Origin of the sequence: Cognataquiflexum aquatile (assembly GCF_003316845.1) — a bacterium.
GTDB lineage: Bacteria > Bacteroidota > Bacteroidia > Cytophagales > Cyclobacteriaceae > Cognataquiflexum > Cognataquiflexum aquatile.
Genome location: NZ_QMIK01000001.1, coordinates 922,741 through 980,411 on the forward strand (window position 1 = coordinate 922,741; position 57,671 = coordinate 980,411).

At 41.6% G+C, this 57,671-nt stretch carries 37 protein-coding genes and 1 tRNA gene (1 of these 38 running past the window's edge); 24 read left to right on the forward strand and 14 right to left on the reverse strand.

Annotated features, from left to right (window positions below; genetic code table 11):
* The 3 genes from DQW11_RS03810 to dnaG all read right to left on the reverse strand — a co-directional run.
* Window positions 1-178, reverse strand: partial view of a hypothetical protein gene (locus DQW11_RS03810; protein ID WP_113922659.1) — the beginning only. The gene continues 458 nt to the left of window position 1, outside the view; 178 of the gene's 636 nt are visible here — the first part of the coding sequence; the start codon lies at window positions 176-178; its stop codon lies beyond the left edge, outside the window.
* A gap of 110 nt (window positions 179-288) precedes the next feature.
* Window positions 289-1,512: a bifunctional 3,4-dihydroxy-2-butanone-4-phosphate synthase/GTP cyclohydrolase II gene (locus DQW11_RS03815; protein ID WP_113923200.1), complete on the reverse strand. Its 1,224-nt coding sequence runs from the start codon at window positions 1,510-1,512 to the stop codon at window positions 289-291.
* 85 nt (window positions 1,513-1,597) lie between these two features.
* Window positions 1,598-3,535, reverse strand: a complete 1,938-nt coding sequence (gene dnaG / locus DQW11_RS03820; RefSeq protein ID WP_113922660.1) for a DNA primase — start codon at window positions 3,533-3,535, stop codon at window positions 1,598-1,600.
* Between the two features lie 188 nt (window positions 3,536-3,723).
* On the opposite strand from dnaG, the gene DQW11_RS03825 reads away from it, so the two are divergent.
* The 11 genes from DQW11_RS03825 (at window position 3,724) to DQW11_RS03875 (ending at window position 31,818) form a co-directional block, all read left to right on the forward strand.
* Window positions 3,724-4,815: an Mrp/NBP35 family ATP-binding protein gene (locus DQW11_RS03825; RefSeq protein WP_113922661.1), complete on the forward strand. Its 1,092-nt coding sequence runs from the start codon at window positions 3,724-3,726 to the stop codon at window positions 4,813-4,815.
* A gap of 8 nt (window positions 4,816-4,823) precedes the next feature.
* Window positions 4,824-5,072: a NifU family protein gene (locus DQW11_RS03830; protein ID WP_113922662.1), complete on the forward strand. Its 249-nt coding sequence runs from the start codon at window positions 4,824-4,826 to the stop codon at window positions 5,070-5,072.
* A 10-nt stretch (window positions 5,073-5,082) separates the two neighbouring features.
* The gene (locus tag DQW11_RS03835) at window positions 5,083-8,139 is read left to right on the forward strand and encodes a M43 family zinc metalloprotease (protein WP_113922663.1); all 3,057 of its coding nucleotides are present in this window, start codon (window positions 5,083-5,085) and stop codon (window positions 8,137-8,139) included.
* Window positions 8,140-8,397: 258 nt separating this feature from the next.
* Complete coding sequence (locus DQW11_RS03840) at window positions 8,398-9,174, forward strand: PASTA domain-containing protein (RefSeq protein WP_113922664.1); 777 nt, start codon at window positions 8,398-8,400, stop codon at window positions 9,172-9,174.
* Window positions 9,175-11,013 carry a T9SS type A sorting domain-containing protein gene (locus DQW11_RS03845; RefSeq protein WP_113922665.1) on the forward strand — a complete coding sequence of 613 codons (1,839 nt, stop codon included), beginning with the start codon at window positions 9,175-9,177 and terminating at the stop codon, window positions 11,011-11,013.
* A gap of 7 nt (window positions 11,014-11,020) precedes the next feature.
* Entirely contained in the window at window positions 11,021-11,329 is a 309-nt protein-coding gene (locus DQW11_RS03850) for a rhodanese-like domain-containing protein (RefSeq protein WP_113922666.1), read from the forward strand.
* A 176-nt stretch (window positions 11,330-11,505) separates the two neighbouring features.
* Window positions 11,506-12,984 (forward strand): M28 family peptidase, encoded by a 1,479-nt coding sequence (locus DQW11_RS03855; RefSeq protein ID WP_113922667.1) that lies wholly within the window; start codon window positions 11,506-11,508, stop codon window positions 12,982-12,984.
* A 484-nt stretch (window positions 12,985-13,468) separates the two neighbouring features.
* Entirely contained in the window at window positions 13,469-14,446 is a 978-nt protein-coding gene (locus DQW11_RS03860) for a PorP/SprF family type IX secretion system membrane protein (protein WP_113922668.1), read from the forward strand.
* 641 nt (window positions 14,447-15,087) lie between these two features.
* On the forward strand, window positions 15,088-15,657 hold the full coding sequence (locus tag DQW11_RS03865; protein ID WP_113922669.1) for a hypothetical protein: 570 nt from the start codon (window positions 15,088-15,090) through the stop codon (window positions 15,655-15,657).
* 267 nt (window positions 15,658-15,924) lie between these two features.
* A complete protein-coding gene (locus tag DQW11_RS03870) occupies window positions 15,925-29,418 on the forward strand; it encodes a DUF7507 domain-containing protein (protein ID WP_198669837.1) in 13,494 nt (4,497 codons plus the stop codon).
* A gap of 54 nt (window positions 29,419-29,472) precedes the next feature.
* Window positions 29,473-31,818 (forward strand): OmpA family protein, encoded by a 2,346-nt coding sequence (locus DQW11_RS03875; RefSeq protein WP_232826666.1) that lies wholly within the window; start codon window positions 29,473-29,475, stop codon window positions 31,816-31,818.
* A gap of 225 nt (window positions 31,819-32,043) precedes the next feature.
* Here the strand turns inward: DQW11_RS03875 and DQW11_RS03880 are convergent, their stop codons facing one another.
* From DQW11_RS03880 to DQW11_RS22200, 6 genes are all read right to left on the reverse strand, one after another.
* A complete protein-coding gene (locus DQW11_RS03880) occupies window positions 32,044-32,562 on the reverse strand; it encodes a pyridoxamine 5'-phosphate oxidase family protein (RefSeq protein WP_113922672.1) in 519 nt (172 codons plus the stop codon).
* 25 nt (window positions 32,563-32,587) lie between these two features.
* A complete protein-coding gene (locus tag DQW11_RS03885) occupies window positions 32,588-33,199 on the reverse strand; it encodes a DUF4142 domain-containing protein (protein WP_113922673.1) in 612 nt (203 codons plus the stop codon).
* 72 nt (window positions 33,200-33,271) lie between these two features.
* Window positions 33,272-33,835: a hypothetical protein gene (locus tag DQW11_RS03890; RefSeq protein ID WP_113922674.1), complete on the reverse strand. Its 564-nt coding sequence runs from the start codon at window positions 33,833-33,835 to the stop codon at window positions 33,272-33,274.
* Between the two features lie 187 nt (window positions 33,836-34,022).
* Window positions 34,023-34,598 (reverse strand): YciE/YciF ferroxidase family protein, encoded by a 576-nt coding sequence (locus DQW11_RS03895; RefSeq protein ID WP_113922675.1) that lies wholly within the window; start codon window positions 34,596-34,598, stop codon window positions 34,023-34,025.
* A 63-nt stretch (window positions 34,599-34,661) separates the two neighbouring features.
* Window positions 34,662-35,645 (reverse strand): manganese catalase family protein, encoded by a 984-nt coding sequence (locus DQW11_RS03900; RefSeq protein ID WP_113922676.1) that lies wholly within the window; start codon window positions 35,643-35,645, stop codon window positions 34,662-34,664.
* 69 nt (window positions 35,646-35,714) lie between these two features.
* Complete coding sequence (locus DQW11_RS22200; protein WP_157966025.1) at window positions 35,715-35,870, reverse strand: hypothetical protein; 156 nt, start codon at window positions 35,868-35,870, stop codon at window positions 35,715-35,717.
* A 282-nt stretch (window positions 35,871-36,152) separates the two neighbouring features.
* Between DQW11_RS22200 and DQW11_RS03910 the strand changes: the two genes are divergently transcribed.
* The gene (locus tag DQW11_RS03910; RefSeq protein WP_113922678.1) at window positions 36,153-38,639 is read left to right on the forward strand and encodes a S9 family peptidase; all 2,487 of its coding nucleotides are present in this window, start codon (window positions 36,153-36,155) and stop codon (window positions 38,637-38,639) included.
* A gap of 178 nt (window positions 38,640-38,817) precedes the next feature.
* Window positions 38,818-39,228 carry an OsmC family protein gene (locus DQW11_RS03915; RefSeq protein WP_113922679.1) on the forward strand — a complete coding sequence of 137 codons (411 nt, stop codon included), beginning with the start codon at window positions 38,818-38,820 and terminating at the stop codon, window positions 39,226-39,228.
* An 83-nt stretch (window positions 39,229-39,311) separates the two neighbouring features.
* On the opposite strand, the gene DQW11_RS03920 is transcribed toward DQW11_RS03915, so the two are convergent.
* On the reverse strand, window positions 39,312-40,046 hold the full coding sequence (locus DQW11_RS03920) for a potassium channel family protein (RefSeq protein WP_232826667.1): 735 nt from the start codon (window positions 40,044-40,046) through the stop codon (window positions 39,312-39,314).
* Window positions 40,047-40,113: 67 nt separating this feature from the next.
* The gene (locus DQW11_RS03925) at window positions 40,114-42,669 is read right to left on the reverse strand and encodes a phosphoenolpyruvate carboxylase (RefSeq protein ID WP_113922680.1); all 2,556 of its coding nucleotides are present in this window, start codon (window positions 42,667-42,669) and stop codon (window positions 40,114-40,116) included.
* A 246-nt stretch (window positions 42,670-42,915) separates the two neighbouring features.
* Here DQW11_RS03925 and DQW11_RS03930 point away from each other — a divergent pair, with 246 nt between their 5' ends.
* The 9 genes from DQW11_RS03930 to DQW11_RS03970 all read left to right on the forward strand — a co-directional run bounded on the left by DQW11_RS03930 (window position 42,916) and on the right by DQW11_RS03970 (window position 50,133).
* Window positions 42,916-45,225 carry a putative monovalent cation/H+ antiporter subunit A gene (locus DQW11_RS03930; protein WP_113922681.1) on the forward strand — a complete coding sequence of 770 codons (2,310 nt, stop codon included), beginning with the start codon at window positions 42,916-42,918 and terminating at the stop codon, window positions 45,223-45,225.
* The gene (locus DQW11_RS03935; protein WP_113922682.1) at window positions 45,222-45,632 is read left to right on the forward strand and encodes a Na+/H+ antiporter subunit B; all 411 of its coding nucleotides are present in this window, start codon (window positions 45,222-45,224) and stop codon (window positions 45,630-45,632) included. The genes DQW11_RS03930 and DQW11_RS03935 overlap by 4 nt, the downstream gene beginning before the upstream one ends.
* A gap of 1 nt (window position 45,633) precedes the next feature.
* Window positions 45,634-45,987 (forward strand): Na+/H+ antiporter subunit C, encoded by a 354-nt coding sequence (locus tag DQW11_RS03940; protein WP_113922683.1) that lies wholly within the window; start codon window positions 45,634-45,636, stop codon window positions 45,985-45,987.
* The gene (locus DQW11_RS03945; RefSeq protein ID WP_113922684.1) at window positions 45,984-47,507 is read left to right on the forward strand and encodes a proton-conducting transporter transmembrane domain-containing protein; all 1,524 of its coding nucleotides are present in this window, start codon (window positions 45,984-45,986) and stop codon (window positions 47,505-47,507) included. Before DQW11_RS03940 ends, DQW11_RS03945 begins: the two co-directional genes overlap by 4 nt.
* Window positions 47,504-47,983, forward strand: coding sequence for a Na+/H+ antiporter subunit E (locus tag DQW11_RS03950; protein ID WP_113922685.1), 480 nt, complete (start codon window positions 47,504-47,506; stop codon window positions 47,981-47,983). The genes DQW11_RS03945 and DQW11_RS03950 overlap by 4 nt, the downstream gene beginning before the upstream one ends.
* Window positions 47,980-48,252 (forward strand): cation:proton antiporter, encoded by a 273-nt coding sequence (locus DQW11_RS03955; protein WP_113922686.1) that lies wholly within the window; start codon window positions 47,980-47,982, stop codon window positions 48,250-48,252. Before DQW11_RS03950 ends, DQW11_RS03955 begins: the two co-directional genes overlap by 4 nt.
* Window positions 48,249-48,644, forward strand: a complete 396-nt coding sequence (locus DQW11_RS03960; RefSeq protein ID WP_113922687.1) for a cation:proton antiporter — start codon at window positions 48,249-48,251, stop codon at window positions 48,642-48,644. Before DQW11_RS03955 ends, DQW11_RS03960 begins: the two co-directional genes overlap by 4 nt.
* A 2-nt stretch (window positions 48,645-48,646) precedes the next feature.
* Window positions 48,647-49,786 (forward strand): lactonase family protein, encoded by a 1,140-nt coding sequence (locus DQW11_RS03965; RefSeq protein ID WP_113922688.1) that lies wholly within the window; start codon window positions 48,647-48,649, stop codon window positions 49,784-49,786.
* A 155-nt stretch (window positions 49,787-49,941) separates the two neighbouring features.
* On the forward strand, window positions 49,942-50,133 hold the full coding sequence (locus DQW11_RS03970; protein ID WP_009032438.1) for a cold-shock protein: 192 nt from the start codon (window positions 49,942-49,944) through the stop codon (window positions 50,131-50,133).
* A 423-nt stretch (window positions 50,134-50,556) separates the two neighbouring features.
* Here the strand turns inward: DQW11_RS03970 and DQW11_RS03975 are convergent, their stop codons facing one another.
* Window positions 50,557-51,648 (reverse strand): o-succinylbenzoate synthase, encoded by a 1,092-nt coding sequence (locus DQW11_RS03975; protein ID WP_113922689.1) that lies wholly within the window; start codon window positions 51,646-51,648, stop codon window positions 50,557-50,559.
* A 37-nt stretch (window positions 51,649-51,685) separates the two neighbouring features.
* Here DQW11_RS03975 and DQW11_RS03980 point away from each other — a divergent pair, with 37 nt between their 5' ends.
* Complete coding sequence (locus DQW11_RS03980; RefSeq protein WP_113922690.1) at window positions 51,686-52,909, forward strand: S-adenosylmethionine:tRNA ribosyltransferase-isomerase; 1,224 nt, start codon at window positions 51,686-51,688, stop codon at window positions 52,907-52,909.
* A 2-nt stretch (window positions 52,910-52,911) separates the two neighbouring features.
* Here DQW11_RS03980 and DQW11_RS03985 read toward each other — a convergent pair whose 3' ends face one another.
* Both DQW11_RS03985 and DQW11_RS03990 read right to left on the reverse strand, forming a co-directional pair.
* A complete protein-coding gene (locus DQW11_RS03985; RefSeq protein WP_113922691.1) occupies window positions 52,912-53,331 on the reverse strand; it encodes a LytR/AlgR family response regulator transcription factor in 420 nt (139 codons plus the stop codon).
* Window positions 53,332-53,400: 69 nt separating this feature from the next.
* Complete coding sequence (locus DQW11_RS03990) at window positions 53,401-54,708, reverse strand: PAS domain-containing protein (protein ID WP_113922692.1); 1,308 nt, start codon at window positions 54,706-54,708, stop codon at window positions 53,401-53,403.
* Between the two features lie 690 nt (window positions 54,709-55,398).
* On the opposite strand from DQW11_RS03990, the gene DQW11_RS03995 reads away from it, so the two are divergent.
* Window positions 55,399-55,487 (forward strand) — tRNA-Ser (locus DQW11_RS03995).
* Window positions 55,488-57,671 lie beyond the last annotated feature (2,184 nt).

Consider the following 57,671-nt stretch of genomic DNA (forward strand, 5'->3'; position numbering starts at 1 on the left):
TTTGGAGCTGAACAAGGTTGTTTTCCAGATCATATTTCAAAGTCCCCTGAAAAACCTGTCCGTTTGTAGTAGTGATTTGTCCTTTATGCCACATCTGTGAAGGGAATTGACCATTTTGGGCAAGTCCTGCCAGGATATTAAGAAAAAGGAAAATCAATGTCAGTTGTAAGTACCTCATCTCATTCAGTTGTTGGGTTCAAGTGAATAACGAATCCTAAATTGAATTGGTTGATACAATTTAAATTTTGTTCGGCAGAATATCGAATTTCAGACCAACAAATAGATTCATTATTTGACATTCTTAAGAATGGTATGCCCCATCTTATCTCGCTTGGTGGTCAGGTATTTTTCGTTGTGTGGATTGGGCGCTATTTCAATGGGTATTTGCTCCACTATCTGAAGCCCATATCCCAAGAGACCTACTCTTTTTGTAGGGTTATTGGAGATCAGCCTGATTTTGCTCACTCCCAAATCCCGTAGAATCTGTGCACCTACTCCATAATCTCTTTTATCCATCGGCAAACCGAGTGCAAGATTGGCCTGGACAGTGTCCATACCTTGTTCCTGAAGTTTATAAGCTTTGAGTTTATTCAACAATCCAATGCCTCGCCCTTCCTGATTCATATATAACACGACTCCTTTCCCTTCTTTTTCGACCATCTCCATGGCTTTTTGAAGCTGAGGACCGCAGTCACACCTGCAGCTTCCAAAAATATCCCCTGTAATGCAGGAGGAATGTACCCTGACCATGATGGGTTCATCGATTGTCCATGAACCTTTGATCAAAGCAAGGTGCATGTCATCTGTATTGGTTTGTCTAAATGCTATCAGGTCAAAATCTCCCCATTTGGTCGGCAGGTCTACACCTATTTCCCTTTTGATGAGGCTTTCATTTTTCAATCTGTATGCAATCAGATCTTTGATTGAAACCAGTTTGAGGCTGAATCTCTTGGCTACTTCAACGAGGTCGGGCAATCTTGCCATGGTTCCATCCTCATTCATGATTTCGACGAGAACTCCCGCAGGGGACAAACCTGCAAGTCTTGCAAAATCAATTGCAGCCTCAGTATGACCTGACCTTCTGAGGACACCTCCCCTTTTGGCTTTCAAAGGAAAAATATGTCCGGGCTTGCCCAATTCATCTGGATGAATGCTGTCATCAATCAAGGCACGGATGGTTTTGGCACGGTCGCTTGCCGAAATCCCGGTGGTGCAGCCATGACCAATCAGGTCAACAGATACGGTAAAGGGAGTTTCAAATGCAGCTGTATTATTGCCTACCATAAGTTGCAACCCCAATTGGTCACACCTGTCTTCTATCAATGGCGCACAAATCAGACCCCTTCCGTGTGTAGCCATAAAATTGATGATTTCGGGAGTTACTTTTTCTGCTGCGCAAATAAAATCCCCTTCATTTTCCCTGTCTTCATCATCTACAACAATGATAACCTCCCCATTTTTTATTGCTTTTACCGCCTCCTCTATTGGATCGAGTTGAATTGAATTTGACATGGTTGATTTTTGAATTCTATAAAATTTGATGGCAAAATTAGTACCCTTTGCTTTACGAAACAGGATTTCACCAATTAAAGTTTGGCTAATAACTGACAACGATACCTAATTGCCTGTCTATTTCTACCTGAAATTTTTTAAGTTCCATGTAGACTTCGATCCTTTGACTGATCACTCCAACGTCCAATTTCTCCTCATCAGCCTCTTTGATTTTATGTTTTGCCTCTTCCAGCAATTTTTTGATCACTTTTTTCTTTAAATGCAAAACATTGTCATATACGGTCTTGGCCAAATCATCCGCTTCATGATGGGTAAAAATCTGAAATCTTGTTTCCCAAAGGGTAGAAAGTTCATACTTTCTTGTGATCAAATGGATGACTTCATTTTTGACCTCATGGTCCCCAAAATTCAAAAAATATTCGGGTTGGGGAAGAACACCTTCAGCCAATGCATTTTTATAAATAGATAAAATTTTATTGAAAACAGCAGTCTCAAAGGTAAGTTCTGAAGTTTCCTGTAATAAATATTCACAAACCCTTGTCTCCTCGGAAACCATCTCAAATCCATAACTGACCAGAAGCCGCATCATCTCTCTTTCCTGGATATAGATAAGTGAAGAGGAAGAAGCAGGAGTTTCCTTGGTAGGGAGAAGGTCTTCAAAATTGGTTTCAGTCTCCGCTTCCCTTTGTTCGCGAAAGTATTTTTCTTTCTCAGTCTTTAAATAAATCTTGTTCAGCTCTGTCTGTATGATATCTTCATCGATGTCGAGAAGATTTGCAGACTGTTTGATATAGACTGACCTGATGATGGGGTCGGGAATTTTCCCCAAGCTGCTTACCACCTGACGGATGAGGTCGGCCTGCTTGATCGGATCTTTGGCAGCTTCTTCAGCATAAAGGCCGATTTTAAAAGCGATAAAATCCTGCGCTTTTTCTTCTAAGTATTCCTTGAAGGCAAGTGAACCGACTTTCCTGGAATAACTGTCGGGGTCTTCACCTGGTGGAAATACAACCGCTTTTACATTAAGCCCTCCTTCCAGGATCATATCAATTCCCCTAAGAGATGCTTTGATTCCGGCAGCATCACCATCGTACAAAACGGTGATGTTGTCCGTGAAGCGTTTGATGAGTTGGATCTGATTTTCGGTGAGGGAAGTTCCTGAAGAGGCAACAACGTTTTCTATACCGGCGAGATGCATGGAAACCACATCAGTATATCCTTCGACGAGGTAGCAGTTTGCTTTTTCCCTGATTGACTTTTTTGCCTGAAAAATACCATAGAGGATATCACTTTTGTGGTAAACCTCTGTTTCAGGGGAATTAATGTATTTGGGTTGTTTTTTTTCCTGGGTCAGAATTCTGGCGCCAAATCCAATGGGTTTTCCACCCAGATTATGGATAGTGAAAGTGACTCTTCCTCTAAACCTGTCATAAAGCCTTTCTGCTTCACCTTCTTTTTGAAGAATCAAACCTGCCTTCAATAAAATTTCTTCAGAATGTCCGGCTTGCTTTGCGGCTTTGAGAAGATGGTCCCAACCATCCAGCGCATAGCCCAAATCAAACTTTTCGATGATCGAGGGGTTAAATCCCCTTTCTTTGAAATAACTCAATCCGATCGCTTTGCCTTCTTCCGTTTGGAGGTTTTGTACAAAAAAATCCTTGGCAAAATTCAGAACTATATAAAGACTTTCTTTTTCATTATATGCCTGAACAGCCTCAGGTGTGGCTTGCTTGTCTTCTTCTATTTCGATCCCATACTTCTGTGCCAATTGTCTGATGGCCTCATTGAAACCGATGCCTTCGATATCCATCACAAACTGGATGGGATCACCGGCTTTGCCGCAGCCAAAACATTTATATATCTGCTTGGCGGGGGAAACAGAAAATGATGGAGTACTTTCATTGTGAAAAGGACAGCAAGCCCAAAGGTTCTGCCCTTTCTTTTTCAAAGGCACATAATCATTGACCACCTCCTCGATGTCCACCCTTTCTCTGACCTTGTCTGTGGTATTTCTGCTGATCACTTTTTTCTAAATTTTTGGGATCCAAAGATAAAAAGTATTCCATCAATAAATAGGAAGGATCCAATACGAAACTTATTGAGGTGGAAGAAAGTTAAGCAAATTGAAACATTTAATGTTTTCAACACCACATAGGTTTTTCAATTCCTATAATTATAGCCTATTTTGCAGACGGGTTTACCTAATCAACAATGAACATAGAAAAAAGCGAAATTTTAAAAGCACTTTCCAAAGTCCAAGATCCAGATTTGAAAAAGGATTTGGTCACATTGGGAATGATTCAAAACCTGGTTGTAGAGGGAAAGAAAATCAGTTTTAAGGTTGTCCTCACCACACCGGCCTGCCCACTCAAAGAAGTCATCAAAAATAATTGCATAGAAGTCTTAGAGGAGACATTTGGAAGAGAGATTGATCTGGATATTCACATGACATCCAATGTGACAAGCAGTCGAACCAATGCTCCTTTGCTTCCCCAAGTCAAAAACATTATCGCCATTGCCTCAGGAAAAGGCGGTGTCGGTAAATCCACCACGGCCTCAAATCTCGCCGTGGCACTTGCCAAAATGGGAGCCAAGGTCGGATTGATAGATGCTGACATATCCGGTCCTTCCATCCCGATCATGTTCAATGTGGAAGCCGAACAACCTTCTGTAAAACAAGTGGATGGAAAGAATATCATCATGCCGATAGAACAATATGGTGTGAAATTGATGTCCATAGGATTCTTGACACCGGCTGATTCAGCAGTGGTATGGAGAGGCCCGATGGCAAGTTCTGCCTTGAAGCAATTTATCGGAGATGTGGAATGGGGAGAGTTGGATTATCTACTCATCGACCTTCCTCCCGGTACTTCTGACATCCACTTGACCATGGTACAGACTGTACCTGTGACAGGTGTTGTGATCGTGACTACTCCACAAAAAGTGGCTTTGGGCGACGCAACCAAAGGATTGACCATGTTCAGACAGCCCCAAATAAATGTACCCATCTTAGGTGTTGTGGAAAATATGGCTTATTTTTCGCCAGAGGAGTTGCCGGAAAACAAGTACTATCTGTTTGGAAAAGAAGGTGGAAAGAGACTTGCAGAGAGATTTGACGTTCCACTTCTTGGGGAAATTCCCATAGTCCAAAGTATAAGAGAAAGCGGCGATTCGGGATTTCCTGCCGTATTGAAATCAGGAATTACCGAAAAAGCGTTCTCAGCATTGGCAGAGGCAGTAGCCAGACAGATTGCCATCCGTAACGCGGAAAAAAATAAAACTGAAGTTGTACAAGTAAATTGAAAAAATAAATGAGTTTCCCCTTAAGTGAAAGAATTGAAGCAGCATTGGACAGCATCAGGCCCTATTTGGAGGCTGATGGAGGAAATGTCAGAGTAGTGGAAGTTACCGATGATTTTATATTAAGATTAGAATTAACAGGAACCTGCAGTTCCTGCCCGATGTCAACAATGACCCTCAAAGCCGGTGTGGAAGAAGCAATCAAAAGAGCAGTTCCAGAAATCATCAAAGTAGAAGCTGTCAATGTTTTAGTTGCTTAATTTAACTCGGATGAAAATAAAGTCCTTTGGCAAAAGAATAGGGTCTGCTTTATTCTTTTTATTATCCTTTACAAGCTTCGAAATTGGAGCACAGAATTTTTTTGGACAACCCTATCAGCATGTTCATAACGAAAAATGCGCCCACGTCCTGATGGAAAAAATGCAGGAGGATAAGATGGGTGTTTATGGCAGCAAAGAGTTTTTTGAATCTTGGATTACAAAAGAAATAAGCCAAAAGAAAAAGAATTTTAATCCCCAACAAAGGACGCAGGCAGAACGAAGGGTAATTCCCGTTGTAGTGCACGTTCTCCACAACGGAACCCCGGAAGGCATCGGTGCCAATATCCCGTTTTCCCAGATTCAATCTCAAATCCGGATATTGAACGAGGATTTTAGAAGACTAAATGCGGATACTACATTGACTCCTGCAGAATTCCTTGGAGTCGTAGCAGATGCAAACGTGGAATTTGTATTGGCAAAGCAAGATCCAAATGGACTGCCAACAAACGGCGTAGTGAGGGTACAAGGTCCTAAGACTATTTACAATCCCAATAGCCCAAGTGATGTAGAATTGATCGGCCAAACCTCCCTTTGGGCACCGGAGGATTACCTCAATATATGGGTCGTAACTCTGGTATCGCCCTTTATCGGCTATGCATCCTTTCCTGTTTCCGATTTACCGGGACTCAACTTTCCTCCAAATTCAAGAGAAACAGACGGGGTTACCATAGACTACAGGTATTTCGGTCAAGGTGACAATGCTGTGTCCGGTTCAAAAGGACGGACCACAACCCATGAGGTGGGACACTTCCTTGGATTGCGACATATTTGGGGAGATGGAGATTGTTCTGTGGATGACTTTGTGTTAGATACACCCCTCCAAAGTGGCTCAAATAATGCCTGTAGAACGGATAGTCCAAGAATTTCATGCAATACAAGAGATCTTGTTGAAAATTATATGGACTATACCCCTGATGCTTGTATGAACAATTTCACGTTTGGACAAGTAGAAAGGATGGATGTGGTATTGGCACAAAGTCCAAGAAGGGCTTCTTTGGTCAATGGAAAAGGAACCATAGCACCAGAGCTTTTTTCTGTTGACCTTGCCATGCTAAGAATTAATGAACCACAAAACCTGGTTTGTGAATTGAATATCACACCTTCACTCGCTATTCTGAACCGGGGAATAAATGTGGTCACCGCAGCAAGAATCGAAATCAGAAACAACGGTTCTCTGATACAAACCAAAACTTTCAGCCTAAACTTAAAGACAGGTGAAGAGACTACTGTAAGTTTTGACCCATTCAATTTAAACCCGACCACAAATAATTTTGTAGCAACCATCACCCAGGTAAACGGAGCTACTGACCAAAACCCATCTAACAATTCCCTAAGCTCAAACCCAAGCTTACAACCTGTCATTCCTTTGCCTTATGCTTTCCAGTTCAATGAAATCGGGACAAATTGGGTAATCAACAATCCTGATAACCTGACTACATGGGAAAAAACACAAGTCGTTCTTGACGGACAAAGCCAAGATGCCCTGTTTATCAGAAACTATGAATATGAAGCATTTGGGGAATTGGATTATTTTATCTCTCCACGGTTAGACCTAAGCACTTACCAAAATGCCCAGTTGACATTCAATATGGCATATGGGCCATTTAATAATAATTCATTTGGGGATTATTTATTGGTGGCTATTTCTACAGATTGCGGCAATACATTTGATATTATTGAAGCTCCTTACGAGAAAGATTATGTTTTTCTCCGTACTTCCACACCGACACTTGATGAATTTATCCCAACCAGTGCTTCTCAGTTCAGAAGAGAGATAGTCAACCTGAGCCAATATTCAGGAATGGAAAATGTCCGCATAGCATTTATTGCCCGCAACGGATTTGGAAACAACCTTTATATCAAAGACATCGAAATCCTAACAGCGGAAACCTATAAATACGACCTGAAGCTCACTGAATTGATCACACCGTCAGCCATTGGTGCAAACAACCATGAAAATGAAGTAATCTCCGTATCCAATACAGGAAATCTGCCTATTTCAGGTTTTATTTTTAGGAGGACTTCAGGTAGTTCCAATCAGGCTTTCATAGCCAGAGCAGACCCACTCGCTGCGGGTGAATCTGCCAATATCAATCTTCCAAAATCAACTTCATTGGGCATTAACACATTGGGATACACCATCTCATTTCCAAACTTTGACCAAAACGAAAGGGAAATCATTGATTTGAGAAGGTTTGTCTACATGGACACTGAAAAAACAAGGGCTCCGTTTAGACAAAATTTTAACGGAACTTCCACATTAGGACCATGGATTACCATCAATCCTGAAAATCAGCTTCCTGCATGGAATATCATTCCTTTACAATCAGGGACTATTGGAAGTAATGTAAGCAAAGTTCAAATCACGCCTACGGAAAACAGTTTTTGGTTAGGTTCTCCTATTTTGGATCTCTCCATCAGTCCCCAAGCAAGTGTTTTCTTTGACCGTGCCGCCGGGATACTTAACCCCAATACCGTATTTAAAGTATTGGCAAGCGACAATGGCGGCGATACCTATACGGAAGTTTACAGGAAAACCGGGGCAGAAATCACCACCGTGCAGGCTGCAAATGCCAATCCTAACAATGCCTCTGAGTTTGTAAGGGATTTTGTGGATCTGACTGCATTTGCGGGTACAAATAAGAAAAATTCAAGGATTGCATTTGTACTTGAAAACAGTGATGAGGAAAACAGTTCTGTTTACCTTGACAATATTGAACTCTTCATTTCGGCAAACCCAGAACCGGTGATTCCGAATGTTGGGGAGATTTCTTTATATCCAAATCCTGCAGTAGAATATTTCAATGTTGCTTTCAATTTCCAGTCCTATGAAGCAGTCAATATCCAGATTTATTCTTCAACAGGAGCCTTGATACACAATGTTGATTATCCAAATACCCTTAACCAGACTTATACTTTCGCATCTGAACAATTTTCAAAAGGTTTGTTTATCCTCAAAATCACCAGCAAATCTGTAAGCGAAACGAGAAAATTATTCATCCAATAATATGACTATCAAAGGAATAAGATAATTTGGGAAGGGTAATCCAAAAACTTAAAACGAAAACCCAATTTTTATAACATTGGAAAAAATTGTTTCATAAAAAGAGATCGGAAGGTAAGAAGTCGAAAATCCTGTTTTTAGGAGTTCGACTTTTTTCTTGGGATTTGATTTTCGATAAAATGTCAATTTGATGATATTTGTTCTTTGGAAAACAAATATAATTTTACCTTTATACGTTAGCTTTCAGAATACAGCGCACCCATGGGGAATACAAAAGAATCGATAAAAAAAATAGCCATCCACCTCGGTTTGGTGTTTCTAACCGTTACCGTGCTTTCTTTCATTTTTCTTAAGATTTATCTTCCATCTTATACCAACCATGGTCAGACAGTGACTGTTCCAAATCTTGAAGGTTATGGCGTAGAAGAGCTTGAAGATTTTCTTTCAGAAAGAGATCTTTCATATGAAGTAAATATTGACAGCGGATTCAATGCTGAAGCCAAACCATTTGCAGTACTCAAGCAAAATCCAAAACCTGACAGTAAAGTAAAAAGGGGAAGAAAAATCTATGTCACTCTGAATGCCCGAACTGCACCTTTGATTAAAATGCCTAACCTTGTAAACAGTCCTTTAAAAAATGCTCAGGAAATATTGGGAAATATAGGATTGGTCCGAGGTGAGATTATCTACGTTCCGGATATCGGAGACAACGTGGTTTTGGAACAAAAATACAGAGGAAGAAATATCTCTGAAGGATTTGAAATCCCAAAAGGGTCTCAGGTCGACCTTGTGGTGGGCGATGGCTTAGGAAACCAAACACTTGAAGTTCCTTCTTTGACAGGATTGGATGAAATAGATGCGGAATTTCTGATCATTGGTTCAGGATTGAGAATGGGAAATATTGACTATGTCCAAACTGACAGTGTTGCGTCAGGGATCATCATCAAGCAAATGCCTCCGGCAGGGGCTTCGGTTAAGACCGGTGAACAAATCCATGTTTGGATTTCTGAGAACAAGAAAAGTGGAAACAACTTTTAAATGAGTTTATTGAAAACGATATCATTTTCAGTAATTGCCTTAGTACTTTTTTTAAGTCCGGTTTATGCCGTGGCCCAATTTATCCAGCTTCCAACACCTCACCAACCACAAAAACCAGATACAAAATCAGCTGATTTAAGAATCCAGGCAGAACCATTGACTTTGCCTTTCTGGGATGACTTTTCTGAATCCCGACTTGACACAAGTAAATGGTCAAGTGAAGGCGTCACCATTTCAACAACTGTGGCAAACGCAGCACCTTCCATAGGTACTCTGATTCTTGACGGAATAGATGAAGCGGGACGCCCCTACTCTACTGTCCAATTTGAACAGGGATTTACAGACAGAATCACCTCAAAGCCGATCAACTTATCCGGATTGAATCCCGTAGAAGCAAATTCCGTTTTTTTGAGTTTCTTTTGGCAATCTGGGGGAAAAGCGGAAATCCCGGACCAGAATGATTTCATATTACTTCAATTTTTGGACCGTGACAGCCTTTGGGTAAATGTGTGGGAACAAACCGGAGGACTAACCGCTGAGGAGTTTTTCTTTACCCAAGAAATAGTCAAGGTATTTCCGCAATTTCTTCACGAGGGATTTCAGTTCAGGTTTCAGGTCAAAGGAAGACGTTCAGGTCCATTTGACAGCTGGATTTTGGATTATGTCTTTCTGCATAAAAACAGGAACCAGGCGGATTTATCTTTTCCCGACAGGGCATTGACCCTTTCCAATTCAAGACCTTTTGAAAAATACGCTGCAATTCCTCTTTTCCTTTTAAAAAAAGACGCTGATTTAACATGGGAATCCACTTCCAATGAATTTAAGAACCTGGACAGAGGTTTTAGGGCAATGGAATATTCTTTTGAAATCAGAGAAAAGGAAAATCAAAACCTAGTCAAATCGATCAATAGCAATACACCTTTTAACCCGGTGCCAATTGCCCAGGAAAGGAGGACTTTTACTTCTAACCCAATTCTTGAAGTTCCCCTGCCCGAAGAAGAAATGGATTATGAAATTGTCAGCTACCTTGTTACAGGAGATGGGTTATTGGCTGGGGTGGAAAATGGAGTTGCTGTAACCTACCCCGAGGTGGATTTTAGGATAAACGATACAGTGAGGACAACTTTACCAATAAGGGATTTTTTGGCATATGATGATGGAAGCGTGGATTATTCTGCCGGGATCAACCAAAGATCTGGAATGCTGGCTGTCAGGTATGAAGTTAACAGTACAGTGTATTTGAAGGGGTTAAGCATCAATTTTACAAATTTCACCCAACTGGGAGGTGTCATCGACCTCATGGTATGGAAAGAGTTAGATGAGGAACCTATCTATAAAAAAGAGGTCTTTATCCCGACCAAAGAATCTCTGAATGAATTTGGCTATTTCGAAATTGACCAAAACATAGAGCTCAACGGAACCTTTTACATAGGTTTTACCCAGTTTACCAATGATTTCCTTTATGTTGGACTGGACAAAACCTATGATAACGGAGGGGAGATTTTCTTCAACGCAACCGGTTCGTGGGTTCAAAATGAAACTGTGGAAGGATCCTTGATGATGCGCGCACATCTTTTGGAAAGTCCTCCTTTCGAAAGTGAATCAGAAGCATCACTAACATTAAAAGTTTTTCCCAATCCGGTATTGGATATACTATTTATTGAAGGGCAGGTGGGCATAGTCAACATCTATGATCCAATGGGAAGAAATATTAACCTGCCCATTTCAGAAAATGAGAATGGGAAAAGTGTTAATTTTGAGGGAATGCAAAGAGGAATATATGTCCTTAAAACCACCATTGGTGAGGAGCAAAAGTCATTTAGAATATTGGTCAAATAATATAATCATGGAAGACATTACAGTAACAGAACTTAAAAAAAAATTGGAAGACAAAGAAGACTTTGTTTTTATAGATGTTAGGGAGGAATGGGAGTACGAAGAAGATAACCTTGGTGCACTCAATATCCCTATGGGGCAATTAGCACATCAGCTTGATGAGATAAAAGATTTCAAAAATAAAGAAATTGTGATGCAGTGTAGGTCAGGGGCCAGAAGCGGAAATGCCAAAAGGTTCCTTGAAACCCAGGGATTTACCAAAGTAAGGAACCTACTCGGCGGGATCATTGCCTATCGGGAAATGGAAGAAAATGATTAAAATTTCTAAATTTCAGATCATCCTTTTCAGAAATAAACCAGAGCATTCAATCAAAAAAACAGTCTAATGACTGTTTTTTTTTGAGCATTGAGCAATCAAAAGATTTCTTGGATAGATTGATTTCTTTGAACTCAGAATATATCCTCATAAATTAAACCCTAAACAGCTTTACATCAATGTCAAAAAGAAAAACCTTAATAATAGCACTGTCAGTTTGGGCATTTCAGGTGCAGGCCCAAAAAAGCAGTATCGAGTCAGCCTTTAATGAAAAGGAGGCTATTTCCCATTTTAGGTACCTAGCCTCAGATGAGTTGATGGGACGAGACCCGATAAGACCTGAAATGGATGCCGCGTCGCGGTATATATCGGAGCAGTTTTGGAGATATGGTGCCGTGCAAATCAATGGCACTAACAGTTATTATCAAAATATACCCTTCAGGCTGTCTTCTCCCCCATCTAAAGGTACGGTTTCCCTTGGCAACACCGCCTTTGAACAAGGTGATGGACTCTTGGTATTGGATGGGCCTTCATTGACAGGTAAATTCGAATTGGTCGTTGTGGGCTATGGGCAGGAGTCTGACTATTCAGGAAAAGATGTTAAGGGAAAAATCGTGGTAACCAATGTCGGCGCACCAAACCGATTGAGCCCTGCTGATTTGTTTAGCGCTGGCAGAGACAAAATTTCTTTGGCAAAAACAAAAGGAGCTGTCGCCCTGATTGAAATGTACAATGTACCTTCTGTTCCTTGGAATCTCGTGGCAAATTACCTGAACAGGCCTCAATTGACAGTCGACAATACAAACGGGGAAGAATCCATTCCTTATATATGGTTAAAGGACTTAAACAATGAGCAGATCAATGCCATTGGAAAAGGTACTTTTTCTTCAGCTGATGTTCAGATTCAGGGCAAGGTCAATAAAAAAATTGTTGGAAAGAATGTAGTGGCAATTGTAGAGGGTACAGACCCAAAGCTTAAAAATGAATATATCATGCTTTCGGCCCACTATGACCATGTCGGAGTCGGCAAGCCAAATGCAGAGGGTGATTCCATTTATAATGGTGCAAGGGACAATGCTGTAGGAACTGTTGCTGTCATCAATGCGGCAAAGTATTTTGCTAAAAACCCGCCAAAAAGATCCATCCTTCTTTGTGCCTGGACTGCAGAAGAAAAGGGACTTTTGGGATCAGGCTATTTTTCCGAAAACCCTTTGGTCCCACTTCACCAGATAATTTTTAACCTCAATATTGACAATGGCGGATATAACGATACCTCTATTGTGACTGTTATTGGATTGGGAAGAACTTCTGCTGACCCATTGATTGAAAAAGCAGTTGCGGATTTTGGATTGAAGGCGATCTCTGATCCTTCCCCTGAACAAGGCTTATATGACCGATCGGACAACGTCAACTTTGCAAGAAAAGGAATCCCTGCGCCGACCTTCAGTTTGGGATTCACTGCTTTTGATGATGAAATCACCAAATATTATCATCAGCCCTCTGACCACGTTGAGACCTTCGATCTTGATTATGCCCTGTTGTATTGGAAATCCTACATTTTGGCAGCACAGAACATAGCCAATTGGACTGAAAAGCCGACTTGGAAGTCCGGTGATAAATACGAAGCAATAAGCAAAGAATTGTACGGGAAAGATTAAGGCAGTATTCCAGATCCCATATTTCTTTTTTTAAAAATGGCTACCCGAAAAACAGGTAGCCATTTTTTTTTGCTTTTTTTTTAAAATTTTTTTTCACCCTTATTTTTTGGTCAAAAAAGACATTTTAACCATTTTTTCAAATTCCATACACTGATTTTATCCAGCGTTGAATCTGCAAAATCCTTCAAATTTGAATAAAAAAGCACTTTTTCAAATGTATTTTAGGTTTTACTATCCTCATTCCGTCTGTTTCTGTATTTATTTAGAAAAACATCAAACACTCAAAAAAACATCTTTTGAATATTATTAAATGCATTTCGTAAAAATATTTTTTAATATTATTTGGATATGAAATACATTTTACTCTATATTTACATCATAATAATGTATTTAAATCATTTCATAACGATTTGGATCATTTTTAAAAACTCTAAACAAATAATCTTCTCGCAATCTGGTCACCCGACCTCAAATTTTAAAAGTTATGAAAACAACATTCAGATTACTCGCAATCGCTTTATTGGTTTCTTCTTTCATTTTTTCAGAATCAAAAGCACAACAATTACCACAGTTTAGCCAGTACATTTTTAATGGATTACATATCAACCCTGCTTATGCCGGCTATAAGAATGAGGGTTATGTTCAAAGTACTTATAGAAGTCAGTGGGTTGGCTTCGAAGGTGCACCGGAAACTTTCACAGTTACTGCTGATTTTAGTGCAAATGAAGGAATGATGGGTTTTGGAGCAACAGTCCTGGCAGATAGAATCGGCCCAACCAAAACCACTTCTGCCATGTTGACTTATGCCTATAGAATCCAAACAGGAAGAGATTCTTACTTAGGATTAGGAGCAAGTGCAGGCGTGGGTCAATACAGCATCAATGGCGATATGCTTAAAGCCCTTCATGAAAATGATCCTGAAATACCAACAGGAACCATCAACATGATGACTCCAAATATGAATTTGGGATTGTTTTATAATAACAGCAAGTTTTATGCAGGCCTTAGTGCTTTTAACCTTATCGGAAAAGGGACTTTGGAAAATGAAGATATAGCATTGGCATACCATGACATCCACTTCTACCTCACTGCAGGTATGTTGATGGAAGTGTCTCAAAATGTAAAATTCAAACCATCATTCCTTGTGAAGCAGGTGAAAGGTTCTCCAACAACATATGATCTAAACGGAATGGTACTTTTTATGGATAAACTTTGGTTAGGAGCTTCTTACAGGTCAAACCTCAACATCATGAATGAAAATCCTGAGGCAGGTTCACTGAGCAAAAGAAATGCAGTCGCATTCATTGGAGAAATATTCGCTACCCCAAACCTTAGAATCGGTTACGCTTACGACCAAAACCTGAACGTATTGCAGGATATGAGAGCCAATTCACACGAAATCTCAGTAGGCTACTACTTGTTTGCAAGAAAAGCGACTATGAAAAACCCTAGGTGGTTTTAATCACTGATAAAAAGAGAGGTCACCCTCTCACAAAAAATTAAATTTTGTTGCATTTTTTAATGTTTAGAGTCTATTTATTCAAAAGGCTGCCTGACTTACAGGCAGCTTTTTTTTCTGGTTTGACGGAATTTGGATATGGACAGATTATCCGAAAAGGAGAAAAATCTAAATTCTGGAAATTCAAATAATCCATCTTTTTGGAATCAAAACAGAATTTATATGTCTTGGAGGAGCCAAAGTATGTTTGATCTTGAAAAATCACATTTTTAAACTACAAGTATTGTTTTACGGAAATCTGAAAAAAAAAGTAAATAAAGCCCACATTTTTGCTTTGTAAAACAAATGTTTCCTTTTGTACAATAAAATTGGAACTTTTGAAGGGAAGTTAAAATCCATAAATCACCCACTTCTTTGGCTTTTTGACATTCATTAAATTTTAAAGGATTACAGATTCAAATTATTGTTTTACAGAAACACCCATCAGTAAAACTTTAATCTTTTCAAAAGGCATTTGCCTAAAAAACGTCAAAAGCATCCTGCATGCTATTGAAACCAAAAGGTCAAACCAATTTTTAGGATTTGATTTTTGGTAATTGTAAAAGGTGAGCGATCACCACACTCTTCAATTAATAGTAGTTGTTATGAAAAAAATCTACTCCTCTTTGGCCATTTTGGCCAAACTTTTCATTTTTCTTTTTTGCGCCATTCCCACTTTCGTTTTGGCACAAAACACTTCTTCATCTCAAAATGATTTCATATTAAAGCAGGTTAATCAGGGAAACGGAAATTCAGCTCTTTCGGAAACCTCGATTGACCTTCAGCATCCCACAGATGATGATGAACTTGATTTGGTACAATTAAAATCACTCATATTTGACAATATCCCTACGATATATATTGTTAATCGGAATGTCCAGGATAGCGAGGAGAGTTTTCCACAGAGATTGATTTCAGATGTAAGTTCTCTTGGAGTCTTATCAGATAATGGGAATAAAACCCGCACCATAAAACTCCTCCAGGTCAATATCAATCAAATTCAAGAAAAAAACTTAGTCAGGTTAAACCAATCCAATTTAGAAGGATTCAAAAACCTTACCCACATTTTTATAAAGTCTACTGTTTCATTAAGCAAAGAAGAGGTCAACCAAATGATTTCAGGCTTTGAAAACGGGGATGTGGTTCTTTTGTATCAGGTCAATTCTAATTTTTAAACCTTGATTTTTTTGGAGATGAAAAATTCACCTAAACAATTTACAGAAAATATCCCATTCCGGTTTTGCTTATCGATATTTCTGATTTTTTTATCTGCTTTTTCCTCTTTTGCTCAAAACGACAACAGGGTTCCTTTTAGACATAGAGTAGGAAACCCTGCACCGGATAACAATATTTTTAGGCTTCGAGGAGATTTTACAATCATTGGAAACACCAACCTCACTTTAACAAATTATTCGGAAAGCACAAACAATTCGAATAGTCAAATGAAATATGTGGATGTGGATAGTGATGGTAACACCCTCAACTCATCCTCGTCCACTCTGGTCTTTTCATCAGAAAACAATGCCGATCCTAATTGTTCAGAGATAGTATATGCCGGTTTATATTGGTCAGGAAGAGCCAATCCCAATTTTGGAGAAACATTTGATGTTGTGATCGGATACCAAACCGGTCCTTCCCAAAATGTTACTGACAATGTCCAAGAATTGAACCACAACCAAGAGGTGGATTATTCAACATACTCTCTTTCCATTTCCAGACAAGGTGATCAGAATGCAAGGTATCCAAGATATACTTTATCCTCCTCATCTGGATCAAATACCTACCAATTTGAATTTACCAATTCTGGATCAAATCCGGGAAGATACCGAATTGGTACAAGCGGGGATTGGACGGATTTATCTAACCAATCCGTAAATGTCTCCGGAAATAACAGTGTGCTGACGTTTAGTCCAATTTCAATTGTGGAAGGCAACATGACTTTCACAATTGATAGAATCCAAAGGAACTCAGCAAGCAACGGAAACACAGCCTCTTACCAGAACAGCAATAACTGGTTAAGAATTACTGCGAATGGAACCTTTGCAGAAGAAATTGAAATTCTAAAAACACTTGATAAAAGAAAGGTCAAAATTAAAGGTCCTGCCTCAGGAGGATACACTGAACTTACAGCAAATTCAAACAATATACTTTATCCATCAGGCGAACTTGGGGATATGTACGTTGGCTTTGTCGACGTCACCCAATATGTAAAAGCCAATGGTTTGGGAGAATATACTGTTGCTGATATGGCACTTACCGAAGGCAACGGAGGAAATACCGGCTATTATGGGCATTGGGGAATTGTGGTGGTTTATGAAAACTCCAAAATGACCTGGAGAGATGTAACTGTTTTTGACGGTTTTTCATTTGTCCAATCACCCGGAAATTCAACCCAAGCAACAGGGGATCTTTTGATTGATGGATTCAATGCTGTTCAAAATGGTGATGTAAATCTGAAGCTAGGTGTAATGGCAGGTGAAGGTGATCGAGGGATTTCAGGAGATTTCCTTGAAATCAGAAATGCAGCTAATACAGAATGGGTGAGATTGTCACATCCCTTAAATTCCACAGGAAATTTTTTCAATTCTTCCATCTACACACCCACTCTGACAAATACCGGAACCTTGGTAGCCAATCCAAGAAACCCTAATCTTTTGAACAATACAGGTATTGACATTGCAATGTGGAATGTTCCAAATACCAACAATTCCATAATTGCAAACAGTCAGACAGCTACGACATTTCGATATGGTACTAACCAGGATTTATTTAACATCTATGCAGTTGCCTTTGCCGTTGACGCATATATTCCTGATGTACAGGGACTAAACAGCATTGTTGCAATCAATGGGGTTGCTCCTACCTCAAATCCTACCACACAACCCGGTCAGGAAATTGAATATTCATTGGATATTAGAAACCTTGGATCAGAAGGAATAGAAAACACCAAAATAGTTATCCCAATTCCCTACACTGCATCTTTTTTGAGCGCAAGTTCACAATCCTTTTTCACCCCAAATACTATTTCCCAACCGTATTTTGACCCTGCATTAGGTGCGACAGGATCAATTGTTTGGGAATTGGGAGAGATTCCTGTATCAGTGAATATCATGGATATTCTTGCAAGGCTCAGCTATACGCTAAAAACTACAGAAGATTGTTTCTTATTGGCAAATGCGGATTGCGAAGCCTACGTAGCCGTTTTGGGTACGATTTCAGGGAAAGGTATGATTTCCCAAAGCGAATTCAATACTGTTCAATTAACTCATGGGTTTTTGGATGGGGATTGTGAAGGAGAACCAATTCAGTCAGCCTTGATAATCCCAATTGTGGGTGCCGCTGAATTCGTAAATCAAAATTGCTCAGAAGCAGATATTTTTAAAGAATTTTTCTTTTGCAATGTTGATTTAAACCAAGGAGTTTCTGTCAATTCAATCAAAAATTCATTTCCGATCGGAACACGCTTTTTTAATGGTCCTGACCCGAATTCAGCAACAGAATTTACTTTAACAAATCCTTTCCCGGCAACGGATGGCATTTATTATGCAATCCCGCCAAATTCAAGCGATTGTATTTTCCAGTTCCGAATCATAGTAACCATTGTTGTTTCAAACCCTTCTTTACCTGACGCAGAGGAACTAACTTTTTGTATTGGGGAACAAATTCCAGATCTAGTTTCATTGATATCACCAAGCAATTTGGGAAGTCCTGATGAGTATAATGTTTATTTTTTCACTAGTGAAGTAGGTGGCGTAGCACAAACCGGATTTCAAGTCAATTCCAGCAATGCCGGGGTTATTCAACTATGGGTAGCAGAAGGGTATTCTGCAAACTGTTTGGGCCCTAGGGTTCCTGTTAGTGTTACTATCAGTCCCCTACCTTCCGCTCCTGTTGGCATCAACTTATTTCAATGTTTCGGAGAAGGAGTATCTCTTGTTGCATCCGCAACTGTGGACAATGGGTTAGAAGTCAGATGGTTTGATCAGGAAGTAGGTGGAAACCTAATTCTTAACCCTGTCCTTAACACACCTGGAAGTGTTACTTACTTTGCTGAATCCTTTAATCCTGTCACAGGATGTGCCGGAGTGCAAAGAACACCTGTGAACTTATCTCTCTTTAATTGCAGTATTACAATTGAAAAATCAGGAAGTATTCTGGATTTTGATGGCAATGGATCAATCAATGTGGGTGACAAAATCATTTACACTTTTGCCATTTCCAATTTAGGAAACACGCCAATAACAAACATTTCTCTTTCCGATCCGAAAGTAAATGTAAGCGGTGGACCAATTTCAAGCTTGAGCGCAGGTTCAACTGATAACACTTCTTTCACCGCGGAACATGTTTTGACCCAAGCAGATTTTGATTTTGGCTCATTCACCAATATTGCGGTGGTAAGCGGAACAGCGCTCGGTACTATTTTAACCGCATCCGACAGTGACCTGCAGACTTTACTCCAAAGCCCTGCGCTTTCCATCACCAAGACAGCTACCGAATCAACCTTTGACGCTGTCGGAGATGTATTGAATTATACCATTGTTGTGACCAACACGGGTAACGTGACTTTGAGCAATATTGCTGTAAGCGATCCTTTGACCGGATTGAATACATCAATTGCTTCCTTGGCGCCTTTGGCTTCGCAGTCAATCCCGACTTCTTATACCGTCACTCAAAGTGATATTGATGCCGGAAAAGTAGACAATACCGCTTCCGCTGTTGTCGGTTCTGTGAATGTTACAGCTTCCGAGTCGGTAACTGCAACGCAAAGCCCTGCGCTTTCCATCACTAAAACAGCAACCGAGTCAACCTTTGCTGCTGTAGGAGATATATTGAACTACACCATCGTGGTGACCAATACAGGTAACCTGACTTTGAATAACATCTCGGTTTCTGATCCGCTGACAGGTTTGAATACAACTATTGCTTCTTTGGCTCCTGCAGCTTCGCAGTCAATCCCGACTTCTTACACTGTAAAACAGTCAGACATCGATGCAGGCAAGGTGGACAATACGGCTTCTGCAGCTGTCGGCGCTGTCAATGTATCCGCTTCCGAGTCTGTTTCCGCTACCCAAAACCCTGCGCTTTCAATCACCAAAACAGCTACCGAATCAACCTTTGCAGCTGTCGGTGATGTATTGAATTACACCATTGTCGTGACCAATACGGGTAACGTGACTTTGGAAAATGTTGCGGTGAGCGATCCTTTGACAGGTCTGAATACAACAATTGCTTCCTTGGCTCCTTTGGCTTCGCAGTCAATCCCGACTTCTTATACAATCACGCAGGCTGACATCGATGCAGGAAAAGTGGACAATACCGCTTCGGCTGTTGTCGGTTCTGTGAATGTTTCCGCTTCCGAGTCGGTTTCAGCAACCCAAAGCCCTGCCCTTTCCATTACCAAAACAGCAACCGAATCAACCTTTGCCGCTGTAGGAGATGTATTGAACTATACCATTGTGGTAACCAATACAGGTAACGTCACCCTGAATAATATCTCGGTTTCTGATCCGCTGACAGGATTGAATACAACAATTGCTTCTTTGGCGCCTTTGGCTTCTGAGTCAATACCGACTTCTTATACCGTGACGCAGTCTGATATCGATTCAGGAAAAGTGGACAACACCGCTTCCGCTGCTGTCGGTTCTGTGAATGTTACAGCTTCCGAGTCTGTAACTGCAACGCAAAGCCCTGCCCTTTCCATCACCAAAACAGCGACTGAGTCAACCTTTGCCGCTGTCGGGGATGTATTGAACTATAACATTGTCGTGACCAACACGGGTAACGTTACTTTGAGCAATGTTGCTGTAAGCGATCCATTGACCGGATTGAATACAACAATTGCTTCATTGGCTCCTGCTGCTTCGCAGTCTATCCCGACTTCTTATACTGTAACACAGGCGGATATCGATGCAGGAAATGTCGACAATTCCGCCTCTGCTGTTGTCGGTGCAGTGAATGTCTCCGCTTTGGAGTCTGTTTCTGCAATCCAAAGCCCGGCGCTTTCCATCACCAAAACAGCAACCGAGTCAACCTTTGCTTCTGTGGGCGATGTATTGAATTACACTATTGTCGTGACAAATACAGGAAACATTACTCTGAGCAATGTTTCTGTGAGCGATCCTTTGACAGGATTGAACACTTCTTTTCCAAGTCTTGCGCCTGGATCAAGTGAATCTGTTCCTACTTCTTACATTTTAACACAGGCGGATATCGATGCAGGAAAGGTGGACAACACCGCTTCTGCTGCTGTAGGTGCTGTCAATGTCTCTGCTTCTGAATCAGTTTCTGCTACACAAAGCCCGGCGCTTTCCATCACCAAAACAGCTACCGAGTCAACCTTTGACGCTGTCGGCGATGTACTGAATTACACCATTGTCGTGACCAACACGGGTAACGTCACCCTGAATAACATCTCGGTTTCTGATCCGCTTACAGGTCTGAATACAACAATTGCTTCTTTGATGCCTTTGGCTTCGCAGTCAATCCCGACTACTTATACAATCACTCAAAGTGACATCGATGCAGGCAAGGTGGACAATACCGCTTCCGCAGCTGTCGGTGCTGTCAATGTATCAGCTTCGGAGTCTGTTTCCGCTACACAAAGCCCTGCTCTTTCCATCACCAAGACAGCAACCGAATCAACCTTTACCGCTGTCGGAGATGTATTGAACTTTACCATTGTCGTGACCAATACAGGTAATGTGACTTTGAGCAATGTTGCTGTAAGCGATCCTCTGACAGGTCTCAATACAACTATTGCTTCTTTGGCTCCTGCTGCTTCGCAGTCAATCCCGACTTCTTATACTGTAACACAGGCGGATATCGATGCAGGAAAAGTGGACAACACGGCTTCGGCTGCTGTCGGCGCAGTGAATGTCTCAGCTTCTGAATCTGTTTCGGCAACACAGAGCCCTGCGCTTTCCATCACCAAAACAGCAACCGAGTCAACCTATGCCGCTGTCGGTGATGTATTGAACTATACCATTGTGGTGACCAACACGGGTAACGTGACTTTGAGCAATGTTGCTGTAACAGATCCTTTGACAGGTTTGAATATTTCAATTCCAAGCCTTGCGCCTGGATCAAGTGAATCCATTCCGACTTCTTATACAATCACTCAAAGTGATATTGATGCAGGTAAAGTAGACAATACCGCTTCCGCTTTTGTCGGTTCAGTGAATGTCTCTGCTTCCGAGTCTGTAATTGCAACCCAAAGCCCGGCACTTTCCATCACCAAAACAGCTACCGAATCAACCTTTGCAGCTGTTGGAGATGTATTGAACTACACCATTGTCGTGACCAATACCGGGAACGTGACTTTGAGCAATGTTGCTGTAACCGATCCATTGACAGGTTTGAACACTTCTATTCCAAGTCTTGCACCTGGATCAAGTGAATCCATTCCGACTTCTTATACAATCACGCAAACGGATATCGATGCAGGAAAAGTGGACAATACCGCTTCCGCAGCTGTAGGGACTGTAAATGTCTCTGCTTCCGAGTCGGTAACTGCAACACAAAGCCCTGCGCTTTCCATCACCAAAACAGCAACTGAATCAACATTTGCCGCTGTCGGGGATGTACTGAATTATACCGTCGTAGTGACCAATACAGGGAACGTCACCCTGAATAACATCTCGGTTTCCGATCCATTGACAGGTCTGAATACAACAATTGCTTCTTTGGCTCCTGCAGCTTCGCAATCAATACCGACTTCTTATACTGTAACACAGGCGGATATCGATGCAGGCAAGGTGGACAATACCGCTTCGGCTGCTGTCGGAACTGTCAATGTCTCTGCTTCGGAATCAGTTTCAGCAACACAGAGCCCTGCGCTTTCCATCACCAAAACAGCAACCGAGTCAACCTTTGCCGCTGTGGGCGATTTATTGAACTATACCATTGTCGTGACCAATACAGGAAACGTGACTTTGAGTAACATCTTGGTTTCTGATCCTTTGACCGGATTGAACACTTCTGTTCCAAGTCTTGCGCCTGGATCAAGTGAATCTGTTTTGACTTCCTACACTGTAACACAGGCTGACATCGATGCAGGAAAAGTAGACAACACGGCTTCCGCTGCTGTCGGTACAGTGAATGTTTCCGCTTCGGAATCAGTTTCTGCAACCCAAACTCCTGCCCTTTCCATCACCAAAACAGCAACCGAGTCAACCTTTGCCGCTGTCGGAGATATATTGAATTACACCATAGTCGTGACCAATACAGGAAACGTGACTTTGAGCAATGTTGCTGTAAGCGATCCATTGACAGGTTTGAATACTTCTGTTCCAAATCTTGCGCCTGGATCAAGTGAATCCATTCCAACTTCCTACACTGTAACACAGACGGATATCGATGCGAGCAAGGTGGACAATACCGCTTCCGCTGCTGCCGGTGCTGTCAATGTCTCAGCTTCGGAATCAGTTTCTGCAACACAAAGCCCTGTACTTTCCATCACCAAAACAGCAACCGAATCAACCTTTGCAGCTGTCGGAGATGGATTGAATTACACCATTGTCGTGACCAATACGGGTAACGTCACCCTGAATAACATCTCGGTTTCTGATCCTCTGACAGGTCTGAATACAACAATTGCTTCCTTGGCGCCTTTGGCTTCTGAGTCAATAGCTACTTCTTTTACAGTAACGCAGGCTGATATCGATGCAGGCAAGGTGGACAATACCGCTTCGGCTGCTGTCGGAGCTGTCAATGTCTCTGCTTCGGAGTCCGTTTCTGCGACACAAAGCCCTGCGCTTTCCATCACCAAAACATCAACCGAGTCAACCTTTGCCGCTGTCGGTGATATATTGAACTACGCCATTGTCGTGACCAATACAGGTAACGTGACTTTGAGCAATGTTTCTGTAACTGATCCTTTGACCGGATTGAATACAACAATTGCTTCTTTGGCGCCTTTGGCTTCTGAGTCAATAGCTACTTCTTATACAATCACGCAGGCGGATATCGATGCAGGAAAAGTGGACAATACCGCTTCGGCTGTTGTCGGCGCTGTCAATGTATCAGCTTCGGAGTCTGTTTCTGCAACACAGAGCCCTGCGCTTTCCATTACGAAAACAGCAACCGAGTCAAGCTTTGCCGCTGTGGGCGATGTATTGAACTATACCATTGTGGTGACCAATACAGGTAACGTCTCCCTGAATAACATCTCGGTTTCCGATCCTTTGACAGGTTTGAATACAACAATCGCTTCTTTGGCTCCTTTGGCTTCTGAGTCAATCCCGACTTCTTATACAATCACGCAGGCTGACATCGATGCAGGCAAGGTGGACAACACCGCTTCCTCTGCTGTAGGCGCTGTCAAAGTCTCTGCTTCGGAATCGGTTTCTGCTACACAGAGCCCTGCACTTTCCATCACCAAAACAGCAACCGAGTCAACCTTTGTTGCTGTGGGAGATGTATTGAACTATACCATTGTTGTGACCAACACGGGTAACGTGACTTTGGAAAACATTGCTGTAAGCGATCCTTTGACAGGTTTGAATACAACAATTGCTTCTTTGTCGCCTTTGGCTTCTGAGTCAATCCCGACTTCTTATACTGTGACGCAGGCTGACATCGATGCAGGAAAAGTGGACAATACCGCTTCCGCTGCCGTTGGTTCAGTGAATGTCTCTGCTTCCGAGTCGGTAACTGCAACGCAAAGCCCTGCCCTTTCCATTACCAAAACAGCAACCGAGTCAAGCTTTGATGCTGTAGGTGACGTGCTGAACTACACCATTGTGGTGACTAATACCGGTAACGTGACTTTGAGCAATGTTGCTGTAAGCGATCCATTGACAGGTCTCAATACGGTCATTGCTTCATTAGCCCCATTGGCTTCTGAGTCAATACCAACTTCTTATACAGTAACGCAGGCTGATATCGATGCAGGCAAGGTGGACAACATAGCTTCCGCTGCTGTCGGTACTGTTAATGTATCGGCTTCCGAGTCGGTAACTGCAACTCAGAGCCCTGCCCTTTCCATCACCAAAACAGCAATCGAGGCAAGCTTTGCCGCTGTCGGAGATGTATTGAACTATACCATTGTCGTGACCAATACCGGGAACGTAACTTTGAGCAATGTTTCTGTGAGCGATCCTTTGACCGGATTGAATACAACAATCGCTTCTTTGTCCCCATTGGCTTCGCAGTCAATCCCGACTTCTTATACAATCACTCAAAGTGAAATTGATGCAGGAAAAGTAGACAATACCGCTTCCGCTTCTGTAGGTGCTGTCAATGTATCAGCTTCGGAGTCGGTTTCAGCAACACAAAGCCCTGCACTTTCCATCACCAAAACAGCAACCGAGTCAACCTTTGCTGCTATCGGAGATATATTGAATTACACCATTGTGGTGACCAATACAGGTAACGTGACTTTGAGCAATGTTGCTGTAAGCGATCCTTTGACAGGTCTGAATACAACAATTGCTTCTTTGGCTCCTGCAGCTTCGCAGTCTATTTCGACTTCTTATACAATCACTCAAAGTGACATCGATGCAGGAAAAGTGGACAACACCGCTTCCGCTGTTGTCGGTTCTGTGAATGTTTCCGCTTCCGAGTCGGTAACTGCAACCCAAAGCCCTGCGCTTTCCATAACCAAAACAGCAACCGAATCAACCTTTGCTGCTGTCGGGGATGTATTGAACTACACCATTGTCGTGACCAATACGGGTAACGTGACTTTGAGCAATGTTGCTGTAAGCGATCCTTTGACAGGTCTGAATACAACAATTGCTTCCTTGGCTCCTTTGGCTTCGCAGTCAATCCCGACTTCTTATACCGTCACTCAAAGTGATATTGATGCAGGCAAAGTAGACAACACAGCTTCCGCTGCTGTCGGTGCTGTCAATGTATCAGCTTCGGAGTCGGTAACTGCAACTCAGAGCCCTGCGCTTTCCATCACCAAAACAGCAACCGAACCAACCTTTGCCGCTGTCGGGGATGTATTGAACTACACCATTGTGGTGACCAATACCGGGAACGTGACTTTGAGCAATGTTGCTGTAAGCGATCCATTGACAGGATTGAATACGACAATCGCTTCTTTGGCTCCTTCAGCCTCGCAATCAATTCCTACTTCTTATACTGTGACACAGGCTGATATCGATGCAGGCAAGGTGGACAACACGGCTTCTGCTGCTGTTGGTGCTGTGAATGTATCCGCTTCGGAGTCGGTAACTGCAACTCAGAGCCCTGCGCTTTCCATCACCAAAACAGCAACCGAGTCAACCTTTGACGCTGTCGGCGATGTATTGAATTACACCATTGTCGTGACCAACACGGGTAACGTGACTTTGAGCAATGTTGCTGTAAGCGATCCATTGACAGGATTGAATACGGCAATCGCTTCTTTGGCTCCTTCAGCCTCGCAATCAATTCCTACTTCTTATACTGTGACACAGGCTGATATCGATGCAGGCAAGGTGGACAACACGGCTTCTGCTGCTGTTGGTGCTGTGAATGTATCCGCTTCGGAGTCGGTAACTGCAACTCAGAGCCCTGCGCTTTCCATCACCAAAACAGCAACCGAGTCAACCTTTGACGCTGTAGGAGATGTATTGAACTATACCATTGTGGTGACCAATACAGGTAACGTGACTTTGAGCAATGTTGCTGTAAACGATCCTTTGACAGGTCTGACTACAACAATTGCTACTTTGTCCCCATTGGCTTCGCAGTCAATCCCGACTTCTTATTCTGTAACACAGGCTGATATTGATGCGGGAAAAGTGGACAACACCGCTTCTGCTGCTGTAGGTTCAGTCAATGTTTCCGCTTCCGAGTCGGTTTCCGCAACACAAAGCCCTGCCCTTTCCATAACAAAGACTGCAACCGAGTCAAGCTTTGATGCTGTAGGAGATGTACTGAATTACACCATTGTCGTGACCAATACGGGTAACGTCACCCTGAATAACATATCGGTTTCTGATCCGCTTACAGGTCTGAATACAACAATTGCTTCTTTGACGCCTTCAGCTTCGCAATCAATACCGACTTCTTATACAATTACTCAAAGTGATATTGATGCAGGAAAAGTGGACAATACCGCCTCCGCTGTTGTCGGTTCTGTCAATGTATCGGCTTCAGAATCGGTGAATGCAACTCAAAGCCCGGCGCTTTCTATTACCAAGACGGCAACCGAGTCAAACTTTGCCGCTGTGGGCGATGTATTGAACTATACCATTGTAGTGACCAACACGGGTAACGTCACCCTGAATAACATCTCAGTTTCTGATCCGCTTACAGGTCTGACTACAACAATTGCTTCTTTGGCGCCTTTGGCTTCGCAGTCAATCCCGACTTCTTATACTATCACTCAAAGTGATATTGATGCAGGCAAGGTTGACAATACCGCTTCGGCTGTTGTCGGCGCTGTCAATGTATCAGCTTCGGAGTCTGTTTCTGCAACACAGAGCCCGGCACTTTCTATCACCAAAACAGCAACCGAATCAACCTTTGCTGCTGTCGGGGATGTATTGAATTACACCATTGTCGTGACCAATACAGGCAACGTGACTTTGAGCAATATTGCTGTAAGCGATCCTCTGACGGGATTAAACACTTCTATTCCAAGTCTTGCGCCTGGATCAAGTGAATCCCTTCCGACTTCTTATACAATCACGCAGTCGGATATCGATGCTGGAAAAGTGGACAATACCGCTTCCGCTGTTGTCGGTTCTGTGAATGTTACAGCTTCCGAGTCGGTAACTGCAACCCAAAGCCCCGCACTTTCCATTACCAAAACAGCTACCGAGTCAACCTTTGACGCTGTAGGAGATGTATTGAATTACACCATTGTCGTGACCAATACAGGAAATATTACTCTGAACAATGTTACTGTAAGCGATCCTTTGACAGGTTTGAACACTTCTATTCCAAGTCTTGCGCCGGGATCAAGTGAATCCCTTCCGACTTCTTATACAATCACGCAGTCGGATATCGATGCTGGAAAAGTGGACAATACCGCTTCCGCTGTTGTCGGTTCTGTGAATGTTACAGCTTCCGAGTCGGTTTCGGCAACGCAAAGTCCTGCCCTATCCATCACCAAAACAGCAACTGAGTCAACCTTTGCCTCTGTCGGGGATGTATTGAATTACACCATTGTCGTGGCCAATACAGGTAACGTGACTTTGAGCAATATTGCCGCAAGCGATCCTTTGACAGGTCTGAATACAACAATTGCTGCTTTGGCTCCTGCTGCTTCGCAGTCGATACCGACTTCTTATACTGTAACACAGGCGGATATCGATGCGGGAAAAGTGGACAATACCGCTTCGGCTGCTGTCGGTGCAGTGAATGTTTCCGCTTCGGAATCAGTTTCTGCAACACAAAGCCCTGCGCTTTCAATCACCAAGACTGCAACTGAGTCAAGCTTTGCTGCTGTCGGGGATGTATTGAACTACACCATTGTCGTGACCAATTCGGGGAACGTGACTTTGAACAATGTTGCTGTAACTGATCCATTGACCGGATTGAATACAACAATTGCTTCTTTGGCTCCTGCAGCTTCTCAGTCAATCCCGACTTCTTACACTGTAACACAGGCTGATTTGGATAAAGGTTTTGTAACCAACAAAGCAACTGTTTCAGGTGTATCCACCAGCGATGAACCTATCGAAGAAAATGATGAGGTGACTGTCCAAGCTTCGGCAAACCCGGGTATTGAAGTAATCAAAACCTCAGATACAACCACTTTCTCAGAAATCGGTCAAGTCATTACTTATACCATCACGGTTAAAAACACAGGAAATATCACCCTGACCAATCTTGTGGTAAATGATCCATTGACCGGTCTGACTCAGGTAATCCCAAGTATTGCACCAGGTCAAACTATCGCCATCAACACTGAATATATTGTTCAACTAAAAGACTTGACTGCCGGCTCGATTACAAACAATGTGTCCGTAACAGGCAAATCTAAAGACGGAAAAGATGTTGAAGGAGATGATTCTGTGACTATCGGAGCATCTTCTACCCCAATAGATGCCATCGATGATGACATGGGAGAATATCCTGTAGATTTTGGCGGCGTATTGGGCAACTTACTGACCAATGATCTTTTGGACAATAAGCCTGTTGTATATACTGACGTCAACTTCGAATTCACCGAGTTGGCTGGCATAGTAGGTCTATTGATCGCCGAAAACGGAGAACTCAGCCTTATCCCGGGTCTGAACGAACCCGGAGAATACAGGCTGAAGTACACCCTCAGAGAGGCGTTGAATCCAACCAATAGTGATGAAGCATTTGTGGTCTTCAAAATATTGGAAAATGAGGTTGACCTAAACGTGACCAAGACTTCGAATGGGATCGAAATCTATGAAGGCGATGAATTTGAATACGACATCCAAGTCAGCAACCTAGGAGAAACAGATGCGGAGAATGTGGTCATTGTCGATGACCTTCCGAATGGACTGTCCTATATCAGAACTACCATTGCGGAAAGTAATCCGGGAACTGAAATTGACATCGCAGTCAATGGTTCCAAGATCACTTACACCATTGCCTTTTTCCCTGCGGGCCATTCAATTTTACTCAAAGTAAAAGTGCGTGCCAATGAAATCAACAGCGATAAAGCGCTTCAGATCACCAATATCGTAAGTGTATCCTCCGATGAGGAAGATACCAACATGGATGACAACAATGATTCTGATGTCAACCAAATCCATCCGTTCTTTATCCCGACTGTCATCACTCCAAACGGTGACGGTCTCAACGACAGGTTTGAAATCAAGGGTCTCGGAAAATTCGAAACCAATGAAATCGTTATCTTCAACAGAAATGGAGACCATGTTTTTGAAAGGAAAGACTATAAAAACGATTGGTCTGCCGAAGGTCTTGTCGCGGGTACCTACTTCTTCGTAATGAAATCCACTGACCGCCAAGGTAAACTCCATGAGTTCCAAGGTTGGATCCAGGTAATAAAAAAATAAGCCCTAGTAATTCATTTATTGATAAAATATTCAACAATCGAAATGAACCTGATTATGAGAAAAATTTTGATAATAGCAGTTTTTGCTTTGCTGACGGGCTTTTCCGCAATTCCCCTGCAGGCGCAGAATAATTTGCTAAGGTATGCAGACAAACAGTTTGAACTGGAAAACTTCAACCATGCGGCGGCGCTTTACGAGCAGGCCCATGACCGAAACCCAAATTACGGAAATGCCCAAAAGGCCGCTTTGTCCTACCAAAAAATCCAAGAATATGATAAGAGCTTTGAATGGTGGAAAAAAACCATCAGCTACGAAGAGGCATCTAGGGAGGATTTTTTGAATTATCTGGAAGCGGCTATGAAAGCCGAAAACGGTATTTCTTCGGAAGAACTCCTTGCGGGAAGTCCCTTCAAAGAATCAGCATTTCCTGAAATTGATTTCGACAAAATCAGAGAACTGAACAATAAAAAGGCAAATGTCAAACTGGTCCAACCAAAAGGAATCAACAGCGATGGGTCTGATTTTAGGTTAGCAGAAGATGCCACCGGTAATAAATATTTCACAAGTGACAGAGGACCGGAAATCCCTACCGAGAAACCAGCCGTGAGGTTGGATGCCAAAAGCAATGTATTCAGTGAGGAAAAAAGTGACCTGAACGACAGGGAGTTTTTTGGGATATACCGCTACTCCAACAGTGATGATCTGGAGAAAATGACCTTTGATGTACCGGGAGGTCTTGTCTATTCAGATCCTACTCTAATGGAAAGTAAGAATCTTCTTTTCTATACCACTTTTAGGAATATCAGGAAAGTGAAGAAAACGAGGGAATTTGAAGTTCATCCGGAAATCTATTTCAGCAAAATAGCTGCAGATGGATCTCTTTCAGAAACGAAGGCTTTCCCAATCAATGATGCTACCAAACATGGTGTTATGCATCCTTTCATTGATGAGAAAGGGAAAAAAATCTTTTTCGCTTCTGATATGCCGGGCGGTTTGGGAGGGTTTGATCTCTATTATGTGACTTATGACGAGGCTATGAATTTTGGCAGTCCTGTCAACCTTGGCTCAACTGTCAATACCAGGGAAGATGAAAGCCATCCTTTTATTTTGGGGGAAAAATTCCATTTTTCATCCAAAGGACATCCTGGCTTGGGTGGCATGGATATTTTCCAGGCAACATACTCGGGCGGATCATTCAGCAACGTGGAAAATATGGGTGTTCCGTTCAATTCACCCAGAGATGATTTTGGCTATTATATCACACCAAAAGGAAAGCGCTACCTATCCTCTGACAGAAAGGGAGGAATGGGTTTGGATGACATTTACCTGATTGAAGACCTCAACAAATTCCTTTTGGCAAGGGTGATTGACTGTAATGGCAATGTTATTTCTGAAGAGTTTGAAACAACCTTGACAATCAAAAATCAAAATGAAAACCTGCCTACTAGAAGAGGAACTAAATCTGAGCTATTTGGAGACCTTCTTCCCGAAACAGATTATTCTTTGACGATCAGCAAAAAGGGTTATTTCAGAATCCATGACAATGACATCACCACAAAAGGATTGCAGGGAGACACTTTGAAAAGGGAATACAGACTTGCTCCAATTCCTTACAATATGCCTGTATTTGTTGATATCGTCTATTACGACCTCGACAAATTCCAAATCAGAACCAATGCGCAACCAACGCTTGACAAAATCGCAGAGCTGATGAAAAAGTATGGCTTCATCGACCTCAAAGTCGGATCGCACACCGACGCAAGGGCAAGCAAAGAATATAATCAGGCTCTATCCGAAAGGAGGGCTGATGCGGTCAGAGAATACCTGGCAAAATTCAACATTCCTGAAAGCAGGGTGAAACTGGACTGGTATGGGGAAGAGAAGCGCACCAATGACTGTGGCGATGGCGTGCCGTGTCCTGAACCGGAACACCAGCTCAACAGAAGAAGTGAATTGGTATTGGAAGCTTTTCCTGATAAAAACGTCGATTATGACTCGCCTGCAGAATTGATGGGCAAAGACATCTGTGATCCGGCAGCACTTTTTGAAGCACTGAATCATGATGTCCCAACCATTTATTTTGACTTTGACAAAGCGAACCTCAGGCCGGTTCACAAAACAGAATTGGAGCGGCTTGCCCTATTTCTCCAAAGAATGGGCGGCATGAACCTTCAGATTGAAGGACATACTGACCAGCGTGGAAATGAGGAATATAACATGAAACTTTCCGAACGCAGGGCAAAAGCTGTCATGGATTACCTTGTCAAAAGAGGTGTTGAATTGGACAGAATGAGCAGCGAATGGTTAGGAAAAACAAAACCTGTTCATGATTGTGGTGCAGTGCCATGTACTGAGGACATGCATCAGATGAACAGAAGAACAGAACTCCATCTCAAATAAATATTATAAGTCCTTATTTTTTAAGCTTTAATTGAAGAGTTATTCGAAAGAAAAAGAGTCTCCTTCTGGGGGACTTTTTTTATTTTCCCCCATCCTATCCAAAAACAAAAAAAGGGTGAATCCAGCAATCCTTAGATTTCTGGATTCACCCTTATTCCCCGATCCAAATGTGGGTTTTTGCACTATTGTCTAATGCATAGGAATCAAAAAATACTTTCTAAAGGATTACAAACTATTTAATATCAAAGTGCCTTCATTGCCTTCTACAAGGTTTTTCCCTGTCGCAGCTGAGGCCACCATTTTTAAGAAATTGATCATTTTATTTCCATCAGTATCCCAATAATAAGCGGTCGTAGGAATGACTTTTACGATTGAAATATTAGGATCTTCTTTTCCGCCAGTAAACCAGGCATTGAGAACAGGAGACCAAAGCTCTTCGATTTTTTCCCTGTCATAGATCAACTCGGCCACACCGTTTACGATGAGAAAGCTGTCTTTTCCGGGATGTGAATAGAAAAGCTGAACATTTTTATCCTGTTCTATTTCCTTGTTTTTATCGCTATCCGCGTTGCTGAAAAACCAGATATTACCTTCATCACAAACTTTTTGAGTGCTCATAGGTCTGCAAGATGCGCCATCATCTGTTTTCAGATTGGTACAAAACATACAGATATCTATGGCTTCGGCGAGTTCTCTTAATTTGAGTATTGCCTCCTCGTTTCCCATGTTTTTAATTCCACTCATTTTTTTCTGGTTTAAAAATTTAAGATTACAATTTATCACATTCCGCTTTACATGCTTTGGCGTGTTCAAGGTGGGTTCTCATGGTTGGAAGCTTCTCAGCTGCCCAAGCTTTGATTTCTGCATCTTCTGAATCCGTGGCTGCTTTTTCAAATAATTCAATGGCATCCTCATGGTGCTCAACCATCATGTCACTGTAAGCTTTGCCAAAATCATTGCCTTCTTTTTCCATAAGGTCTTTTTGAGTTTCCATCGAATCTTCAGTAGCAGTAGCAGGGATGGCTACTGATTTTGATTGGGCTAAAGTATTCAACTCAGCAAGAGTTTTGGTGTGATCTACTTCCATCATTTTACCGAGTTCTTTGACATGTGGAGTAGTCCCTTTTTGTTGGGCCAATTTTCCCAAGCTGATCTCTTCCAATTGCATTTCGGCTGCTGCCATCAAAAACTTCACTCCATTGTCATTGTCGATAACAACAATGGTTTCGTCGTCATTGGTAAGTCTAGAGACATTTTCTTCCTCGGCCACTTCCATTGAATCGGTGGTTTTGTTTTCTGAACAAGATGATGCAAAAAACATGGTGCCTGCGACACAGATCGTATGCACCAGGATAGATTTAATATTGATTTGAGTTTTCATATATAGTTGGTTTAGTTTTATAAAAGATGCAAGGGATCGGTTAAAACCCCTTGCAAAAGGTATTGTGGTATTTTACCAGTGAATTTCTTCACCACGGTTGGTTCTCCAGTTTTCTTCCAGGTACTTGGCATCTTCAGCATTTCTTGGAGTCACAGAGATGACCACATTGCCTTCTTCGATTCCTGATTCATACAATTTTGCCCTGGCTTCAGGTATACCGGAACCCACCAAAGCCCCGATCATACCACCTGCAAGTCCGCCTGCACCGGCTCCTGCCAGTCCTGCAGCTATCGGTCCTGCTATCAAAATCCCAAGTCCTGGAATGACAACACTCGTACCGATTGCCGCGATGACACCTACAATAGCTCCGATTGTTCCTCCAATGGCGGAACCTTTACCGGCATGCTCTGCTGCTTTGGTTCCGATTTCAGTTTCTTCGGCTACGTCATCTGCATAATGTGTTTTTCGGGTTTCGTCAGACATGATCAAATTGATGTCGTCTTTGGAATAGCCTCTTTCGTGAAGGGCATTGTAGGCATTTTCTGTACTTTCACGGTCCCTAAACATTCCTGTCAGGACTCTTTTTTCAGAAGTCGTATCATGTAGGACTTCATTTTCATAGCGTTGATTTTCCATTTTTAATTGGTTTAGTTTTATATGATTTGGATTGTAATTCTATTTTTTTATTTGATCAGCTGCATTGGCCCAAAAGAAAGTAGATGATGACAAAAACAACGATTGTCCCAAGGCATCCCCCACCCATTTTTTTTGCGCCGTAGCCGGCAATCAGGCCTTTGAAAATATTGTTCATGCTATTTTCAGGTTAAGCAGTTTCCTCAGCTGCTTCGATGTTGACTGCGTCCATTGCGACATCGGATAATTTGAGGTCGGCTTCTTTTTCTTCCTGAAGTATCGTTTCCAACAGTTCGGCGACTTTATCCAATCCCATAGTTTCTGCAAACTGTCTCAGCGTGCCATAAGTCGCTATTTCATAATGCTCCACTTTCTGCGCTGCGGAAATGATCCCTGCATCACGCATTGAACCTTCCTCACATTCTTCCATGATACTGGAAGCCTCTTCAATCAGCCCTTCCATTGCGTCACATTTTTTTCCTTCAGCTTTTACTTTGATCAAAGAAAAAACCTCCACCAACCTGCTCAAATGGCCCTTGGTCTCTTCAAGGTGAGATGTCAATGCCTTTGTCAAATCCTCTGAAGTGGCATTTTTGATCATCTTTGGCATTGCTTTTACCAAAGCGTTTTCCGCCCAATAGATATCTTTCAATTGATCTTCAAACAACTTCATCAATTGGGATGATTGCATGGCTGATTTTTTTCCTGATCCGGAACTTTCTGATCTTGAGGCGGACTTTGGTGATGTGTTTTTCTTGTTTTCCATTTTTCTGTGGTTTTTTGGTTTTTGACTATAATTTGATTTTAAATGCAGCTGGATATGCTTTTTCTATTTTGAAGAAATGCTGCTTTCCTGATGCTTTGATTTTTCTGTATCCTGATACACAGACCAACTCATGATGCCATTCTTAGGGGCAGTAGCATTGTCAACTGTTTGCTTCCTTTCTGCACTCAATTTTTTATTTGCAGATTGGACAGATTTTTCTGTACGCTCAGTTCCTTTGGCTTTTTCATCCAATAGCCCATTGGTATCTCTGACATGTTGGAGCGGGTCCTCAATGGTTTGCCATTCTTCGCCCATCAAAGGGCTTTTTCCTTCGTTCCAGGGACCTTTGAAGTCCTCTCCTTTGGACATGTTGAAGTATTTATTGCTGAATTTTGGATCGCTTTCCAAAATCCCGGGAGGAAAGTTTGGTTGGATGCTGTCCAAGGCTGCTTGGAACATTTGGAGATGGGCCACTTCCCTCGTCATCAAATAACGAAGCGACTCTTTGACATAAACATCATCTGTGAACTTCATCAGATTTTCATACACCATTTTGGCGCTTGTCTCTGCGCCGATATTCAGGCGCAAATCTGCGGTCAGATCGCCCATTCCCATGATATAAGTAGCACTCCAAGGATTGCCGACACTGTCAGTCAGGGTAGGCGTCCCGCCACTCACAATGAAAAAATGTGGATTGACCATGGCTTGATGGATGTAATCTTCCTTGGCCGCTGAGCCGTCAAGTACTTTGGTCAAATCAGATTCATCTGCAGCATTTTTCAATTCTCCATTGACTCCGGTAAGCAACATTTGGATCGTTGCACCGACAATCTCCAAGTGACTGAATTCCTCAGTGGCGATATCCATCAGCATATCATACTTGTCGGGAGCCGCTTTCCTGCAACCAAATGCCTGCACAAAATATTGCATGGCTGCTTTCAATTCCCCGTTTGGACCTCCAAACTGCTCGAGCAATAATTTTGCAAACCGAACATCGGGCTTGGAAACCCTCGCATTGAATTGTAGTTCTTTTACATGGTGAAACATATCTTTGTGTTTTAGTTATAATGAGTGTATTTGGTTAAAATCCTAAAAATCCCGAAACAATCATTCGCGTTATTTCTTTTTTATCTCAGGCTCATCATTCATCTCGCCTATTATTCCCTTATTCTTGCCGGAGTCATCTATTTTCTTTTTTTGGTCGGGATTGTCATTCATTTTTGACAACACACCCTTATTATTGCTTTCTATGTTTTTTTGGGTCTTTTTCATAGTCTTGTTTTTTATATTTTTGAAATTTAAACAGTACAAAAATGAGGTTTTAAACCTTAGAATATTTACACAGTATTATGATTATATTATAGAATTCACTTTTCAAAAACCTGTTAACCAATCTTTTAGCATGGTAAGTCATTGCCATGAATCAGGTAAAAAATTGTGTTTGGACACCTTCAAGCCAACTATTTTCAAAAAATCAGCTCCCATTTTTCCACCGACGGTTACCTACAAAATCGCACTTTCAATTAGTTTCGAATTCATAAACCAAATGGACTAATGAGAAAAATTTACCTGATTTGTTCCCTTATCATTATGGTGGGTTCCGCCATTGGACAGGAACTTCCCACAAAAGGCAACTATGAGCTTGCGGCAAGATTTTCGCCTGAAAAACTCAAAAGAATGATCTTCACCATTGAAGTGGATGCACATTGGCTCAAGAAGTCCGACAGGTTTTGGTATGAATATGAAACCACCTCCGGCAAAAACTGGTACCTCGTCAATCCTGCCACCAAAAGCAAAACCCAGCTTTTTGATAAAGACAAACTCGCCGCAGAAATAACCAAAATCGTCAGAGACCCTTTTGACGGTCAGCATCTCGATATCAGCAACCTCAAATTTCTAGAAGACGAAAACACCATCCAATTCAAAATCAAAAGCACACAGGATGTGCTAAAAAAAGATTGGGCTGAAATAAAGGCAAAAAACAAAAGCGCCAAGGATTCTCTTGAAAAGAAAACATTTGTATTCCGCTATGACCTGAATAGCCAACAACTGACTGAAATCAAAGATCCTGAAGAAGAAGCCAAAAGATTGGCTTGGGCCAATATCGCTCCTGATTCCTCCAAAATCGTTTTCGTAAAAAATGAAAACCTTTATTGGACGGACAAAGCCAACTTCAAAAAAGCCATCAAAGATGAAAAGGACAGTACCATCGTCGAAACCCAACTTACAACAGACGGTGAAAAGGATTTCAGCTACGGAAATAGCTTTGGACGGGGTGATGACAATGTCGAGGAAGAAAAGAAGAAAAATGACAGAAAGCGGGCAAATATCCTTTGGTCAGCAAATTCCGGGGAATTTATCCTGATCAAAACAGACCAAAGGAAAATAAAAGACCTTTGGGTAATCCACAATACCCGTGACCCGAGACCGACCTTGGAAACTTACAAATATTCCATGCCGGGAGAAAAAGAGCAGCCTATCTCCTACCTGCTGCATTATTCTTTTGGCACACAGAAAATGTCCAATCTGGAAACAGCCACCTTCAAAGACCAGACTTTGGGGATATGGTCAGAAAGCTTCCCTGCCTCCGCAAGGGATGATGATTTCAAGCCTGTCAAATGGCTGGGTGATGAGAACTTCTTCTATTTTTCAATTACTTCTAGGGATTTGAAAAAAATAGATATCTGCAGGTGGAACATCAAAGAAGGGAAGAAAGAGGTCCTCATCGAGGAGCGAAGCAATACCTATATCGACATCGCCAAACCGGAAATTATAGCAAACGGCACTGAAATCATCCATTGGTCGGAGCGTGACGGTTGGGGACATTTTTATCTCTATGACATGAAAGGAAACCTGAAGAGACAACTGACCTCGGGCCCTTTCCACTCAGAAAATATCGTCCGTGTGGATGAAAAAGGCCGACTCCTTTTCTTCATGGCCAATGGCAAAGAAAAAGGAGAAGACCCTTATTATGAGCACTTCTATAAAGTCAGTCTCAACGGTGGTGCGATTTCTCTGTTGAATCCGGGTGATTTCAACCACAATACCTCGATGAATGACAAGGCTACTTTCTTTGTCAACAATTATTCGAGGGTAAATACGACTCCCGCGTCGGGGCTATATGATGCCCTTGGCAAAAAAGTAATGGACCTGGAAACAGCAGATTTGAGTTCCCTTTTTGCAGCAGGTTATCAATTTCCCGAGCCTTTCAAAGTCAAGGCTGATGACGGTATCACAGATTTATATGGCGTGATGTACAAGCCTTTTGACTTTGACAGTACAAAAACCTATCCCATTATCGAATATGTGTATCCGGGTCCCCAGACTGAAGCTGTCAACAAATCCTTTGGAAGAGGATTGGACAGAACAGACCGATTGGCACAGTTTGGTTTTGTGGTGGTCACAGTCGGCAACCGCGGAGGACATCCCGGCAGGTCCAAGTGGTACCACAACTATGGCTATGGCAACCTGAGAGATTATGGATTGGCTGACAAAAAGGCAACTATCGAGCAGTTGGCTGATAGACATGCTTTCATTGACAAATCCAAAGTCGGCATCCATGGACATTCCGGAGGCGGATTTATGTCTACAGCTGCAATGTTGGTATATCCTGATTTCTTCAAAGTGGCAGTTTCGAGCGCCGGAAACCATGAAAACAACATTTACAACCGTTGGTGGTCTGAAAAGCACCATGGTGTCAAAGAACAGATTTCACCAAAGGGAGACACCACTTTCGTCTACCAGATCGAAAAAAATCCCGACCTGGCCAAAAACCTAAAAGGAAGACTGCTACTCGTGACCGGCGACGTGGACAACAACGTCCATCCTGCCAATACCATCCGGATGGCTAATGCATTGATCAAAGCGAATAAGAGGTTTGACTTTATCATCCTTCCGGGTCAGCGCCATGGTTTTGGAGATATGACCGAATATTTCTTCTGGAGAATGGGCGACTATTTTGTACAGCATCTTCTTGGAGACAACACCCCTCCACCGGTAGATATGCTTGAAGTGCAAAGAGAAAAAGCATTGACCAAATAGGGAAAAACTCTTCTTTAACAATCCTGAAAATTAAGCCAAGGGAATCAAATGAGAATCTGGTTTCCTAGGTTTTTTTTGAAATTTTATCCAAAAACATAAACCTTAAGTGCGCTTTTTGGTGTTAAGACTTAAATAATTTTCTACTTTTAAAATTTAAAATACTTTAAACCGAACTAACATGAAAAGAAAATCAACCGCCGTATGGCAAGGAACAGGCAAAGAAGGCAAAGGCCATCTTACCTCCCAATCAGGTGTTTTGAACAAAACCCAATATTCATTTTCATCCAGATTTGAGGAAGGTATCGGAACCAATCCTGAGGAATTGGTGGCAGCTGCCCATGCAGGATGCTTTGCGATGAAACTGAGTTTTAACCTTACCGGAGCGGAATTTCCACCAAAAGAACTCCATGTGGATGGCATCATTACCCTAGAAGAAGGTACAATCAAACAATCCAAATTGATACTCAAAGCTACTGTTGACGGAATTTCCGAAGAAAAATTTGCAGAGCTGGTCAAAGACGCTGAGAAAAACTGTCCGATTTCCAAATTGCTCAACACAGAAATCGTAGTAGAATATACCCTCAATTAAGAAAGGGTAAAAAAAACCAAATCCCGCATTTTTCTCTATTCCGGATTTACCTATTCCTGAAATCTGAGAGAAATGCGGGATTTTTATTTTCTAGCTCTTGTCGGGGCGGTGGATACCAATTTGGCTATCACTATTGCAGGATACAAAATACCAAAAGTCGATAAAAAAACAGATAACATTTTTGAGGATATATTTCCAGGCAGCATGTCACCAAAACCAACCGTTGTCACCGTAACCAAGCTGAAATAAATATAATTTCCAAAATCACGGTCGTTGCCTTTAAACTCCAAACTACCTGAAATAGCATTTCCACTTAACAATTGCATCAATTCAAATCCAAACGAACCCATGAGGGCAACAAGTAGGTAAACATTGATGGCGCCGATGACTCTGTAAAGATTGACTTCACTGTCTCTGAACAATAACCTGAAATTGATGACCGTAAAAACCATCAGGTTAAGTAAAATGACAACTCTTTCTTCAAAGTAAAACTCATAGGGAATCTCACTGAATCGGATCAATCTCAACACAATATGGATTACAACCAAAACAGCAGCCATAATAAAAAAAAACTTTTCTCTGGCAGAAAACATCCCAATTAAGAAAAGCATGATAAACATGGTATTCAGAAAATAGGTTGAATTATCCTTTTGGTCGATCAAAATCGGAAGAAAAAACACCGTAAATAAAAGCATCACAAGAAGGGTGATGAAGGATGCGTCTGACTCCCAATATTTTTTGGATTTTTGTATAATTCCACCCATTGCTTTTGGTTTCAAATTGGATTTCAGGCAAAATGTAGCAGATATTTTTTTCAATAACAAAAGTGATTTGCCACAAATACTTTCCAAAAAAAATCCCGGACTTTCGACCGGGATTCTTGAATTATGCTGCGTTTCTTGCTGCGTTGATGATGCCAAACATCGTCCGCAAAATCAGTTTTTGCAAGACCGGATCATCTTCTCCTTTGTCAAGCATGGTCTGTATGGCATACTGCTGAATGGTGATAACAGGAAGAACGATCTTTTCTCGGATAGCGATTGATTCCTTGGAAGTTGGATTATCCTGAAGCAAAGTATCCATCCCGGAAACTTCACAAAGAAGCTTGATGGATCTTTGGTATTCTTCAAACATCAGGTTCCATAAATCACTGTATTTGGGATTATCCTTGAGATAAGCTGTGGACTTGTAAAACGACTTTGCCAAAGACTGCATGGAATTCCCAAGTAATGACCTGAAGAAAAGGGAGTCATTGTATAATTGTATGGCCTCAGGAAATTTGCCTGAATTTTTAAGTTCCTCAAGTGAAGCGCCTACTCCAAAAAAACCGGGAATATTCTGCTTCATCTGTGCCCAGGAACCTACAAAAGGAATAGCCCTTAAATCTTCAAATTTTAATCCGGAATCTTTTCCTCTTTTCAGGGGGCGGGAACCGATATTGACCTGTCCAAAATATTTCAATGGGGTCACATGCTCGAGATAAGGCAAGAACTGAGGATGGCTTTTGAAATCTCTGTAAAACTGGTAAGAGAAATCGGCCATCTGATCAATCAAAGCCCGCTGACCTGCATTAAGGGTTTTCTCTGAGGAAGGATACAATTCATTTTCAATACCTGCACAGAGCAACTGCTCCAAATTGTAAGTACAAGAAACGGGCTTGCCATAATTTGCAGAAATGGTCTGTCCTTGGATAGTGACCTGAATCTCCTCGTTTTCAACCTGTTGCCCGAGTGATGCATAGAAATTATGCATGTTTCCTCCACCTCTTGCCGGAGGTCCTCCCCGACCGTCAAAGAAAACAACGCTGACATCATTCAACCTTGAAACTTTTGTCAGTTCCTCTTTGGCAAGAAGGATAGACCAGTTTGCCCGGATATATCCCCCGTCTTTGGTACCATCAGAAAAGCCCAACATGATCGTCTGCTTTGATTTTCTGCTTTCCAAATGCTTGCGGTAGGCCTCGTTTTGGTACAGTTGCTCCATAATGATGGGCGCTTGGGCAAGGTCGTCTATGGTTTCGAAAAGCGGAACAATATCCAAAGGAAGCGTTTCAGCGTCCTTTCCAAGTGTCAATTGCGCCAATCTGAATACTTCCAAAACATGTAAGGCCGACTGGCAATTGGATATAATATACCTGTGAAGCCCATCTTCCCCATTGTTTTTTTGGACAGTTTTGATTGCATCAAAACTCCTCAACATATCCTGATGAAACTCGTCCTTTAAGGTGCCGATTTCCGGAAGGGAATCTACCTCTTGAATAAATGTGATTTTCTCGCCTTCGCTCAGTTTCAGATATGCCTGAAGTGCTTCGTTCCCGATTTGGTTTTCGATGATTTCATCCCAAAGCCCATCATGCTTACGGCTGTCCTGACGCACATCCATATTGGCAAAATGGAAGCCGAATATTTTTACTTTCAATATAAACTCATCCAACTGCTCCAAAAACAAGCCGTCATGGAATTCAATCAGGCCTTTTCGGGCTTCCATCAGATCAGCAATCAATTCCTCTTTGGTGTGGTAAAAGTTTTGGTTGTCGAAAAGGGAATCAAAAAGACCGTTTTCAATTTTAAGCATTATTGGCTCGACATTCTTGAAGGTCAACCTTCGCTTGAGTTTTCTGACATCACGGTAATAACACCTTACTATCCATTTTTGGAGTTTCTCGGCCACTTTGACGGTTGTGTCATGGGTGACAAAAGGATTGCCGTCTCTGTCCCCTCCCGGCCAAAATCCCACTTTCAACAATCCCGGATTGTCCCACTCATTGACCGGAATATCCAGACTATTCAATAACCTGGTCAAAATATCCGGCATACTGTGGTAAAAAACATTTACAAGAAACCATACCAAACTGACTGCTTCATCAAGCGGCGTGGGTTTGTCCTTATTGATAAAACCGGTTTTGCCTAACTGCTGCAAAAGCAGGTTGATATTACCAAGGTCATTTTCTCGAATAGCAGTCTCAAGATCAGTGATGATCCCAAGGACATTGCCCGGATAAAACTGTGTAGGATGGGCAGTCAGCGTCAACCTTACGGAAAAATTTTTCAATTTCTCTACCAATGCTTCCCGCTTCCTGTCATTGTCGACACGGGTAATCAATGCTGCAACACTACCCTTACCTTTTATATCATGGATTTTTTCGAAGGCCGCGTCTTCAATGGAATCAAACAAAACCACTTGCCTTTCCACATATTGGACCATTCTAAAAAGTAAATCATGACGTTCCTGATTAGAATTATTTGACATCATTTCATTAAAAAATCCACCTATGATTTCTTTTGGGGTTTTATCTTTCTCAAATCCTTCCTGACATTTGCTGGATAATATCGGCAGCAATGTCCCTGTTCTGTGGATATCACTGAAGGGCAAATCCAAAAAAAGACTGTTGTAAATCGTAAATCTTTTGGATACTTCGGTTTGATAGTTGTTTTTTGACATATTCGGATCAATAGGTTTAATAGGTGTGAATTTAACAAAAAATAATAATTATGGACAATTTTCGATTCAATCGATAAAAAAAAGGAATTTTTATTGACTATTTTTCAAAGAATAGGCATATTTTTTTCAAAAAATATCAATAAATCTTTTAACTTGATCGATTGGAAAATTAAGAACGAAAATTCTATTCAGGAAATATTTCGTATTTTGGAACCAAACAATTTATGAATTGATAATCAAGCTTCTATGCTCATAGCTGTCATTTTAGGGTTTATTTTCGCCATTTTGGTTCCATTTTTCAGCAAGTTTGTCAAAAAAGCAATTCCATTTGGCTATTCGCTCCTTCCTCTTTCCTTATTTATATTCTTCCTCCAGTTTTTGGGAGAAATAAAATCCAAAGGGCATATCTTATTCCATTATCAATGGGTACCGAGTTTAGGTATTGACCTATCTTTCAGGTTGGACGGATTGTCCCTTCTTTTTGCCCTGATGATCACCGGCATCGGTGCTTTGGTGTTCATTTATACTACTTACTACCTCAAAGGACACAAATATCTGGACAGATTTTATGGATACCTGTCGATGTTTATGGCTTCAATGCTTGGAGTCGTCCTTTCAGACAACCTGATGAGTATGTTTATTTTTTGGGAATTGACAAGTATCAGTTCCTATTTCTTGATCGGATTCAATAATGAAGACCCGGCTTCAAGGAAATCTGCACTGACCGCACTGAGTATCACCGGATTTGGCGGTCTGGTAATGCTCTCCGGAATTATCCTTTTGCAAGCAGTTGGGGGAAGTTATTCTTTCACTGAATTACTCAATTCCTCGGAAATAATAAAAAACAGCACTACCTATGGTTGGATAATTGCCCTGTTTTTTGTCGGGGCTTTTACCAAGTCTGCGCAGTTTCCATTTCATTTTTGGCTTCCTGGAGCAATGAAAGCCCCGACTCCGGTAAGTACCTACCTCCACTCCGCTACGATGGTAAAAGCAGGTATTTATCTTTTGGCAAGATTTACCCCGCTATTGGGGGATACCTTTTGGTGGAACAGCACCCTAATTACCGTTGGCGCGGTTACTATGGTCTTTGCGGCAATCCATTCTGTTTTGAGAGTGGATTTGAAAAGCATTTTGGCCTATTCCACCATTTCTGCCTTGGGGATTTTGGTTTTCTTGATTGGAATAGGATCAGAAAAAGCACTTTTGGCTGCAGGGATTTTTATCCTTGCCCATGCCTTATACAAGGCTGCACTCTTCCTCATTACCGGCATAATCGACCATGAAACAGGCTCCAGGGATGTCACCAAACTTGCGGGATTGCAGCAAGTGATGATGCCTGTCGCTGTTGCAGGGTTTATAGCAGCACTTTCTAGTGCCGGGGTTCCGCTTTTACTTGGATTCATCAGCAAAGAAGTGATGTATGAGGCGACTTTACAGTTTGGTGATTGGGCTATAATTCTGACCGCACTGGCTGTTTTGACTAAAATTCTCCTTTTGGTTGCAGGATTCTGGGCAGGAATCAAACCATTTACAGGAACGCTTCCTGCAGAATTTGGAAAAGCCAAATTGCCCTCTCCCCTGCTTTGGATTCCGCCGTTCTTACTCGGCGTTTTGAGTTTGGGTTTTGGGACATTTCCTTCATTGATCACGGAATCTTTGATCCAACCGGTTTTCAGCAGCATTTCAGGAAGTGACACCATTATCCAACTCAAGCTTTGGCATGGTTTCAACTTGGTTTTGGTGTTGAGCATTCTCACGTTGGTTTCCGGCGGCGCATTATATTGGTTTTTGAAACCTTCCAATGACCTGTTCCAAAAAACAGTGAGATTCGAGGCTATTTCTCCCCAAAACATCATCGAAGGTGGCGGTAAATTATTTGGGTCTTTTGCAGGAATCTGGACAAGGTTTTTCCAAAATGGCTATCTGAGAAACTATGTGATTACCATATTGGCCTTTCTGACTTTGCTGATGGCATACCGCTTATTTGGCGAAGTCAATATTTATATTGATTGGAATCAGATTTCTGCTGTCTCACACTACGAGATCATTGTAGTTGTGCTGATGATTATCTCTATCCTTTTTGCCATTTCGACCAATTCGCGGTCTGTTTCCATTGTTGCTCTTGGCGTGGTTGGCTTTGCAAATTGTCTTTTCTTCTTATTTTATTCAGCACCGGATCTGGCCATGACTCAGTTTTCAATAGACACGCTGACGGTATTGTTGTTTATGCTTGTTCTTGTGAAGCTGCCAAAAAACAAACAATATTCTTCTAAAGGGATCAAAATGCGGGATGCTTTGCTTTCGCTTTTGTTTGGAACATTGATAGCCATACTGACACTGGAGGTATTCGAGGAACCATCTTCCTCCGAGGTCTCCAAATACTTCGCTGAAAATGCCTACATCCTTGCCAAAGGCCGAAATGTTGTCAACATTATTTTGGTTGATTACCGAGGTTTTGACACCATGATTGAGACTGTAGTCCTGGTGATTGCCGCAGTAGGAGTCTACAGCTTGATGAAACTTAATCTCAATCCCTCTAAAAAAGACTTATGAAATCATTGATATTCAAAACCGCATCGACCTATCTGCTTCCGCTTCTGCTGCTGTTTTCCATTTTCATTCTGTTGCGGGGCCATTATCTTCCGGGAGGAGGATTTGTGGGAGGATTGATGGCAGCCATCGCCTTTTTGATCCACTCATTTGCTTTTGGAATGAAAGAAACACAAAACATCATCAAAATAAATCCAGGATACCTGATGCCGATAGGGCTTGTTTTTGCTGTTGGTGCAGCTATCGCTCCCTATTTTATCGGTGCCCCAATACTCAAGGGCCTGTGGTTTGAAGAGCCTTTCAGATTCATCGGGATGGTTGGATCAGCTCTTTTCTTTGACATTGGCGTGTATATGGTGGTCATCGGGGCGACACTCACCATCATGTTTTCACTTACTGACACTGTTTGATATGGAGATATTACTTGTCATCATTATCGGTTTACTTCACGCAGGCGGTCTGTACATGCTGTTGCGCAGGAGTATGTTCAAAATGATCATTGGATTGATTTTATTGGGAAACGGCGCCAACCTGCTGATTTTTCTTTTGGGAAGATTGGTCAAAGGTCATCCTCCCGTCATTGAAGACGGTATGAAAGTATTTGCCGATATCTATGCCGATCCTGTCCCACAGGCTTTGGTATTGACAGCGATTGTAATCGGTTTTGGACTTCAGTCCTTTGCAATCATTTTGATAAAAAGGGTGTACAATGTGCTCCATACAGATGATCTGGATGAGCTTAACTCAACAGATGAAGAAATATGAGTAATTCGATGATAGTATTGCCCATCATATTTCAATTTGTCGCTGGGACGATTTTGTTGTTTTTCTGGCAAAAAACCACTTTACAAAAGTTTCTCAGCATTTTATTTTCCATCATTGGTCTGGGGATAAGTATCTGGCTCTTCTTACTTGTCTGGGAAAACGGAATCATGATCACCCAATCAGGAGATTGGAAGGCACCGTTTGGAATCAGCTTTGTCGCTGACACTTTCGGAGTGACCATGGTATTGTTGTCTTCTATTTCTGGTTTGGCTGTTTCCATTTTCTCAGCAGGAAGTATGCGGAAAGAAAGACTTGAGTTTGGGTTTTTCCCCATTCTACACTTTCTCATCATGGGACTTCAGGGCGCTTTTCTTACAGGAGATATTTTCAATCTTTATGTATGGTTTGAGGTAGTGATCATCTCCTCTTTCGTCCTTTTGACTTTGGGCGGAAAAAAACAACAGCTTGAAGGGGCTCTCAAATATGTTTCGCTAAATCTCCTCGCCTCCTCTTTGTTTTTGATCGGAATCGGTTTTATCTATGGCCTTACAGGTTCGCTCAATATGGCCGATGTCGCCATCAAACTGGATAACCTTCAAAACCGTGGATTGGTAAGCGTCACATCCGGGATTTTTTTGGTAGCCTTCGGAATCAAGTCTGCTATCTTCCCGATGTACTTTTGGTTGCCTGCCTCTTACCATACACCACCTCCTGCTGTTTCTGCGATTTTCGCAGGGTTACTTACCAAATTGGGAATCTATGCCATGCTGAGGACATTCACGCTGATGTTTGGCGGAGATGAATTCATGGGAGATATCATGGTCATTCTTGCAGCACTTACCATCTTTTCAGGTGGATTGGGAGCATTGCTGCAGCAAAACATGGGAAAGATTTTTGGATACCTGATAGTATGCCATATCGGTTTTCTGATCGCCGGTTTGGGAATGTACACGGAGTTGGCCATCATGGGTACAGTTTTTTACCTGATCCATGACATTATCGTCAAAACAAACCTGTTTATGGTCTCAGGTCTGATTCTCAAAATCAACGGAACCCAAGACATCAGGGAGCTTGGCGGGATGTATAAAAACTTTCCCATTATTTCCCTGTTGTTGGCAATTCCCCTATTTTCTCTGGTTGGTATTCCGCCGCTTTCAGGTTTTTGGGCAAAAATTTTCCTGATTCAGGCAGGTTTACAAACACAAGATTATGTTTTGATTGGATTCATTGTCTTGGGAAGTTTTCTTACCTTATGGGTAATTGCGAGGTTGTGGTCTGAGGTTTTTTGGAAAAACGGTATTGACCTGCCCAAAAAAGCAAATGGGCTTTATTTCAGTCAAATGACTAAAACGGATCAATGGCTGATGGTATTTCCCATTGTTCTGTTATCAGGAATTTCGCTTTATATTGGATTTGGAGCTGAAAACATCATCATACTTTCCCAAAGAATCTCCACCGAATTAATGGATCCTTCGGGATATATTGAAGCTGTATTGGGCCTTAAAACCATGACGCCATGACAAAATCTTTGTTTTTGAGTAACCTGATTTTAGCCATCATTTGGGTAATGGCTACCGGAACCCTTACTGAAGAGAATTTCATTTTCGGGTTGATCATCGGATTTGCGATTTTAGGAATCATCACCTATAAAAAAGAAGAAAGGAAATACTTCACGGTGATTCCAAAATTCTTTGCCTTTATAGCATTTGTTCTTTGGGAAATCACCAAAGCCAATTTTCAATCTGCGAGAGAATCATTTTACTCCAAATCCAGATTGGAACCTGCCATTGTTAAAGTCCCGCTGGATGCCAAGACTGATCTTGAAATAAGTTTCTTGGCCAATCTTATCTCCCTAACCCCCGGAACTCTTATTATGGATGTGTCTGACGACAAAAAGGTAATCTACGTCCATGTCATGCATCTTTTGGACAAAGAGGAATTTATCAAAGAAACAAAACAGAAGTTTGAAAAACCCTTACTGGAATTAATGCGATGAGCCTACAAGACTATCTCAATTGGGTAATTATCCCCATTCTCGGTTTATCAGTGATTTTGGTATTTATCAGGTTCCTGAAAGGACCAAGCCTTCCTGACCGTATAATTGCCTTAGACATGCTGATATTGATTTCAATCTGTATCATCGCCATTTACAGCATCCAAACCAACCAAAGTACATTTCTTGACATTGCGCTGCTTTTTGCCTTGATAGCCTTCCTGAGTACTGCGGCGTATTCATTTTATTTAGAACAAAGAGAAAGAAAATGAAAGACATTCTAATCATGATATTGTCCACCTTTGGCGCGCTGTTTATCCTTTCATCGTCAATAGGCTTGCTCAGAAAGCCGGATATTTTCCTAAGGATATCGGTAACAGGCAAGGCTTCGACCTTAGGAATAGGTCTTATTTTGGTCTCCACAGCGCTTTTTTTCAATAATTATTCTGTTACTACCAGGGTGGTTGCGATCATCTTGTTCTTATTCATCACCATTTCCATCGGTGGGCATTTACTGGCAAGGGCAGCCTATATTATCAAGACTCCTATTTGGAAAGGAACCAAGATAGATGACCTTGCCGGTCAGTATGATGATGTTACCCATGAGTTGTATAGCGAAAAACACCATTCTTCCATCAAGCCTGACCCAACAGACAACATCTGACAATGAGAAAATCAATCTTCCTCCTCCTTCTAATTTCCCTATTCATGGTTTATTCTTGCGACGAATCTCCCGATGAAGAAAAAATTGAGCCCGTCTATTCCTTTTTGATAGGCGCCTACACAGATTCTGAGGATCAAGGTATAGGTTTACTCACTTTCGATCCCGAAAAAAATATCCTTCAAACCCAAATATTGGCTGCGGGAGTTTCCAATCCCTCCTTTGTAGTCAGTAACAGGGCGCAGACTTTGGTCTTTGCGGTGGAAGAAAACGGTGGGGAAAATGGAGGTAAAGTCAAGTCGTTCAAGTTTGACAGACAAACCAATACATTGGAATTATTGGATACCAAGGATACCTACGGAGACCATCCCTGCTATTTGAGCCTTGATGCCAATGAAGAGGTATTGGTCGTAGGGAATTATTCAGGAGGAAATTTTTCAGCCTACAAAGTGAAGGACGGATACCTGACCCATGTCCAGACCTACCAACACGAAGGACAAAGCATTGATCCCAACAGGCAGGAAAAAGCGCATGTGCACAGTACCGTATTTCATCCAAATGGAAAACAGTTGCTAGTCGGTGACTTGGGAACGGATAAAATCCATCTCTATGATTTCAACCCGACATTTGCTGTACCTTTCAATAATGCCGAGAACGGAGATTTTGAAATTGCAGCAGGTTCCGGACCCAGACATCTTGCTGTCCACCCAAGTGGCAGTCCTGTGTACCTGATACATGAAATGACCGCCGAACTTGGGGTCTATCAATATGTTGAGGGAAAAATGTCTAAAATTCAGGTTTTTCCATTGACCGGAAAAGATTTTATAGGCAATGTCGGCGCGGCAGAGGTAAGGATATCTCCGGATGCTAAATTTGTCTACGCCTCCAACAGAGGGGATGCGAATGAGATTACAGTCTTTGAAATCGAAAAAACGGGTGAATTGACTTTTGTAGAAAGGGTCAAAACCGGCGGGGAAAACCCCAGAAATTTTGTAATCACAAGTGACGGAAAATACCTCCTGGCAGGCAATCAAAGTTCAGGAACAATCGTTGTTTTTGAAAGAAACCTCAAAACAGGAAGGCTAAGGAAAACAGGTGCTGAAACGAAATTTCATAAACCTGTATATTTCTATGGACTGGATTAAAACCGATAGAGGGCTCAAAAGCGGAACTTTTCTTACTAAATTTTTAAATTTCCACACAATTATTTTAAAAAACTTTTAAAATAATTTAACTCATTCGTTTTATATGTAAAAAGTATCCTTAAATTTGACGAAATATTAATTCAATACAATTTATCATGAACACAGGAAAAGTTAAGTTTTTTAATGAGTCCAAAGGATTCGGTTTTATCGTTGACAATGAGTCTTCTAAAGAGTATTTCGTTCACATCACTGGTTTGATCGACGAAATCAGAGAAGATGACGAAGTTACTTTCGACCTTAAAGAAGGTAGAAAAGGCCTAAATGCAGTGAATGTAAAGGTAGTTTAATCTATATACAACACATTGACATCTAGTGAAATTAACCCCGAGCAATCGGGGTTTTTTTTTGATAAATTTTCAGATTCACCTAGTTTGGTTGGCAATTTGATTTCCTTTTGGCCATTTTTTTTATCAGAGAAATAGAAACAATTTAGATTTGAATCTTCACTTTATCAGAATTTGGATAATGGAAAACCTGCGGGAAGGAAGAAATTTTTCCGGGCCGGCGTAGGCCACTGGTGTGGGAGGATAAAAATTTCTTGTCCCGATAATTATCGGGATTGGTTACTTTTTGTTTCAAGACAAAAAGTGACACGAGGAAAATATGGTAAAGAATAACTCCACTAGGCTTGAAATAATAACAAGTAAAATTCTAGCTTACCTTCAATCTTTTAGGAGAGTATCTAAAGAAGCGATTACCTTTTCATCTTTCTAAAATGGTACTTCCCACTTATCCGCACTATATTTAATTTCCCCTCTCTCTATCCTCAAAGGAGAATCAAAATTGTTATGATACAACTGACCTGTTCCCAATCCTTGAGGAAGGACAATATCAAAAGTTGAGGTAAACTGGGCGATCGCATTCAACCCAACATTGCTCTCCAAAGCTGATGTCATCCACCAACCGATTCCCATGGAGGAAGCCAAGGCGATCCATTCCCTACAAGATTCAATTCCACCGACCAAAGTGGGCTTAAGGATGATGTACTGAGGCTGTATGGTTTCAAGCAGTTTCCTTTTATCCCCATACTCATGAATGCCTATCAACTCCTCATCCAAAGCAATCGGCAATGGAGTCAGGCTACAAAGGCTCTGCATTTCCTTCACCTGACTTTGCCTGATAGGCTGCTCGATGCTGTGCAGGTCAAATTCATTCAGAACTTTCAGCTTGTCCAAAGCCTCTTCAGGGGAAAATGCACCATTCGCATCTACTCTCAGGATGACCTGTTGAGCGCTGTATTGTTTTCTGATATAGGCAAGCAACTCACACTCCTGTCCAAAATCAATGGCCCCGATTTTCATTTTGATGCAAGAATATCCTTCAGCCAATTTCTTATCAATCTGATCCAGCATAAATCCCTTCTCCCCCATCCATATCAGGCCATTGATGGGAAGTGGTTGGCCCGCATTGTAAAAAGGGGTATCAAAAATCATTTTCCTGCCGCCATGTAAGAGGTCTAGTAAAGCTGTTTCAAAAGCAAAGCGAATGCTTGGATAAATTTCAGAAATATGGCTCTTTGCCCATTCCAGTATTGCCTGTTCACTTCCAATAATGTTATATCCTGAAAGTTTCCCACAAATCTCCGACAACACTTCCTCAAAATCCGGGACATCATCGATGCTTAATTTTGGCAAAGGAGCAGCTTCTCCCCATCCTATAATCCCGATATTTTGAACAGAAACAGCACTGATGAGGTAAGTAGTTTTGTCTTTCAATACGCCCCGGGAAGTTCCGGCATCAAACCTGAACTTGAGTAAATGCGGCCGATATGAAAAATGAATATCTTTTAAAACTCCTTCCATTAGGTATATATTTGCGCTTTGGTTCTTCTAATCCCCCATGACAAAGCACAAAGCTCTTGAGGATATTAAATTATCCGATTACGAATATACCCTTCCGGAGGAAAAAATCGCAAAATTCCCACTTGAAAACAGGGCAGATTCCAAATTGATCCAATATCAGGCCGGTAACATTTCCCATCACCGCTTTTTTGAAATTTCCGATTTTATACCTTCGGGAAGCATGATGGTTTTCAACAACACCAAAGTCATTCCTGCCAGGTTGATTTTTCAACGGGAGTCAGGTGCAAAAATCGAAATCTTTCTTTTGAAACCCATGCATCCAAGCACGGTCATCAGCGAGGTCATGGTCAATACCACTTCTGTAATTTGGGAAACTTTTATAGGAAACCTGAAAAAATGGAGAGAAAACGAAATCCTGCAAGGGCAAATCACCATTCAGGGAAAAACAGAAATCATCAATGCCCGCATGGTGGACAGAATGGAAAAACAGGTGGAATTCACCTGGACAGGAAATAATATCCCATTTGTGGCTATTGTCGAAGCAGCAGGAGAAGTTCCAATACCGCCCTATCTCAACAGGAAAGCCACAATCGAAGACCGAACCCGATACCAAACTGTATATTCCAAAAAAGAAGGCGCTGTCGCAGCACCTACTGCGGGATTACATTTTACAGATGCAGTCCTGCAAAACCTGGAAGAAAAAGGAGTAAAAAAAGAATTTTTGACCCTTCATGTCAGTGCAGGAACATTTCAGCCCATCAAAGAAGAACAAGTCTCCGCGCATCCCATGCACAGCGAACAAATGGTCTTTGATTTGGAAACGATCCAAAATCTTGCAAACCAAAAGGAGAAAATCATTGCCGTAGGAACCACCTCGATGAGGTCCCTGGAAAGCTTGTATTGGTATGGGGTGATGTTGATGCAGGATGGAAAAAACCTGTTTGATATCCAAAAACTCTACCCCTACTCAGCATTTGAAACTTTGCCCGACAGAAGGGAGAGTTTTGGAGCGATTTTAGAATTTATGAAGAAAAAAGGCCTGAATGAAATAACCGGTTCTACCGAAATAATGATCATGCCCGGATATGATTTCAAAGTCTGTGATGCATTGGTGACCAATTTCCATCAGCCTTCCTCTACTTTGATTCTATTGGTAGCGGCATTTACCAAGGGTAACTGGAGAAAAATATACAATGAGGCTTTGGAAAACGAGTACAGGTTTTTGAGTTATGGGGACAGCAGTTTGATCTGGAACGAATAAACTTAATCTGTCCCTCCTGAACCAAGTTTTTTGATCCCGTTGATGAGGTCTTGGAAGTAGGTTCTTCCTACAGGAACGGAATCATTTCCGATGACCACTTCTCTTGGGTTGATACTTTTGATCTCATCCAATCGGACAATATAGCTTTTGTGAATCCTGAAAAATTCTTCATTTGGAAGTACAGATTCAAATTCCTTTAGGATATTCCGGAGTGAAAAAACCTGTGTTCTGGTGACCAAAGTGGTGTAATTGCCATCTCCCTTGAGCCAAAGAATATCAGTCCATTTGACCTTGACCAGATTCCCTTTGTTTCGGATGAAAACTCCGTCTTTGATCAGAAAACTTTCAACATTTCCATTTTGATTTACACTATCGACCTGCCAATCTTTGTCACTTTTGTTTTCTTTCAGTACTTCCTTCATTACCTGTGTTATTTGGTCTTCTAGTCGAATAACATATTGTTTCAGGAATTGTTTTGAATGACACAGAAATCAAAATGAATCTGATTCGTTGACGGTTTTGGTGTTTTTGCGGATGATCTGATCTAGGTCTTCTGCCAAAACTTTGAGGTAAGAGAGGTATTTTTGGTTTTCTCTGTCCAGTTGCTTTTTGTCCACCAACTCAAGCAATCCCAATATCGAGGACAGGGGCGAACGGAGAACAGTCGATTGGGAATACAGGATTTCCTTGAGCATGTCGTTTTGCTCGGTCATTTTGGCAAATGCCGAATAACTGTCATGGATGTCTTTGTTGCTGTAAACAAAACCGATAACCTTTTTATTGAGATTTGTAATCGGATAAAAATCGTGTCTGAAGAATCTTTCTTCTCCGGAATCTACCAAATAAATGGATTGCTCAAATGAAAGCTTCTTTCCGCCGATAATTTCTTCAAGGTTAGCCAAAACCTTTTCTTCCAGTCCGGGAAGCAAAAATTGAAGGAATTTTTGGCCTTCTTTTAAGTCTTTTCCTGCGTACTTTCTCAACTGTTCGGAGGCAAGGTCATTGAACCTCATTATTCTTAGATCCTGACTCATTAGGATATAAGACTGATCTGAATTATTCAAAATCGAATCCAAAGTCAGGTCAAGGCGGCCGAGTTCATTTCCCAGCAATTGAACTTCAGACACATCCTTAAAATAAATATCCATCCAGCATATCCTTGGGTGAATGATGATCTTATACCACCTGCCACTTTCGGATAAAAACCCATCAATAACGGTGATCGCATCAGTTTCTTTCGCCTTTTTGAAATGCAAGGCATATTCATAGATCTTTGGGTCAGGGAAAACCTGCCAGATCTTTTTATTGATAAAACCGGTTGCTGAGGTCCCAAAAAACAATTCCGCATGGGTATTGGCAAATTGGATCTCCCAATCATTGTTCATCTGAAAATAGATATCAGAATCCACACTCACCTTATACCCCAATTCATTGGAAAGGTATTCTGATTCATCTTTGACCGAACCTACACCCAAGATCCCCAAAAAATCACCTTCCGTGTTTTTCATGACCGAGAATTCCCAAGACAAAAGACTGTTGAAATGACTTTGGGAATAACGGACCATATCATTTGGCCTTCCGATCAATTCCGAAATCAATGGCTCAATTTCTTCCCTTTGGTATTCATTGAATAACTCAAAAAAGAAAGGACGGGCCAGGCTTCCCAAACTGAAAAATTCCCTGAATTTGGAATTGGAATGGATGACCTCTCCTTCCAAATCCAATACACTGACCAAAAGGTTTTTTGAATCCTTGAGGAACGAAGGCAATAATTCCTTGATTTCTTTGATTTGGACCATCTGTAATGGGGATTAAGAGGCGATTAGGCTGTGAAACTGCGAGATATGATTCCTTAGGATAGATAAGGGCCTGCAATATAATCATTCCCATAAAAACTTTTTATGTCATCCATATAAATCTGAATATCAATACTTTACTTCTCAGGACAAAAATTTGAGAAATGCATAACAAAAAGCATATTTTTGAATAGAAAGGACAAAAATTCACCTAGAAATTATTTTTTGGATTTTTGACCAAGATGAAATGAATCAACACTTTACCTTGGAAAGATTTCATCAACAAAAAATGGTAATAGAGGACAATTCCTTCCAAATCCACCATTTCCATAAAAAATCAGCCCCGATTTTTTGTGATCGGAGAAATAAAGTCCCGTATTTCCATTTTCTACCGGTGAATAGAGAAGGATATATTTTACCCAATGAATTTTTCTGATTGAATGTCAGTGGCTTAAACATGATAACTCCAATTCATAACCCGGCGAGAACATATAATGCATTTCCAGTTTTGTTTATCTAATGAATTATCATTTATATTTGCATCTCTTAAGTCGAAAATAAAGCCTAGGTTTAAGAATAAACAACCATAGAGTTTAAATCAAACTCTTAAAAAAAGCAAAACAGAGAGTTGGGTGAGTGGCTTATCCCGATAGCTATCGGGACAGCAGTTTGCTAAACATCTTTAAAACAAACAGAGAGTTGGGTGAGTGGCTTAAACCAGCAGTTTGCTAAACTGTCGTACGGGTAATTCCGTACCGGGGGTTCGAATCCCCCACTCTCTGCAAAGGAAAAGCCTGGCGCATCGCGCCGGGCTTTTTTGGTTTTTACGAGCCAAGCTTGCTAAGCAAATGGATGGATTATCGAACCAGAAGGAATCTTTGGATTTTTGATCCTCCGACAAACAGTCCGCCGCGGCATAGCGAAATATCAGTAGCCCTAGGTAAGGTGCTTTTCCAATCAAAATAATTTCCATTGAATTTCATGCACCGTAGCTCGGAATACAATCCAACCTCCTTCGGCCAAAAGCTCCATGGGAGCGAAATATCAGTAGCCCCGGGCAAGGTGCTTCTCTGATTTCTATATTCTCTCAAATCCTCATGCACCGCCGCCCGGGGTAATGAAAATGCGGGTTATTAGGTTTTTGGTAGCAAAAAGTTAAAGCAAGGAATGGAGTTTCAACCAAAAACAGGGAAGGTTGATTGATCGATTCATTTCTATTCTTTCCTCAAGTATTTTCTTTACCTTTTCTCCTCGTGTCACTTTTTGTCTTACCACAAAAAGTAACCAAAAAAGGCAAGAAATTTTAATCCTCCCACGCGCGGTGCCGCGCCGGCCCGGTAAAATTTCTTCCTCCCCGCTAGTGTTCCATTAGAGAATCTTTTTGAAGTATAAGTTTCCAACTTAATCCAACTTCGACAAACAGTCCGCCGCGGCGTGGCGAAATATCAGTAGCCCTGGGTAAGGTGCTTTTCCAATCAAAATAATTTTCATTGAATTTCATGCACCGTAGACCGGGATACAATGCAACCCCCTTCGACCAAAAGCTCCATCGGAGCGAAATATGAATAGCGATGGGTAAGGTGCTAAACCAAATTCTATACTTTCTCTAATCTCCGTGCACGCAGCCCATGGTTTTAATTGGGTTGTGTTCGGTATTTCGGTCGCGGATCTCGTTAGTAGGAGAGTTTCCATTACCGAAATCTTAAGAGAAATATCCTAATGTTGGCCCCTTAGACCAACAGTCCGCCGCGGCGGAGCGAAATATCAGTAGCCCTGGGTAAGGTGCTTTTCCAATCAAAATAATTTCCATTGAATTCCATGCACCTCCTCCCGGGCTACAATCCAACTCCCTTCGAGCAACAGTCCGCCCCATCGGGGCGAAATATTTGTAGCCATGGGTAAGGTGCTAAAACCTAATTAAATAATTTATCTAATCTTTATGCACCGCAGCCCATGGATAGAACGGTAGTTATATGGACATTTCGGTCACGGATCTTCTAAGAAAGAGAATCCTCAATACCGAAATGGTTGGAAACTCCTCCTATTTCTACCCCTTCAACCAACAGTCCACCGCGGCGTAGCGAAATATAAGTAGCCCTAGGTAAGGTGCTTTTCCAATCAAAATAATTTCCATTGAATTCCATGCACCTCCTCCCTGGCTACAATCCAACTCCCTTCGAGCAACAGTCCGCCCCATCGGGGCGAAATATTTGTAGCCATGGGTAAGGTGCTAAAACCTAATTAAATAATTTATCCAATCTATATGCACCGCAGCCCATGGATAGAACGGTAGTTATATGGACATTTCGGTCACGGATCTTCTAAGAAAGAGAATCCTCAATACCGAAATGGGAGGAGAATCTTACCGTTTTCCTGTTTCAATTATTTGATAAATTCTTTTCGTCTCTTCCTTGTGTCACTTTTTGTCTTACCACAAAAAGTAACCAAAAAAGGCAAGAAATTTTAATCCTCCCTCGCGAAGTGCCTCGCCGGCCCAGTAAAATTTCTTCCTACCCACAGGTGTTCCAAAATAAAATTTTTCAAAAGTTTAAGATTACAGAATTTGTTATCCACTCCAATTTCTATCCCCGACTCTTTATAAACATACAGCCCCGAAGTGGGCGAAATATCTTTAGCCCCGGGCACGCTTCATCCCTGATTTCTATACTCTCTCAAATCCACATGAACCGCCGCCCGGGGTAATGAAAATGCGGGTAATTAGGTTTTTGGGAGTGAAAAAGTAAAGATAGGAATGGAGTTTCCACCAAAAACAAGGAAGGTGGAAAAGTCAATTCATTTTCAATTTCTTTCCTCCTATGAAAGGAAATATTCCTTCACCATATCCATTGTGTATCCTACCTTTTCGTGACAAAAACAGCACCGAGAGGTGGTTTGCAACCTCCGCTTACTTGGCGATTGCGGTAGGCCTACTACCATCTTTTATATAACATGTCTTTGATTTACAT

What these genes read in the sequence shown, in the direction of transcription:
- DQW11_RS03815 (WP_113923200.1), bottom strand. Translation starts at nt 1,512, where the DNA reads ATGTCAAATTCAATTCAACTCGATCCAATAGAGGAGGCGGTAAAAGCA.
- DQW11_RS03825 (WP_113922661.1), top strand. Translation starts at nt 3,724, where the DNA reads ATGAACATAGAAAAAAGCGAAATTTTAAAAGCACTTTCCAAAGTCCAA.
- DQW11_RS03830 (WP_113922662.1), top strand. Translation starts at nt 4,824, where the DNA reads ATGAGTTTCCCCTTAAGTGAAAGAATTGAAGCAGCATTGGACAGCATC.
- DQW11_RS03835 (WP_113922663.1), top strand. Translation starts at nt 5,083, where the DNA reads ATGAAAATAAAGTCCTTTGGCAAAAGAATAGGGTCTGCTTTATTCTTT.
- DQW11_RS03840 (WP_113922664.1), top strand. Translation starts at nt 8,398, where the DNA reads ATGGGGAATACAAAAGAATCGATAAAAAAAATAGCCATCCACCTCGGT.
- DQW11_RS03845 (WP_113922665.1), top strand. Translation starts at nt 9,175, where the DNA reads ATGAGTTTATTGAAAACGATATCATTTTCAGTAATTGCCTTAGTACTT.
- DQW11_RS03850 (WP_113922666.1), top strand. Translation starts at nt 11,021, where the DNA reads ATGGAAGACATTACAGTAACAGAACTTAAAAAAAAATTGGAAGACAAA.
- DQW11_RS03855 (WP_113922667.1), top strand. Translation starts at nt 11,506, where the DNA reads ATGTCAAAAAGAAAAACCTTAATAATAGCACTGTCAGTTTGGGCATTT.
- DQW11_RS03860 (WP_113922668.1), top strand. Translation starts at nt 13,469, where the DNA reads ATGAAAACAACATTCAGATTACTCGCAATCGCTTTATTGGTTTCTTCT.
- DQW11_RS03865 (WP_113922669.1), top strand. Translation starts at nt 15,088, where the DNA reads ATGAAAAAAATCTACTCCTCTTTGGCCATTTTGGCCAAACTTTTCATT.
- DQW11_RS03870 (WP_198669837.1), top strand. Translation starts at nt 15,925, where the DNA reads ATGAAATATGTGGATGTGGATAGTGATGGTAACACCCTCAACTCATCC.
- DQW11_RS03875 (WP_232826666.1), top strand. Translation starts at nt 29,473, where the DNA reads ATGAGAAAAATTTTGATAATAGCAGTTTTTGCTTTGCTGACGGGCTTT.
- DQW11_RS03880 (WP_113922672.1), bottom strand. Translation starts at nt 32,562, where the DNA reads ATGAGTGGAATTAAAAACATGGGAAACGAGGAGGCAATACTCAAATTA.
- DQW11_RS03885 (WP_113922673.1), bottom strand. Translation starts at nt 33,199, where the DNA reads ATGAAAACTCAAATCAATATTAAATCTATCCTGGTGCATACGATCTGT.
- DQW11_RS03890 (WP_113922674.1), bottom strand. Translation starts at nt 33,835, where the DNA reads ATGGAAAATCAACGCTATGAAAATGAAGTCCTACATGATACGACTTCT.
- DQW11_RS03895 (WP_113922675.1), bottom strand. Translation starts at nt 34,598, where the DNA reads ATGGAAAACAAGAAAAACACATCACCAAAGTCCGCCTCAAGATCAGAA.
- DQW11_RS03900 (WP_113922676.1), bottom strand. Translation starts at nt 35,645, where the DNA reads ATGTTTCACCATGTAAAAGAACTACAATTCAATGCGAGGGTTTCCAAG.
- DQW11_RS22200 (WP_157966025.1), bottom strand. Translation starts at nt 35,870, where the DNA reads ATGAAAAAGACCCAAAAAAACATAGAAAGCAATAATAAGGGTGTGTTG.
- DQW11_RS03910 (WP_113922678.1), top strand. Translation starts at nt 36,153, where the DNA reads ATGAGAAAAATTTACCTGATTTGTTCCCTTATCATTATGGTGGGTTCC.
- DQW11_RS03915 (WP_113922679.1), top strand. Translation starts at nt 38,818, where the DNA reads ATGAAAAGAAAATCAACCGCCGTATGGCAAGGAACAGGCAAAGAAGGC.
- DQW11_RS03925 (WP_113922680.1), bottom strand. Translation starts at nt 42,669, where the DNA reads ATGTCAAAAAACAACTATCAAACCGAAGTATCCAAAAGATTTACGATT.
- DQW11_RS03930 (WP_113922681.1), top strand. Translation starts at nt 42,916, where the DNA reads ATGCTCATAGCTGTCATTTTAGGGTTTATTTTCGCCATTTTGGTTCCA.
- DQW11_RS03935 (WP_113922682.1), top strand. Translation starts at nt 45,222, where the DNA reads ATGAAATCATTGATATTCAAAACCGCATCGACCTATCTGCTTCCGCTT.
- DQW11_RS03940 (WP_113922683.1), top strand. Translation starts at nt 45,634, where the DNA reads ATGGAGATATTACTTGTCATCATTATCGGTTTACTTCACGCAGGCGGT.
- DQW11_RS03945 (WP_113922684.1), top strand. Translation starts at nt 45,984, where the DNA reads ATGAGTAATTCGATGATAGTATTGCCCATCATATTTCAATTTGTCGCT.
- DQW11_RS03950 (WP_113922685.1), top strand. Translation starts at nt 47,504, where the DNA reads ATGACAAAATCTTTGTTTTTGAGTAACCTGATTTTAGCCATCATTTGG.
- DQW11_RS03955 (WP_113922686.1), top strand. Translation starts at nt 47,980, where the DNA reads ATGAGCCTACAAGACTATCTCAATTGGGTAATTATCCCCATTCTCGGT.
- DQW11_RS03960 (WP_113922687.1), top strand. Translation starts at nt 48,249, where the DNA reads ATGAAAGACATTCTAATCATGATATTGTCCACCTTTGGCGCGCTGTTT.
- DQW11_RS03965 (WP_113922688.1), top strand. Translation starts at nt 48,647, where the DNA reads ATGAGAAAATCAATCTTCCTCCTCCTTCTAATTTCCCTATTCATGGTT.
- DQW11_RS03970 (WP_009032438.1), top strand. Translation starts at nt 49,942, where the DNA reads ATGAACACAGGAAAAGTTAAGTTTTTTAATGAGTCCAAAGGATTCGGT.
- DQW11_RS03975 (WP_113922689.1), bottom strand. Translation starts at nt 51,648, where the DNA reads ATGGAAGGAGTTTTAAAAGATATTCATTTTTCATATCGGCCGCATTTA.
- DQW11_RS03980 (WP_113922690.1), top strand. Translation starts at nt 51,686, where the DNA reads ATGACAAAGCACAAAGCTCTTGAGGATATTAAATTATCCGATTACGAA.
- DQW11_RS03985 (WP_113922691.1), bottom strand. Translation starts at nt 53,331, where the DNA reads ATGAAGGAAGTACTGAAAGAAAACAAAAGTGACAAAGATTGGCAGGTC.
- DQW11_RS03990 (WP_113922692.1), bottom strand. Translation starts at nt 54,708, where the DNA reads ATGGTCCAAATCAAAGAAATCAAGGAATTATTGCCTTCGTTCCTCAAG.